The 57671-nt window shown below is 60.9% G+C and carries 50 protein-coding genes and 4 pseudogenes (1 of these 54 running past the window's edge); 37 read left to right on the top strand and 17 right to left on the bottom strand.

The features are described 5' to 3' along the window. Positions 1–137: pseudogene (locus BM113_RS20395) on the top strand (RNA-guided endonuclease InsQ/TnpB family protein); it begins 1113 nt to the left of the window's first position. Between the two features lie 31 nt (positions 138–168). Here BM113_RS20395 and BM113_RS20390 read toward each other — a convergent pair. Genes BM113_RS20390 through BM113_RS20380 form a run of 3 tightly spaced genes read right to left on the bottom strand, consistent with a single transcriptional unit; the run spans position 169 to position 2740 of the window. Next, positions 169–912 (bottom strand): ABC transporter ATP-binding protein, encoded by a 744-nt coding sequence (locus BM113_RS20390; RefSeq protein WP_089789820.1) that lies wholly within the window; start codon positions 910–912, stop codon positions 169–171. Continuing rightward, a complete protein-coding gene (locus tag BM113_RS20385; RefSeq protein ID WP_089789819.1) occupies positions 909–1751 on the bottom strand; it encodes an ABC transporter permease in 843 nt (280 codons plus the stop codon). Before BM113_RS20385 ends, BM113_RS20390 begins: the two co-directional genes overlap by 4 nt. Continuing rightward, positions 1748–2740 (bottom strand): ABC transporter substrate-binding protein, encoded by a 993-nt coding sequence (locus BM113_RS20380; protein ID WP_245758133.1) that lies wholly within the window; start codon positions 2738–2740, stop codon positions 1748–1750. Before BM113_RS20380 ends, BM113_RS20385 begins: the two co-directional genes overlap by 4 nt. A gap of 497 nt (positions 2741–3237) precedes the next feature. Between BM113_RS20380 and BM113_RS20375 the strand changes: the two genes are divergently transcribed. From BM113_RS20375 to BM113_RS20345, 8 genes and pseudogenes are all read left to right on the top strand, one after another. Continuing rightward, entirely contained in the window at positions 3238–3642 is a 405-nt protein-coding gene (locus BM113_RS20375) for a DUF7344 domain-containing protein (protein WP_245758132.1), read from the top strand. Between the two features lie 502 nt (positions 3643–4144). Continuing rightward, positions 4145–5032: a ParA family protein gene (locus tag BM113_RS20370; protein ID WP_089789817.1), complete on the top strand. Its 888-nt coding sequence runs from the start codon at positions 4145–4147 to the stop codon at positions 5030–5032. After that, on the top strand, positions 5029–5445 hold the full coding sequence (locus tag BM113_RS20365; protein WP_089789816.1) for a DUF7970 domain-containing protein: 417 nt from the start codon (positions 5029–5031) through the stop codon (positions 5443–5445). Before BM113_RS20370 ends, BM113_RS20365 begins: the two co-directional genes overlap by 4 nt. Positions 5446–5629: 184 nt before the next feature. Continuing rightward, positions 5630–5836 carry a hypothetical protein gene (locus BM113_RS20360; protein WP_089789815.1) on the top strand — a complete coding sequence of 69 codons (207 nt, stop codon included), beginning with the start codon at positions 5630–5632 and terminating at the stop codon, positions 5834–5836. Between the two features lie 180 nt (positions 5837–6016). Next, complete coding sequence (locus BM113_RS20355; protein ID WP_089789814.1) at positions 6017–6367, top strand: DUF7344 domain-containing protein; 351 nt, start codon at positions 6017–6019, stop codon at positions 6365–6367. Positions 6368–6595: 228 nt separating this feature from the next. Beyond that, positions 6596–6943: pseudogene (locus BM113_RS22965) on the top strand (ribbon-helix-helix domain-containing protein); the annotation flags it as partial. Positions 6944–6946: 3 nt separating this feature from the next. Then, a complete protein-coding gene (locus BM113_RS22765) occupies positions 6947–7147 on the top strand; it encodes a hypothetical protein (protein ID WP_245758131.1) in 201 nt (66 codons plus the stop codon). A 279-nt stretch (positions 7148–7426) separates the two neighbouring features. Then, entirely contained in the window at positions 7427–8665 is a 1239-nt protein-coding gene (locus BM113_RS20345) for an FAD-dependent oxidoreductase (protein WP_089789813.1), read from the top strand. A 2000-nt stretch (positions 8666–10665) separates the two neighbouring features. Here the strand turns inward: BM113_RS20345 and BM113_RS20340 are convergent. Both BM113_RS20340 and BM113_RS22060 read right to left on the bottom strand, forming a co-directional pair. Next, entirely contained in the window at positions 10666–10965 is a 300-nt protein-coding gene (locus BM113_RS20340) for a PadR family transcriptional regulator (protein ID WP_007143737.1), read from the bottom strand. 679 nt (positions 10966–11644) lie between these two features. Further along, the gene (locus tag BM113_RS22060) at positions 11645–11893 is read right to left on the bottom strand and encodes a hypothetical protein (protein WP_143095876.1); all 249 of its coding nucleotides are present in this window, start codon (positions 11891–11893) and stop codon (positions 11645–11647) included. A gap of 85 nt (positions 11894–11978) precedes the next feature. Between BM113_RS22060 and BM113_RS20330 the strand changes: the two genes are divergently transcribed. From BM113_RS20330 to BM113_RS20295, 7 genes are all read left to right on the top strand, one after another. Next, positions 11979–12902 carry a DUF7351 domain-containing protein gene (locus BM113_RS20330; protein WP_143095875.1) on the top strand — a complete coding sequence of 308 codons (924 nt, stop codon included), beginning with the start codon at positions 11979–11981 and terminating at the stop codon, positions 12900–12902. 278 nt (positions 12903–13180) lie between these two features. After that, on the top strand, positions 13181–13816 hold the full coding sequence (locus tag BM113_RS20325) for a class I SAM-dependent methyltransferase (protein WP_089789810.1): 636 nt from the start codon (positions 13181–13183) through the stop codon (positions 13814–13816). Beyond that, positions 13813–14481: a hypothetical protein gene (locus BM113_RS20320; RefSeq protein ID WP_089789809.1), complete on the top strand. Its 669-nt coding sequence runs from the start codon at positions 13813–13815 to the stop codon at positions 14479–14481. Before BM113_RS20325 ends, BM113_RS20320 begins: the two co-directional genes overlap by 4 nt. 210 nt (positions 14482–14691) lie before the next feature. Beyond that, entirely contained in the window at positions 14692–15507 is an 816-nt protein-coding gene (locus BM113_RS20315) for a CPBP family intramembrane glutamic endopeptidase (RefSeq protein ID WP_177209241.1), read from the top strand. 175 nt (positions 15508–15682) lie between these two features. Beyond that, the gene (locus BM113_RS20310; RefSeq protein ID WP_177209240.1) at positions 15683–16474 is read left to right on the top strand and encodes a CPBP family intramembrane glutamic endopeptidase; all 792 of its coding nucleotides are present in this window, start codon (positions 15683–15685) and stop codon (positions 16472–16474) included. A 414-nt stretch (positions 16475–16888) separates the two neighbouring features. After that, positions 16889–18799 (top strand): S9 family peptidase, encoded by a 1911-nt coding sequence (locus tag BM113_RS20300; RefSeq protein WP_177209239.1) that lies wholly within the window; start codon positions 16889–16891, stop codon positions 18797–18799. 60 nt (positions 18800–18859) lie between these two features. After that, entirely contained in the window at positions 18860–19762 is a 903-nt protein-coding gene (locus BM113_RS20295) for an ArsR/SmtB family transcription factor (protein ID WP_089789804.1), read from the top strand. A gap of 191 nt (positions 19763–19953) precedes the next feature. Here BM113_RS20295 and BM113_RS20290 read toward each other — a convergent pair whose 3' ends face one another. Continuing rightward, complete coding sequence (locus BM113_RS20290; protein ID WP_089789803.1) at positions 19954–20682, bottom strand: 3-oxoacyl-ACP reductase family protein; 729 nt, start codon at positions 20680–20682, stop codon at positions 19954–19956. A gap of 195 nt (positions 20683–20877) precedes the next feature. Between BM113_RS20290 and BM113_RS20285 the strand changes: the two genes are divergently transcribed. After that, positions 20878–22023, top strand: a complete 1146-nt coding sequence (locus BM113_RS20285; protein ID WP_089789802.1) for an MBL fold metallo-hydrolase — start codon at positions 20878–20880, stop codon at positions 22021–22023. 18 nt (positions 22024–22041) lie between these two features. Here the strand turns inward: BM113_RS20285 and BM113_RS20280 are convergent, their stop codons facing one another. The 4 genes from BM113_RS20280 to BM113_RS20265 are packed head-to-tail and all read right to left on the bottom strand — an operon-like array spanning position 22042 to position 28367. Then, entirely contained in the window at positions 22042–22725 is a 684-nt protein-coding gene (locus BM113_RS20280) for a molecular chaperone TorD family protein (protein ID WP_089789801.1), read from the bottom strand. Continuing rightward, complete coding sequence (locus tag BM113_RS20275) at positions 22722–26027, bottom strand: molybdopterin-dependent oxidoreductase (protein ID WP_089789800.1); 3306 nt, start codon at positions 26025–26027, stop codon at positions 22722–22724. The genes BM113_RS20280 and BM113_RS20275 overlap by 4 nt, the downstream gene beginning before the upstream one ends. After that, entirely contained in the window at positions 26020–27279 is a 1260-nt protein-coding gene (nrfD, locus tag BM113_RS20270; protein WP_089789799.1) for an NrfD/PsrC family molybdoenzyme membrane anchor subunit, read from the bottom strand. The genes BM113_RS20275 and nrfD overlap by 8 nt, the downstream gene beginning before the upstream one ends. Before the next feature lie 5 nt (positions 27280–27284). After that, positions 27285–28367, bottom strand: coding sequence for a 4Fe-4S dicluster domain-containing protein (locus BM113_RS20265; RefSeq protein ID WP_089789798.1), 1083 nt, complete (start codon positions 28365–28367; stop codon positions 27285–27287). Positions 28368–28724: 357 nt separating this feature from the next. Here BM113_RS20265 and BM113_RS20260 point away from each other — a divergent pair, with 357 nt between their 5' ends. After that, the gene (locus tag BM113_RS20260; protein WP_089789844.1) at positions 28725–30674 is read left to right on the top strand and encodes a bacterio-opsin activator domain-containing protein; all 1950 of its coding nucleotides are present in this window, start codon (positions 28725–28727) and stop codon (positions 30672–30674) included. Positions 30675–30990: 316 nt separating this feature from the next. Here the strand turns inward: BM113_RS20260 and BM113_RS20255 are convergent, their stop codons facing one another. Then, a complete protein-coding gene (locus BM113_RS20255) occupies positions 30991–32106 on the bottom strand; it encodes an aminotransferase class V-fold PLP-dependent enzyme (RefSeq protein WP_089789797.1) in 1116 nt (371 codons plus the stop codon). A gap of 533 nt (positions 32107–32639) precedes the next feature. Between BM113_RS20255 and BM113_RS20245 the strand changes: the two genes are divergently transcribed. Further along, positions 32640–33200 carry a class I SAM-dependent methyltransferase gene (locus BM113_RS20245; protein ID WP_089789795.1) on the top strand — a complete coding sequence of 187 codons (561 nt, stop codon included), beginning with the start codon at positions 32640–32642 and terminating at the stop codon, positions 33198–33200. A 117-nt stretch (positions 33201–33317) separates the two neighbouring features. Then, positions 33318–34937 (top strand): multicopper oxidase family protein, encoded by a 1620-nt coding sequence (locus BM113_RS20240; protein WP_089789794.1) that lies wholly within the window; start codon positions 33318–33320, stop codon positions 34935–34937. A gap of 39 nt (positions 34938–34976) precedes the next feature. On the opposite strand, the gene BM113_RS20235 is transcribed toward BM113_RS20240, so the two are convergent. Next, positions 34977–35702, bottom strand: coding sequence for a DsbA family protein (locus BM113_RS20235; protein WP_089789793.1), 726 nt, complete (start codon positions 35700–35702; stop codon positions 34977–34979). A gap of 110 nt (positions 35703–35812) precedes the next feature. Here BM113_RS20235 and BM113_RS20230 point away from each other — a divergent pair, with 110 nt between their 5' ends. The 6 genes from BM113_RS20230 to BM113_RS20200 all read left to right on the top strand — a co-directional run bounded on the left by BM113_RS20230 (position 35813) and on the right by BM113_RS20200 (position 39979). Further along, positions 35813–36361, top strand: coding sequence for a hypothetical protein (locus tag BM113_RS20230; protein WP_089789792.1), 549 nt, complete (start codon positions 35813–35815; stop codon positions 36359–36361). Then, complete coding sequence (locus BM113_RS20225) at positions 36358–36849, top strand: hypothetical protein (protein ID WP_089789791.1); 492 nt, start codon at positions 36358–36360, stop codon at positions 36847–36849. The genes BM113_RS20230 and BM113_RS20225 overlap by 4 nt, the downstream gene beginning before the upstream one ends. A 468-nt stretch (positions 36850–37317) precedes the next feature. Next, on the top strand, positions 37318–37677 hold the full coding sequence (locus BM113_RS20220; RefSeq protein ID WP_089789790.1) for an ArsR/SmtB family transcription factor: 360 nt from the start codon (positions 37318–37320) through the stop codon (positions 37675–37677). Further along, the gene (locus BM113_RS20215; protein ID WP_089789789.1) at positions 37677–37940 is read left to right on the top strand and encodes a DUF7521 family protein; all 264 of its coding nucleotides are present in this window, start codon (positions 37677–37679) and stop codon (positions 37938–37940) included. Before BM113_RS20220 ends, BM113_RS20215 begins: the two co-directional genes overlap by 1 nt. Positions 37941–38033: 93 nt before the next feature. Beyond that, on the top strand, positions 38034–38696 hold the full coding sequence (locus BM113_RS20210; protein WP_089789788.1) for a helix-turn-helix domain-containing protein: 663 nt from the start codon (positions 38034–38036) through the stop codon (positions 38694–38696). A 764-nt stretch (positions 38697–39460) separates the two neighbouring features. Beyond that, positions 39461–39979, top strand: coding sequence for a hypothetical protein (locus BM113_RS20200; protein ID WP_245758130.1), 519 nt, complete (start codon positions 39461–39463; stop codon positions 39977–39979). Positions 39980–40222: 243 nt separating this feature from the next. Here BM113_RS20200 and BM113_RS20195 read toward each other — a convergent pair whose 3' ends face one another. Further along, on the bottom strand, positions 40223–40867 hold the full coding sequence (locus tag BM113_RS20195; RefSeq protein ID WP_089789786.1) for a helix-turn-helix domain-containing protein: 645 nt from the start codon (positions 40865–40867) through the stop codon (positions 40223–40225). Between the two features lie 139 nt (positions 40868–41006). Here BM113_RS20195 and BM113_RS20190 point away from each other — a divergent pair, with 139 nt between their 5' ends. After that, on the top strand, positions 41007–42260 hold the full coding sequence (locus BM113_RS20190) for a heme-copper oxidase family protein (RefSeq protein WP_089789785.1): 1254 nt from the start codon (positions 41007–41009) through the stop codon (positions 42258–42260). 301 nt (positions 42261–42561) lie between these two features. Continuing rightward, complete coding sequence (locus BM113_RS20185; RefSeq protein ID WP_089789784.1) at positions 42562–43215, top strand: ribonuclease HI family protein; 654 nt, start codon at positions 42562–42564, stop codon at positions 43213–43215. Between the two features lie 250 nt (positions 43216–43465). On the opposite strand, the pseudogene BM113_RS22960 reads toward BM113_RS20185, so the two are convergent. Together BM113_RS22960 and BM113_RS20175 are read right to left on the bottom strand one after the other, a co-directional pair. Then, a pseudogene (locus BM113_RS22960) lies at positions 43466–43654 on the bottom strand (RNA-guided endonuclease TnpB family protein); the annotation flags it as partial. Positions 43655–43662: 8 nt separating this feature from the next. After that, positions 43663–44220 (bottom strand): DoxX family protein, encoded by a 558-nt coding sequence (locus BM113_RS20175; protein WP_089789783.1) that lies wholly within the window; start codon positions 44218–44220, stop codon positions 43663–43665. Positions 44221–44549: 329 nt separating this feature from the next. Here BM113_RS20175 and BM113_RS20170 point away from each other — a divergent pair, with 329 nt between their 5' ends. Then, complete coding sequence (locus BM113_RS20170; protein ID WP_089789782.1) at positions 44550–45653, top strand: LeuA family protein; 1104 nt, start codon at positions 44550–44552, stop codon at positions 45651–45653. 20 nt (positions 45654–45673) lie between these two features. Here BM113_RS20170 and BM113_RS20165 read toward each other — a convergent pair whose 3' ends face one another. Then, positions 45674–46315, bottom strand: a complete 642-nt coding sequence (locus BM113_RS20165) for a helix-turn-helix domain-containing protein (RefSeq protein ID WP_089789781.1) — start codon at positions 46313–46315, stop codon at positions 45674–45676. 193 nt (positions 46316–46508) lie between these two features. Here BM113_RS20165 and BM113_RS20160 point away from each other — a divergent pair, with 193 nt between their 5' ends. The 5 genes from BM113_RS20160 to BM113_RS20145 all read left to right on the top strand — a co-directional run bounded on the left by BM113_RS20160 (position 46509) and on the right by BM113_RS20145 (position 50943). Next, positions 46509–47507 (top strand): Bug family tripartite tricarboxylate transporter substrate binding protein, encoded by a 999-nt coding sequence (locus BM113_RS20160; RefSeq protein ID WP_089789780.1) that lies wholly within the window; start codon positions 46509–46511, stop codon positions 47505–47507. 9 nt (positions 47508–47516) lie between these two features. Then, positions 47517–47675: a hypothetical protein gene (locus BM113_RS22760; RefSeq protein WP_245758129.1), complete on the top strand. Its 159-nt coding sequence runs from the start codon at positions 47517–47519 to the stop codon at positions 47673–47675. Next, complete coding sequence (locus tag BM113_RS20155) at positions 47675–48100, top strand: tripartite tricarboxylate transporter TctB family protein (RefSeq protein WP_245758128.1); 426 nt, start codon at positions 47675–47677, stop codon at positions 48098–48100. The genes BM113_RS22760 and BM113_RS20155 overlap by 1 nt, the downstream gene beginning before the upstream one ends. Next, complete coding sequence (locus tag BM113_RS20150; protein ID WP_089789779.1) at positions 48100–49596, top strand: tripartite tricarboxylate transporter permease; 1497 nt, start codon at positions 48100–48102, stop codon at positions 49594–49596. The genes BM113_RS20155 and BM113_RS20150 overlap by 1 nt, the downstream gene beginning before the upstream one ends. A 141-nt stretch (positions 49597–49737) precedes the next feature. Next, positions 49738–50943, top strand: a complete 1206-nt coding sequence (locus BM113_RS20145) for a CaiB/BaiF CoA transferase family protein (protein ID WP_089789778.1) — start codon at positions 49738–49740, stop codon at positions 50941–50943. Between the two features lies 1 nt (position 50944). Here the strand turns inward: BM113_RS20145 and BM113_RS20140 are convergent, their stop codons facing one another. Further along, positions 50945–51958 (bottom strand): potassium channel family protein, encoded by a 1014-nt coding sequence (locus BM113_RS20140; protein ID WP_089789777.1) that lies wholly within the window; start codon positions 51956–51958, stop codon positions 50945–50947. An 847-nt stretch (positions 51959–52805) separates the two neighbouring features. Between BM113_RS20140 and BM113_RS20135 the strand changes: the two genes are divergently transcribed. The 3 genes and pseudogenes from BM113_RS20135 to BM113_RS20125 all read left to right on the top strand — a co-directional run bounded on the left by BM113_RS20135 (position 52806) and on the right by BM113_RS20125 (position 56772). Then, positions 52806–53396 (top strand): AsnC family transcriptional regulator, encoded by a 591-nt coding sequence (locus BM113_RS20135; RefSeq protein WP_089789776.1) that lies wholly within the window; start codon positions 52806–52808, stop codon positions 53394–53396. A gap of 264 nt (positions 53397–53660) precedes the next feature. Beyond that, positions 53661–53981 (top strand): annotated as a pseudogene (locus tag BM113_RS23135) (DUF7546 family protein); the annotation flags it as partial. Positions 53982–54147: 166 nt separating this feature from the next. Continuing rightward, a complete protein-coding gene (locus BM113_RS20125) occupies positions 54148–56772 on the top strand; it encodes a heavy metal translocating P-type ATPase (protein WP_089789774.1) in 2625 nt (874 codons plus the stop codon). Positions 56773–57671 lie beyond the last annotated feature (899 nt).

Here is a 57671-nt window from a genome sequence, read left to right as displayed (position 1 = left end):
GTGGTCTTCAGGAGCTAGGTCTGGGACAGGCCGAATCTACGCCCGTGGAGACTGCGACCGCTGTGGGGACTGACGGAGCAGGGTCTTCGTCGGTTCCTGCAAGTCGCGTCATCGAAACGGGAAGCCTCGGGGCTTGACCCCGAGGCCGTTCACATGGGGTATTTGTTGTCAGGAGTCGAGCACGTTTCGAACGGCGGCAACCCGTTCGGTGAATGCGGGATCCGTCCGGGACCGGGGTCGCTCTAGTTCGATATCGATGCTCGCAGCGAGTCCCGGACCACTGTCTCGACGCATCACCAGCACTCGATCGGCGAGTGCGACGGCCTCGGGAATCTCGTGTGTGACGAACACGATGGTCTTCCCGGTTCGTCGCCAGATATCGAGTAGTTCCGTCTGTAACCGGTTTCGGGTCCGGGCATCGATACTCCCGAACGGTTCGTCCATCAGGAGAACGGCCGGATCGACCGCGAGCGCCCGTGCCACTGCAACTCGCTGTTTCATACCGCCGGACAGCTCCTTCGGATACGCGGTCTCGAACCCGTCCAGCCCGACCAGATCGATCAATCCCGCCACTCGCGCCGTACAGTCGGCACACTCACAGGCCGGTCGATCGAGGCCGAACCGGACGTTCTCCTCGACGGTCCGCCACGGGAAGAGGCTGTACTCCTGAAAGACCATGCCGCGATCGATTCCGGGTTCTTCGACCGGCTCACCGTCCACGAGTACCTCGCCGCTCGTTGGCTCCTCGAATCCGGCGAGGATCCGCAGGAGCGTCGTTTTCCCACAGCCCGACGGACCGACGAGACAGACGAACTCCCCACTCTCGACGTCGAAATTCACCGCCGAAAACGCCTGGATCTCCTGTGTACCATCGTAGACCTTTTCCAGATCACGAACACGTACCCTGCTCATGGTTGCCACTCGAGGAGTCGTCGCTCTGCCCTCCGGTACAGGACGTCGAGTCCGATGTGGACGGAGCTAATCACCAGCATGTACGCGACGCTGGTCGCCATCGCGAGGTTGTTGGCCGCGTTGATGATCTCGAAGCCGACGCCCGGCGCCCCGAACAACTCCGCGCCGACGACGATCATCAGACACCGCCCCAGGCTCGTCCGGAACGCCGTCAGGATCGACGGCAACGCCGCCGGGACGACGACGAGTCGGATCATACCGAAATCCGATCGGGTCCCGAGCGATTCGGCCACCTCCAGCAAGTGGTCGGGAACGTCCCGAACGCCATCGTAACCTCCGTAGAAGTTGATCCAGAACGCGCCGATACCGACGATAAAGACCGCACCGCCGTGACCGATGCCGAACCACACGATCGCGAAAACGATCCATGCCAGCGGCGGGATCGGACGTAACACCCGCACCGCGGGTGTCAGGAGGTCATCGAGCCGTTCGTCCCAGCCCATCGCCACGCCGGTCCCCGCACCGAGAACTGCGCCGACCGCGAGTCCGGGAACGTAGTGAGCGAACGTCTGACCGAGTTTGAGTATCGCCCGCGGGAGATCGGTCCGGAAACCCAAAGTCACCAACGGCTCGGTCGCCCTGAACTCGGTCACGAGCGCCGCTGCGACGGCTCGTGGACCGGGAATCAAGTATCCCGGCGAGACGGAGGCCGCGGCGATTGCCCACAACCCGGTCAATGCCAGTGTCCCGACGAGCCCGAATCCGATCCGCCGCACGGTTTCCCACTCGAGATGTTCGGAGACTGCGGTGGTGACCGCGTTTGCGTCCTGGAGACTCATTCGACCGTATCGTAAGGAGCGAAGTCGAACAGGTCGTTCTCGGAGACCGGTTCGTCGACGTTCCCGACACCCGCGACGAACTCCGACATCTCGACGGTCGGCGTCGCGATCGTTCGCGGGTTCGACAGGAAGTCGGCGGCCGGGGAGTCGAGCGCCCGCTCGGCGGTCTCTCCGTCGATCCCGGAACCGATCACCGACGCAGCGGCCTCCGCGGTCCGACTCGGATCGGACTCGATAACGTCCGTCGCCGCTGCGTGTCCGTCGACGAGTTCCACCGTCGTCTCATCCGGGACGCGGTCGTGAACGAACAACGCAGTAACGGGATGATCCGGGAGAACGTCGCCGGACCACCGGAGCGCTTCTGCTCCCGCCTCGAGCATGGCCGTCGCAAATGGCTCCTGGATGACGGTCGCGTCGATATCACCGCCAGCGAGCGCCTCGGGTGCATTGGCTGGTGGGACCGTCCGCTTGTCGACGACGTCGACGGTATCCTCGTAGCCGTGATCCGCCTCGATCCAGTACCGGAGGAGAATGTCCGGGACACTGCCGTCGGGTGGGGCAGCGATCCGTGGGCGGCGGCCTTCTTCGGCTTCGAACGTCTCGAACGTGCCCGTACCCTCCGCATCGTAGCGTCGAGCGAACGTCTCGGTTCCCACGATCCGGAACCCGTTGCGACTGTTGGCCGTGACGATCGCGGCGTCGACACCCTGATCGACGAGCACCATCGCGGGCGTGACGCCGAAGAATGCGGCATCGATATCACCCGCCGCGTACGCGGTCACGACGTCAGGACCGCTGGCGAAGCGCTCGATATTCACAGTCGCATCGAGCTCGTCGTAGATACCCTCGGCTTCCATAACGTAGTGATGCATGTTGGGATAGATCGGGACGTACGCGACTGTGAGTGAGGGAGAGTCGCTGCTCAGACAACCCGCCAGCCCACCGATCATTCCGGCACCGATACCACAACAGAAGTCTCGCCGAGTCATACCGCTCATCACTATATTATCCAAACCCCTCTATTAATAATTCTTGCTAAAACTTACTCTTCCAATATTAAAAGTGACCATGTCCGTGCGACCGATTATCCGAAGCGGGAACGCAACAGCCCGCGTACTGAATCGATCTTTCGATCTCTGACCAGTGAACCGCTCGAGATTGCTGGAGCGAAAGCGATCGGTCGCTGTCGAGACGGCAGCAAGGCGGCAGTGTACCCGTGGTTCGGATAAGTATATCTCACAGTCAGTGAGACAGGGAAGGTCAAGTTTGACAAGAGGTATTGGGGCTCCGGCTCGGATGTCGAAAACGAGATACCGAACGAGTGACCTCAACGGCTCTTTCGGCCCGCATTTTCCAGCAGGTAGGACGAACAGTGATTTTCGTACTGACTGATGGTTTTCTCCGTATCTCGACTTTCGTATACTGGTGTGCGGGCTTGCCAATCACAGTCACGGACTTATCATTGTCACAGTTCGACTTCCATCATATGACGGGAGAGGATGGGAAACGAGACGGGGAGGACGTGCCCGCACCACTGGAGAGAGGGTATTCCAATTCCCTGGATGAATCCTTTCGTCTCCTCGCAAACTATCGGCGACGATGTATCCTTCACTGCCTCCGGAAAAATCACTCGCTGACGGTTTCGGAAACTGCTCGGCAGATCGCAGCGTGGGAACGGGACTGCCCACTCGAGGACGTTTCACAAGAAGCGATCAGACAGATCACGACGAATCTCTACCATACGCACCTCCCAAAACTAGAGAACGCGAATCTGGTCGAGTTCGATCCCTCCTCGAAACGAATCAAAGCCTGCGAACTCCCCTCCTTTATTGCGACCGCTCTCGAGCTCTGTGCCTGGGAGGATTACGGGGATAACTCCCACCGTAACTGAACGGTATCTCAATGTCCTTTCACTAGCCTGGATTGCCACACTGGACACGACCGGTCTGTCCTGCCACTGTGAGTTCTCGACGTCGATCTCGAGGGTGGATCAGTCGGGGCTCACCTATCCGTCTGTTGATTAGGCTTGGCCTCGTTCGGAAGTGTTCTGTTTCACCACTCGGGCCGGGTTCGGTAGGTTGGATAGGGGAGCCAGATGGAATAGGTGCAGTATCTGCAACAGTAACAATAGGCAGTATAGGTGCGATAGCTACAATAGCTAAAATAGGTACAATAGGCGTGGTAGCCGAAATAGGTAAAATAGCTACAACATGCGGAATAGGTAATTCACCTACTGCACCTAAGCTACCTATTACAAGCTCCTACGGTAGAGATAAGTACGACAAGTTAAACATACGAAACGTCCGCTGAGACGGAAATTGTCGGAAGAATAGGCACCTATTGAAGCCACAATAGGCACCTATTGCGGTCTGCGGCGGACGGAGTTACATACTATGGGAGCCACAGACGAGCCACGCGCTGTAAGCGTCGTCATCCTCAAAGGCGGTGTCGGCAAATCAACGACCTCGATCAACCTGGCCCGACAGCTCGCCGAACGGGGCGATACGCTCTTTGCGGATCTCGACCCGAACGGGCACGCGACAAACGGCCTAGGATTCGAAGACGCGTATGGGGCGGACCTCGATCTCGGCGATGTTCTCCTCGAGGGCGATGCCACCCCGAACGACCTGATCCGTGAGACTGAACACGGATTCGACCTGCTTCCGTCTTCGAATACGCTCGAGGACGTCGAGAACGACCTCGCCGGCGCGATGCAGGGATCCGCACGAATCAAATCAAAGGTCGTGGATCCGCTGCTCGGCGACGTCTACGACTACATTGTGTTCGACTGCCCAGCATACCCCGGAATGCTGAACAACAACGCCCTGGTCGCGACGGGCAACGTCATGATCCCCATCGAACCGGGCTCGAGCGCGATCGGCGGCTACAAGCGAACGATGGAGCGGCTGATCGAACCGGCACGTGAGTATATCGACGTCGACGTTCTCGCAGTCGTTCCCAACAAACTCGAGGATCGGATCGATCAACGGACCGAAGATCGAGAGCTGCTGGAGAACCTGAATACCGCCAGTTACGAGGTCAATCCGGGCCAACCACTGCAGGAGGCAGTTCCGGACTTCGCTCGAATCACAGCTGAAACGTTCGAGCAGATCGACGCAGGTGAAATCGATACGCCCAAGCCGGGAATCAGGTATCGCTCGTCGCTTTCCCGGTCGCTCCAGCACAACCAGCCGCTACAGGACTACGATCCGGAAAGCGATCAGATCCCCTGTTACGAAGAACTGGCCGCGATCGTTACGAACGGAGGGATCGAACGATGAGCAATCCGTTCGACGACCTCGAAAGCGGAACGGAATCCGGGGACGACGAAGACTCGTCCGCCTCGGGTAAATCGGGCAGACGATCGACGGAGTCCACGACACAGGAGACGACCACATCCACGCTGTCGCCGAGCGACGAGGAAACGACCGGTGAAAGCGAGGCATCGGCCGATCCCGCAGAGACGGGACCGGCGTTCGAGTACAGCGAAGTGCGACAAAAGCCGCTGTACGCGAAAGACGAGGAATGGTCCCAGTTCGAAAAGAACGTTCGAACGACTATCGGCCCGCGACTTGCCCAGGCGGACGTCGTGGACGAAGCGACGAGGGAAATCCACAACGCCGTTCTGAAACTCGCCAACGAGCAACCGGACCGTGTAGCCGAGTTACTGCTCGAAGAGCGGCGATCGCAGTAACGTACCCCGACCGTTCGTCCCTCGAGTCGATCACGAGACAGTCGGTTTCCGTAGCGCGTCGAAGGGGATCGACCTATCGACGAAGCGCCAAGTAAGCGCGACTTCTTTATTATCGTTCGCTGCATGGAGTACGTAGTCGAACAGCGGGATGGCACCGACTGGGCGACACCCATCGAGAAACCATATGTCTGCAGATAGCAACACCGGGGACCCTTCGTTCGAAGACGAACTCGAGACGGTGATTCTCACTGCGTTCGCTCGTGGGGACGCAATCGAAGGGCAGTGGGACATCGAGGTGCCAGTTTCATCGGCACCAGACTGGACGATTACGGTCGAGAAACGGCTGAGCGAGGCGGACTCCCCCCACGAGCCCACGTTCCTCGACGACTGAGCGACCGCTATCCTAACGGGACTCACCCAACAGAATCCGGTCCCTGACGGTTTGATTTCTTTTGATATCGACCGGTAGAAATAGCTATACTATGTGGCGCTAATGGTGACCTGTACTCTGCTGAAGTCGCCGGCTGAGAGAACGTAGACTTCCGACGCGTAGGCGAAGTACGGAGACGACATGACGCCACAAGCCCGCACCCCAGACGATACGGACCCAGGGACGGACGAGATTCCCCCGACGACGTTGTTCGCGATGTTCGCCAATGAGCGACGCCAACAGATACTGGCCTATCTGACACGACGACCTGGCGACGTTCTCCTCGGAGACCTCGCCGAATACATCGCGATCAATGAGGGAAACGCTACACAAGAGTGGTACGAACGGATCTGTACAGATCTCTACCATTCGCATTTGCCACAGATGCGTGCTTGTGGTCTCGTGACATACGATCTGGAGACGGAAGCCATCTCACTGAGCGTCGAGCGAGGGGTACTGGCCCCGTACCTCGAACTCACGACCAGCGTTTGAACGCGGTCGACTCCCGAGCCCCCATCAAAACGGTCTCGCCTCACTGACCGTGGAGTTTCCCCCGTAGAACGGGGTTCGTTTCTCGAAACGTGGCTTTCTGTACGCCGTCGATGGTGGTGGTGGTGGTTCTCCGTTTCCAGAGGAGAGCTGATACGTCTCGAGAAAGTTACTAGATACTACTATTGTGATGGAAGACCGAGGTGGCAGCAAGGGCTGAAACGAGCGAACATGCCAGCCGATCAATCGGAGACGGACGACTATATCGAATATCCCGATCAGGAGCGCCGGCGGTCTCCGCAAGGCGGGTGTGAAGTGTGTGGTTCAGCACAGTCCCTTCGGGAGTATTCGCTCGGTCCGCCGTCGAAAGACGACGCGACGGTCGTGTTGTGCTCGACCCACTATCAGGTCGCCGCGATGCTCGGTGGATCCCGGTATCTCGATGCAACTGCAACGGATTACGATCTCCAGGAGACACAAAAGGTCACAGTGCGTGTCCCGAAAGCACTGATCGAAAGTGCGGACTCTGCGGCCGAACAGCAGGGACAGACCCGGAGCGAATTCGTTCGTGATGGGATACAGATGGCTATCGAGTTGCAGGACGTGGACGACGCTTTCGAAGACATTCTGGTCCAGGCGATCACGTCGTCGAACGACGCCGATCCGGAGGCGTCCGGTTCGGAATCGGAGTCGGAATCTGAACCAGAACCGGACGTCGAATTCCTCAAGGAGCGGATTCGGAGACTCGAGTCCCTGCTCGAAGACAGCCTCGATAAGATCTAATTCACCTTTTCTTTCCGGGGGAGTCGTCGTGCGGACTATCGCCACGTAGCCGACTCAAAGGGGGACTCGCGGTCACGACAGCGACTACCGATTCCCTGTTGAGCAAGTGCCGAGAGACGAACTACCGCTGGCCGAACCGGTAGGGAGCCCTCGAGTCCTTCGACGGCAGCCTCAAGTGAACCTACTCCTAACATAGGACGTGACGCTTTCACAGACAACCAGCCGACGGATTCGAGGTATTTCGTCCTGCCAGCAATCGATTCCCGTCCGAGGTGAACCGTGACGACCGATCCGACGGTTCTGGTCGTGGGGGGTGGCGCGACGGGCGCTGGCGTCGCCCGAGACCTGGCGTTGCGCGACGTCGACGTGATGCTCGTCGACCGTGATGGACTCGCAAGCGGAACATCGGGTCGGTCCCACGGTTTGCTCCACAGCGGTGCACGCTATGCCGAAGCCGATCTGGAGAGTGCCGAAGAGTGTCTCGCGGAGAATCGGATCCTCAAGGACATTGCGGGGGCCTGTATCCGCGATACCGGCGGGCTGTTCGTTCGACTGGCTGAAGATAACGAGGACTACTTCGAACGGAAGATGGCGGCCTGCAACGCTGCCGGTATCGAGGTGCAACGCCTCGACGGCGACGAAGCACGCGAGCAGGTGGCCGGACTGTCCGACGACGTCGTCGAGGCGTTCCGCGTCCCCGACCGCGTCGTCTATCCGTCGCGACTGGTCGCTGCGAACGCGGCCGACGCCGAGGCCCACGGCGCAGCGGTCCGCCCCCATACCCCGGTTACGGACGTAACCGTATCTAACGAACGGATCGATTCGGTCGAGTTAGGCGGCGACGTCGACGGCACGGTCAGGCCCGAAATCGTCGTCAACGCGGCAGGGGCGTGGGCCGGACAGCTCGCCGAGATGGCTGGGGCCACGGTCGGGATGGCCCCGTCTCGAGGTGTGATGGTTGCGGTCGAGTACGACGACCTCGAGCCAGTGCTGAACCGCTGCCGGGAACCGGACGACGGCGACATCATCGTTCCCCACGAGGGGGAGGTCGTCCTCGGTACTACGAGCGTTCCCGTCGACGACCCCGACGAGTACGACCGACCCGACTGGGAGGTAGAACGATCCGTCTCGGAGTGTGCGGCGATGCTCCCGTCCGTTGCCGACGCACGGACGGTCCGAACCTGGTGGGGTGTGCGTCCCCTGTACGCGCCGGATGAAGCCGGGTCTGACCGCCGAGGCATTTCTCGAGGCTTCACCGTGATCGACCACGCTGACGAGGGTGTTTCGGGGCTCGTTAGCGTCGTTGGCGGCAAGTTGACGACGTACCGCCGGATGGCCGAGGTCACCGCTGATCGTGTTTGTGCCGGGCTCGGTATCGATGCGACGTGCGAGACTGCGACTCGAAGGCTTCCGGCAGTCGATGACACGGAACGACTCGACGAACTCGTCGGGCAATACGGGGGCGCGAACCCGACCGATTCCAGTACCGTCGGTACCACAACAGCTGTCGACGAGTAAACCGCGCGCCGGATGAACGCCGGTGAGGACGACGAGTATACAGGGATCGCTTTCACACCGAGTAGCTCTGACTGGAATTCGGTGCCGACGTATCCGGTAGCAGTGCTTCTCTCGAGCGTGTGGGCCGCCGGCACCGAGCACTGCCTCGTCGGTATCGCCACGGTGGGGAATTCATATATCGATATATCATTTATTTCTGGGCGAGACTACTGTCGTGCTGTCCGAGCAAGTCCCTCTCAAGGCGAGCAACGGCGGTAGCAACCACAGTTCTCGAGGCCCGGGACGTCACGTTCTCCGAGCACTGCTAACCGATCGGGTGGGTGGAAGACGATATCAAGGAGGCGGCAGTGTCATATCGACGTCGGGTTCAGACCGACGCGTGTGTATCACTCGAGTCGCGACTATCGGTCGTTGGGTATGCGGGGAGCCTGCGACGCGGAGACTACCCGAGAGCTATCGCAACTCGATCCGCCCCAACGCTGGCCAGTAGTTTCCCGACGGTCGAACAACGGTTCGAACGAAGTGTACCTCCCCGGAGATGGGAGCCAAAACGATCGGCCGATGCCACATTACGGCCGGCGATGGTGCTCTCGAACCACGTCGTGCAGTTCTGGATCGTCCGAGCAACTCGAGGCGGTGACGGGTGACCGAGTAGTCCACGAACGGATTTGAGGAAAACTAGGTCGTCGGGCGAGGGGCCCAGCGGCGGGCGGATTTGTGCGACAACGGTCAGTGATAGCGTTCGGAGGTGAAAATTGAGACCGTCCACATATCTCCAGGGTTCGGTGGTGGTGCCGCAGTAGTCCGGCCAGCAGTCGATCAACAGAACAAATTCCGAATGCCCGGTGAGGGAGTGAGGGGGTCAGCGAAAAAGGAATTATAGTGGCGTAAATCACATAGCGCGATATAGATCCCTGACCATCTCCGGTCGAAACGTGTGCTATGGTGTTCCTCGATGGGACGGTAAACAGGATCAGCGGTACCAGCCCTCCGTCAACGAGGGTCGAATAGTCGGTGAGAGGTCAGTAAGAGAAGGCAAGGGAGTGAATGACGACCGCTCGTTCTGGGCACCGACGCTATAGTCGATACGAACTTCCGGCATATACCGATCAGTTCAAACTCGCCGTCGACTGTGATTTCGGAGTCCGGTAGACCACTTTTCTCAACGATCACACGGGGTGTTGCTAGAGCGTCGGTGTTCGTACGCTCATACACGAACGCCACTATTCTATTGGCATCCCTATCTCTTCGGCAGGAATCCACGAATACAGGTATATTTCGGGTGTGATGTGGACATTATAATAATATCGTTCCATCTCGCTGGTCTCCGAATCGAATATCTCCTGCGTTGGTAGTCTTGGTACCTACTGTTTGCACGTCCTCACTACCGAGATGTAGAATAGGTACCTATTGTAACTATTATGGGGTCGCAATTCACGGCAGATTCGTACGGACATCCCCATTAGAACCCTGTAATATCCCCTCAGTACGTCTGGCGAGTCGCCTAAATACACTCCAAGCGATTAGATACGATCAAAATCGGTTATTCACCGAGACAATCGATCATGTAAGAGACCACGTGATCGATAGCCTTACCCCACTCGTACGACGAAACGACGATGACAGGCGAGACGGAAGGCAGGCGTCGAATTGGGCCTACTTCCTGCGTTCTGTCCCTCCTGTCCGTCTTACTATCGTAACACCAGTATCAGCCCGATCCTCTTCATCCCGGCCGTTGACTCCGCCGAAATACCTCGTTAGCTATCATGTTTTTCCCGGGTTAGCGATGCCGGTTACCCGAGCGGCGGTGCTCGAGGACGACCTACCGGGCGGAGCGTCCACGACAGGAAGAACGGGTCCACCGTTCTCGAGTCCCTCCTGCCACGACGCGGAACCGTACCCCCTGCGTACCTCGACTACGGCACCGAGTCTGAAATTCCGGGAGTCAGACTCGAGGAAATGAAAGCGGTGCCCGATCGCAGGCTTCTCGGAAAACGTAGCTACTCCGTGTCGTCCGATTCGAGGAGGTCGCCGACGTACTGGTTTTCCCACTCGCGTCGTGCCCGGATCTCGCGTTCACCACGGCGGGTCGTCGTGTAGAAGTTCGTCCGTCTGTCGGCCTGCCCCTTCTCGACGAGCCCTTTATCGACGAGCGTGTCGAGATTCGGATAGAGGCGGCCGTGATGGACTTCTTTTTCGTAGTAGTCCTCGAGTTCCTCTTTGATCGCGAGCCCGTGAGGTTCGTCCTGTCCGGCGATCGTGTACAACAGGTCGCGCTGGAAGCCAGTCAAATCGTACATATCTTCTCATTGTTGTATCCGATAATAAAACTGTGTGCTAACGAAGAATCAGACTTATCAATCAACAGCTAATTCCGGCTTTCGCTGTTGACGCTTCGTCAGTGGAATGCAACGATGTCACCGGACAGAGGCTTCGACGGGTGGCACCTATCGTCGTAGACGTTGTATTGAACCCCAGATACCGGCCCCTCGTTTCGATTGTCGTACGAAGCGGCCACTCGACGAATGTTGCCGTAGGCCTCAGATGACAACTCTCGAAGGATCGACAGACTATCCATCGGTCCCCGTCAAAAGCGACGATTCCCTCGATGGTTGCAACGAGACGGATGCCATCGGCGAGAGTTACTACCCGAGTGTAACCGTCGAAGCCCGAGTCTCGAGGAGACGGCCGGATTGCTCTGGATGGCCGTGACGGTACAGCATTTCCATCTCGTTCTCAGGTGAGGAGTGAAGGAGTACCTCGGTCATCACAGGCGATAAGGAAGTCAGCTCAAAACACTAACAGGACAGATTATCTAATTCAGCGCTCTCTCGTCAAGTGTTAGAAATAATATCGGCGATCGTGCCGAAATGCTCTAGTTGTGAGTTCTCAGGGTCGTAAGAGGGGTACCGGTCTCGTCGTTCGGAGACCTTTTTCGACGGCGGTTGTGGGGTGGACCGGTGGCTCCTTGGCCGTTTCCTATCCTCTGGCCCGAATACGGGCGAATGCCAGGGTGTGATCATCGGTGGTCAGCAACAGCGCCGCGAAGCGTTCTTGCGTGTTCATTGCTTCGAGTCGTTTCCCGTCGTTGGTCTGGTGGTCGACTCGAGCGCTGAGGTCGTTGGGAACGGGCACGAGAATTTCGAACTCGTCAAGTGGGCGTTCGATTGGACCGACGAGCCGAGTCGGTGTTTCGGTGAGACGGTTCAATGTTTCCTGGTTCGGCACGAGTGCCAGAGTTGCGTTCGCCGAGAACTGTTTGACTAAGTGTAACCCTAGTTTCAATAGTGCGGCAGATTCAATTGATATACAAATGGAGACAGAGCAGACGGCAGAAGACGTATTCCATCTTCTTTCTGATGAAATACGGGTCGATATCTTACGTGAAGTTGCACGTGCTCGATACGACGAGATACCAATAGTCACACCCGGGTTATCCTTTTCTGAGTTGTACGGACGGGTCGACGTAGACAATACTTCCAAATTCTCGTATCACCTTGGTGAACTCACCGGTACCTTTCTCAGGAAGCATGAGGATAGATATCGGTTTACTCACGCCGGGGAGCAGATGGTCCGGTTCATCCTCGCCGAAAACTACCTGCACCCCTCGGACTTCCAGGCCATTGAGACGGACGGCAGTTGTCTCCAATGTGGGACGGCAGCTTTGCAGGCGGTACCGCACGACCAGTACTTCATGATTCAGTGCACGGCCTGTGAGAGCCCCGCATTTACGTATAAACTCACACCAGCACAGGTTCGAGGCCACACTGGAACCGACCTGATTGATACCGTCATTTGGGAACAGGCTTCCGACTTTCTGAAGATGCGTCAAGATGTCTGCCCGGATTGTGCGGGCAACATGGAGACCGAAATCCGTGATCTGAGCGGGGAACCGGAAGCCGAACGACTCCCCACGTCACTCGTGACTCTCAGTGAGTGTCAGCAATGTCTGCGGTTTATGAGCGTTCCGATCACTCATGCCGCTGCGTACCATCCGGAATCGATCGTGTTCCACTGGAAACGCGGACTCGATATTCTGGCGACCGGGGTATGGGAGTTTCACGAGAACCTCCACACTGAGCAGTGGACTGCCGACCACGTTGACGGTCCCACGGGCAGCTACAAGGTCGAGTTCCAACACGACAGTAGCTCACTTCGATTGTATCTCGACGAAACTGCTGTGGTGACGAAATCCGAACGCGTCCGAGGTAAAGACCACAGTGCGAGCCGATCATGACACATTTGATTCAAAAACGGTGTTGAGTGTATCGGGGCGGGAGCAAGCTATAATTCATAAATAGGGTCCCACCTACTCTCATAGCCTCCAGATCACTCAAACCTGATTTTGAAGCCAACCTGGTAATATATCAAATATTCGATAATATTTATACCGGGTTCGGCCGTCTCTTCGTACAAGGTGTTCAATCTATGACTCGTCAGAGTAGACACGACACGACCCACAGCCACTCCGGAGAGTCCAAGCGCCATGACACGACGTCATCTGCCGACGATCGTATGACTCTCCAGGATATTCAGGAGGTCTATGCACGCAACGCGAAGTGGATCGATCGCTTGAGTTGGTTGGATCGCTGTCTCACCGGTCGCCACCGTCGTTGTCAGTTTGGGCGAGCGGCGGGGCGAGTACTCGACGTAGCTTGCGGGGCGGGGGCGAATTTTCGGTACCTTCCCGACTCGAGTGAGATCGTCGGTATCGACATCAGCGAACCGTTGGTTGAACAGGCGCGAGCAGAGCTAGAGACCCTTGGTCGGAGCGGAACCGTCGAACAAATGGACGCTCAGAACCTTGGATTCGCAGATAATAGCTTCGAGACAGTTATTTCGTCGTTTTCGACCTGTACGTTCCCTGATCCGAAAATCGCCCTTCGAGAGATGGCACGGGTTTGCCAGTCGGATGGGCGGATCCTATTACTGGAACATGGACTCAGCAACAATCCCCTCATCGGGCGCTATCAGGAGTGGCGAGCCGATGCCCACTACGAGCAGTCCGGCTGCCGGTTGACTCAAGAGCCCGTCGAGGTGGTCCGTCGGGCAGGTCTGTCCGTTGAAGAATTCGAAACTGCACAGTTCGGTCGGATCAGGCGTATCACGTGTACCGGTGGCGACGACAACCAGCAGAGGACTTCCCAATGACGAGAATCGAAGCTCTCCACCCCGACCTGAACGGAGACACCGGTCCTTCGCTGAAGAAGAATCTGTGGCGGTGGCTCCTCCTCATGGGAACCCCAGTCCTCCTTGGATCGTTGTTTTTTATCCATCCCGACGGCAGCGGCGGTCTCGATACGCTTCTGCCGGTATCCCGGACGTGGTTGGTCTTACACGTCGTCATGCTACCCCTTCTCGGTCTGTTGGGGGTATCGTTCTACGTGTTGTTAAGTGGCTACACTGGCCCGGTAGCTATGATCGGACGGCTCGGTGTCGCCATCTACCTGACGTTCTACATCGCCTTTGAGGCTATTGCCGGGGTTGCAACGGGAGTATTGACCCACGAAGCACATATGCTGTCATCGGAACAGCAGGAGGGAGTGACAGCAGCGATTGATGCGTTAGGGATACCGTCCGTAATGCTGGGATTCCTCGGCACTATCGGAGCAGTTATCGCTGTCTCCTCGATCGGTATCCTCCTCCGTCAGTCTGGTGCACCACTTGTGCCCGTTCTCTTCCTCGGTGGTGCACCACTGGCAACCCTGTTTCACAGTGGTACTCCAGTGGACGCGATTGCCATGACGGTTTTCCTCGTCGGCATCGTCTGGCTCGAACTACGCTGGCGACGAGATAAAGATGGAGAAATAGTTTAAAAAGATGAGACTCACAGTTGGAGTACGTATTGCCGAACGCACAATCGAAACGGCAATAATACAGAATTCCCCACATATGAGGTCCAAGAAGCAATTCAAATTCCTTGAAACGAGGGTCGGCTTGAATCACTCAAGAGGGTCAAGTGGGGTAGTCGGTACAGAGGAATGATCTCTACCACTGTCCTACGGCGTATCCGTGATCGACCGGCGATGCTGTTTGTAGTGCTGACGTATGCCTTCTCCTGGGGGATCTGGGGCGGCGGGTATCTTCTCCTTTCGGATGATACCCCGTTCGTTCCTATCGTGTTTCTTGGAGTGTTCGGTCCAGCTGTGGCCGCAGCAGTAACCGTCCGCGCAGCGGGCGGAGACATCCGAGAGTGGTTACACTCGATACTTTCCTGGCGGGTCGCTTCACGGTGGTATCTCGCGGCACTTCTCGTCCCGATCCTCGTTTACGGGGTTGCCGCGATCAGTCTCTCGTTGTTCGGTGCCTCCTTTCGAATTGAAAACCTCGGCCGCGGCGTCGCAATATTTATTTCCGGACTTCCAACAGCGACCCTCATCAGCGGCGGCAACGAGGAATTTGGGTGGCGAGGCTTTCTACTGCCCCACCTCCAACAGCAGTACGACGCGCTCTCGGCCAGTCTCATTATCGGCATCGTCTGGGCTGGATGGCACCTTCCTGTATATATCCTCCCGCTCGGGTTGACGAACGGTCCATTCTATCTGTTCGCTCCGTTTATAATCCTATTTTCAATACTATTCACGTGGTTGTACAACAGTACGGGTGGTAGTATCGTTGTAGTGATGTTGCTTCACGGAAGCATGAATTCCGCAATCGGAATCTATGCAGGCGTGTTATCCGTAGACACAGTCAGTGAGACCGTTCTGTGGGCCACACGACCTATCGGGGTCATCTGTGTCACAGCGCTCGTCGTCGTGTTCGGTTACGAAGCGCTATCAGATCAAGCGGCTAACGTAGAAAGTGAACTAGTGACGAACTCTCAGCACAACGAGACCGACTGAATTCCAATCCCGGGGTCCTTGAGCTGTCGACGTGCAAATAATTCGTTTTATATGACTTGATTGGGGATAGTGATCCGTGTCCGATCGTTCACGTACGTCTCACACAGGCGAAAGACCAGGTATCACCAAAACTATGCTCGACGGTCGTATCGGACGTGCTTTCCGTGCACACCCAGTGAGTGCGTTTTTTACTATCACATTCCTCTACTCGTGGGCCGTCTTCGCCCTGATGTTCGTATTGATTGGTGGGGAACAAATCGGGGAATCGCGGCTCTGGCAAATCCCATTTGCCTGGGGCCCGCTACTCGCTGCACTTCTCGTCGGTCAACTGTCTACTGGCGATGTTCGACCGTGGCTCCGGACGGTTGGGGACCCACGTACGAACCCAAAGTGGTACCTAATCGCCGCCGTCGTTGTGTTTCTTTACGCCGACGCTCCCCACGTGCTCGGCAGTCTTCTCGGTGTCCCCGTCGCACTCGATCACGTCGAAGAAATCGCGGTGAGTTTCGGAGTGACGTTGTTGTTTGCGGGGTCGCTAGAGGAGTTTGGCTGGCGAGGATTCGCCCAGCCACGCCTGCAGGAACGGTACGATGCGCTAATCGCCGCCATTATGATCGGCATCTTAGTCGGGGTCTGGCACTACCCATGGTTGTTGTTAGCCGGTGCGGGGTACGAGAATGCCGGCCTCGGAGCTCTCGTTGCCCTTCCGCTGGTGATGACCCTGATGGCTATAGTATTCGCCTGGCTGTTCAACGGAAGTGGCGGAACGATTCCCGTTGTCATGCTCGGTCACGCTGTTTTCAACGCAACGCCAGCGTTCGAGTTTACAGCTGACGCCCCTAGTTGGCTCTCGGCCGTTGGCCTGCTGGTGTGGCTTGGCCTTATCGTGATGGTTGTCGTCGTCTATGGACGGAATTATCTCGCGCCCACCGGTCCGCCACCTGCAGTAGTGGGCGAGGCCGATTGACCCCGCCACAGACGTGATGAATTCACCGATGGTCTCGCGACTACTCGGAGTGGCGCGATGGGCTTGGTAGGAACCAGGCTCACTCGAAAGCAAGACGACGACACGAGCGTGATCGATTTGGTTCCGGCCACTCGAGTCACGGGTCTCGAGGGGACGGCCGGACTGCTCCGGGCGGCCCTCCCGGTACAGCAGGCAACTATCCGAATCGTCGACCTAGCCCAATCAGGGATATTCCGTCTCGAAAGCCAACCGTCGGCGTGATGGATACGAGTGGCGTCCGGGCCTGATCGATGGGGTACCAGGAATACCTCACAAACCGTTTGACCGATGTGAAGGAATCTTCTGTGCGAAACTCCACAGAAACATATTTCAGATTACAATTATTGGCGTCCCCCCTCAACGGGAGAACGATCCATGAACGATAGTGCAACAGTCGACGATCCGCTCGAAGCGCTTGCGGCATTACCGACACTATGCCGACCGACGGTGTCGCCGTCAGGCGATCGTGTAGCGCTGTACTACGACGATACCGGTCGGAACGAACTCCACGTGCTCGACGTGACAACGGGTAACCGGAGACAGTGGAGCGACGGCAACGTGCCGAGAGACGGCAACGCTCCGCTAGGCTGGGCTGCCGATGGCGACCGGGTATTGGTCCACATCGACGACGCCGGCGACGAGCAGTACGACATCTACGCGATGGACGCGACCGGCAGCCTCGATCCGGTGGTCCGTTCGGATGGAAAGAACGAACTGTGTGCTATCGCCCCGGACGGATCGTTCGTCGTGGTCAACTCCACGCGAAACGGCCAGATGAATCTCTACCGCCACGGTCTCGAGGAGGGTGGAGAGACGGCGCTCACCGACCACAGCCGGACTGTCTGGCGGGCGGTACTCGGGCCAGATGGCGATCGGATCGCATACGTCACCGACGAGACAGGCGATCCGATGAACCTCGACACCTACGTGATGGACGCAGACGGGACGAACAGCTGGAACGTTCAGTGCGGTACGACGGGTAGTCAAACGACGGTCGCGGACTGGGGGCCGGAAGGAGAGCGACTCCTCCTCGGTGACGACAGCGACGGTCGGACCCGGCCGGGTGTATACGACCTCGAAACCTCCGAAACGACCTGGCTCGGCGACGGGACCTACGAGGAGACTCCCATCCAGTTCCACCCGGAGGGCGACGAGGTGTTCGTGCTTCGTGACAGGGATGGTATGACGGTTCCCGTTGTCTATGATACGTCCGGCGACGACCCGGTTACAGACCGCGAACTGAGCCTCCCCGATGGTGTCACCTTCTTCAGTGCCACCATCCGTCCCGAACGACGACACGTTAACGACGCGGTCCTCGCGGATGGGCGGGTGCTGTTGAGTCACAAAAGTTCGACGACCCGGAGCAGTCTGCTGGCGTACGACCTCTCGACGGATGACGTCGAAACGCTCCTCGAACCTGCATACGGACCCTTTAGTCCGACGGAGTTCACGGACTCGACGTACTTCACGTTCCGGTCCGACGGCGTGCCCGATACACCACAGCGTGCGGTCGAACACGACCCCTACGAGGAACTCGATATCGGTGCGCTGCTGTACGACTCCGGGGAACGGCCGTCACCACTTGTCGTCAAGCCACACGGGGGACCGCGGGGCCGAGACGCCAAGCGGTTCAGCACGCTTACCCAGTTGCTCGTTTCCCGGGGATTCTCCGTGCTGGAGGTGAATTACCGGGGGTCGGTCGGGCGCGGTCGCGAGTTCATCGAACGCCTGTACGACGACTTCGGCGGTGCCGAACAGGGCGACATCGCGACCGGGGTCCAACACGTCCTCGAGGCCCACGAATGGATCGACGATGAGCGAATCGCCGTCACCGGTGGTTCGTACGGTGGCTACTCCACGTACTGGCAACTCGTCCAGTATCCGGACCTCTACGACGCGGGCGTAGCAATGATGGGGATCACCGACTGGGTGGTCAACTACGAGGATACCATGCCCCACTACCGGACGGGGTTGTTGGAGCGATACCTGGGTACTCCGGAAGAGAACGAGGCGCTCTACAGGGAACGGTCCCCGATTACCCACGTCACGAACCTCGATGCACCGTTGCTCGTTCTCCATGGCGTCAACGACCCCCGCGTCCCGGTCTCACAGGCCAGGGTGTTTCGTGAGGCGTTACTCGAGGAGGGATACGATCAGGGGGAAACCGGTGACTTCGAATACCGCGAGCTTCGCAAGGAAGGACACGCGACCACTGACAGGAGCCAGCGCCGCCGGATGTATCGAATCCTCGATGGTTTTCTCCGACGCCGACTCGACGTCTCGTAGGTCGGTCCACGTCCAACCCGGAGGCGTAAACAGTATGTAGATCGGGAGACAGGTCTGCACATGCCCACGCAGTTCACCGAGGACGACCTGGGGGAAGTGTTCGGTGCCCTGGCCGACGACATCAGAGTGAACATCCTGCGGTTCCTGCGGACTCGTCCCGAGGAAACGGCGTCTTTTTCGACGCTTCAGGATGCGACGGGCGTCGAGGACTCAGGACGGTTCAACTACCACCTGGGGAAACTGACGGACCGGTTCGTCCGCAAGACCGAGGCAGGTTACGAACTCACGCAAGCGGGCAAGCACGTGGTCGGGTCGATCGAGTCCGGAAGATACACTACGAGCGGCGAGATCGAACCCATCGAACTGGCGGACCCGTGTCGATTCTGCGGCGAGACACAACAACTCTCCTACCGTGATGAGGTCGTAACCGTCGAGTGTACGTCCTGTCGTGCAACCTACGAGTTCGTAGTCCCGCCAGCAGTGTTCGCCCACTGTGAAGATACCGACGTTCCGCGTCTCGCAAGCCGACACCTTCGAACGACGATCCAGCGACAGTATTCCGGTTTCTGTATCTTCTGTAACGGCCGACTCGCTCGGACTGTCAAGTCGAGTGACGAGTTCGACTCGAGTGCGATACGGTCCGACGAGCAACTCGAGGAGACCGAACACCCTGGTACGGCGACGGTGGAGTTCGACTGCCAACAGTGCGGCGCGACGGCCTACTCGAGCGTTAGCGACGTTCTCCTCGAACATCCTTCCGTCATCGGCTTCTACATCGACCACGGTATCAACGTCCACGAACGATACTGCTGGTCGTTCCCTGCGTTCGACGATGTCGACGTGACTCCCCCGGACGAAGCGCTAGACACCTTCGAAATCACGTACCAATGCGAGGGGGAGTCGCTGTCGCTGACCGTCGACGACCACCTGTCGGTGCTCGGTACGGAGCGCCTTGCTCGGTGAGCGTCTCGGTTGTCGGGAAGGGGAAGGGGCAGGGGCCACTCGACGTCTGTAACGGGACCATTACCAGTCGAGTCAGTCCTCGAACTCGAGGTGTTTACAGAGTCGCTGGAATGCACCCAGCGACCACGAGAGACGCGTGCTGTCGCGTGTAGACGACGGAGGTGGTCGACGAGAGGCCCACCGAGCGTTCGTCACTGCATCAGTTCGCCGCCGTTCACGTTCAGCGTCTCGCCCGTGACGAACGTGGCGTCGCGAAGATATGCAACTGCGTCGGCGATGTCTTCGGGTTGGCCGTACCGCTCGACTGGAATCCGGGCGAGTTCCTCCCGTTTCTCCTCTGGCGTTCGATCGGCAGTCATGTCCGTCTCGATGTGGCCCGGGGCGACGGCGTTCACCCGTACGTCGGGCGCAAAATCCTGGGCGTGACTGCGAGTCAACGAAAGGAGCGCGCCTTTCGACGACGCGTAATGGCACTCGATCGCCGCACCGGTGTGGGCGAGAATCGAAGAGATGTTCGTCACGGACGGGTCAGCAGTCGAGTCACGAAGATACGGAAGCGCTGCTTTCGTGACGTTGAACGCGGAATTGACGTTGACGTCCATGATCCGATCGAAGTCATCCGGGTCGAGATCGTCAGTGTAGACGTGTTGATCGATTCCGGCGTTGTTGACGACGTGATCGACGCCGCCGAACGCGTCGGCAGCGGTATCGACCAGTCGCCCAGCAGCGTCAGGATCGGCGACGTCCGCTTCGACGGCGATCGCTTCTCGCCCGTAATCGCGGATCTCGGAAGCAACCGCCTCGGCAGCGTCTTCGCTAGACCGATAGTTCACGGCCACGTCGTATCCGTCAGTTGCGAAGCGACGCGCGATCGCTTTCCCGATCCCTCTCGAGGAGCCAGTCACGACTGCGGCGGGCATACCTGTACGACACGCTGTGATCGACTTGGTAGTTCCGCCCACCGGTGGAGCGCCGTTTCGTGTTCGACGAGAACGACGCAATTCGGGATCGATCGGAGCTGCACGAAGCGATGGAGCGAGTTCTAGTAGGGGTGCCTGTGCAGGGCCGAGACCTATCGGCGGTCCGATCCCAGACAATATTGTAGAGAGATCACAATGGTAGACCAGATATCCTCCGAACGACTTGCGGAGTTGATCGATTCCGACGAATCGTTCACACTCATTGACACCCGGCCCGAAGACAGCTACGAAGGATGGCGTATCCACGGCGCCAAGAACGTCCCGTTCGATCCGAGAGAAGAGTTCACGGACGACCACCTCGAGCCCGTCGAGGAGTCGAAAAACGGCGACACAGTCGTCATCTGTGGCAAAGGGCTCACGTCGACGCCGTTCGGGTTTCGACTCGAGCAACACGGGGTCGAAGACGTCTCCGTCGTGAAAGGCGGCATGGAAGACTGGAGCGAGGTATACGAAGTCGTTCCCCTGGAGACGGAAAACGACGATCTCGTCGCACTGCAATTACAGCGTCGGGCGAAAGGTTGCCTCGGCTATCTCGTCGGCTCGAAACGTGCCGGATCGGCAGTCGTCGTCGATCCGACACGGCAGACGGACCAGTTCAAGGTCGTAGCGGAGGAGGCCGGGCTCACGATCGAACGGGTCCTCGATACCCACGTTCACGCGGACCACGTTTCGGGCGGTCCCAAACTGGCGAACGAACTCGACGTCCCGTATCATCTCGGTGACCGTGCGAGCGAACGGGGAGTCGATTACGACTACGAACCGCTCGCCGACGGTCGAACGCTCGAACTCGGGGAGATCGAGATCGAGACGCTTCACACACCGGGACACACAACCGAAATGGTCAACTATCTCGTCGAGGGCGAGATGCTCCTCACCGGTGATACCCTGTTCGTGGAGTCCGTCGGCCGGACGGAGTTACAGTTCGGTGACGAGGATGCAGCACACGGTGCCGAACTGCTCTACGAATCGATCCACGAAACGATCCTCGAGCTACCGGACGAGACGCGGATCCTTCCGGGTCACGTATCCGTCACGAAGGACAACCGATACGAGGTCGGATCGCCTGGCGAACTGATCGGGGCCCGACTGGGTGAGCTTCACGCTGATCTCGATCTCCTCGGACTCGACGAGGACGAGTTCGTGGACCGGTTGGTCGACGACGCGCCCGATAAACCCCCGAACTACGAGCGCGTCATCGAGATCAACACCGGCACGGAACCACCCGAGGACGGGTCCGAAGTGACGGAACTCGAACTCGGGCCGAATAACTGTGCGGCCTGAAGGCCGTCGGGAGAGCACTCACTCGGCCATGGAGTAGTCGCGAGCGTGCCAGGCCGTGATGGTCCGTGCCACTGTGACCAGGGCTGTAAAGACGCCGTCAGGACCGTCGGTAGCTGCGACCGCCCTGTGGAACGTATCGAGCCAGCCTAACTGTTCGAGCGTCTCGTGTTGGTACGTCCGGAACCGCTCGAGGCGGTCGTCGGTACCCGTTTCGAGGGCCTGCGCTTCTAGCCGTGTGACCGCAGCGAGGAACTCGAGTTGAGCCGCGACGTGATCGGGGAAGTCGCCGTAGCTTGGACGGACGCCCGCTCGATCGTACAGCGACGACATCTCCGAGGCCGGGTCGCCGAGCAGTTCGCCTGCCGACCCCTCGTCGTGGAACGGTGAATCCGACTCGAACGCCTCCGAAGGCTGGTCACGGTGTGCGGAGGCCACCGGCGGGACGTACTGTGGTCCCGGAACGACGAACAAGTTGTCGTAGGCGATCCTCAGGGCGTCCTCGTCCACCTCTTTGCACTCGAGGGGGGCAGCGTCGATATCGACGGGGAGCGTCGCCGTGACGTCGACGAGCGAGCCGTCCTGCATCACTGTTGCCAGGACGTCCGTTTCGCCGTCGAGTATCGCCGCGAGCAGGCCGTACAGATCGGCCTGGGCATCGGCGACCGCAGCCGTCCTCGTGGTTGCCGTATCGGTTCGCGTCATCGTTCGCTCACGGGTTCGATCTCCACGTAGGCTGCGAACTGGGCGTTGCTTCCGCCGACCGGATCGCTCAGGCCGACGTCGCCGAGTTCGTCGTCGAGGGGTTGAACGTGGTTGACGGCGAACCCGGCGTCCCGTCCCTTCGCGTATCCGGCCGTATCCTCGCCCGGCGTATCGAACGAGTGGTCGGCATGCCCGTAGCCGTCGGTAGCCCCCGCTCGATGTTCGCCGTCGACCGTCGTGTCCGTCGTGTCGCCGCCCTGCCGTCCGAATCCCCAGGCGGTTCCGACGACGCCGGGGCGGATGCCGCCGGTGACACGGACGGTCGCCTCGACGGTTCGCCGGCCGGCATCGATCCGTACCCGGTCGCCGTTTTCGAGGCCGCGCTCGCGTGCGTCTTCGGGGTTGATCCACACCGGGTTCTCGGGCTGAGTTTCGCGTAGCCACGCCGAACCGGTCGTTCGGTGCATGCCCTGGGTCCGGGGCTTCCAGTTGGTCAGTTGCAGCGGCCTGTCGTGGTCGAGTTCTTCGTCGGTTTTCACGGGAACCTGGACATCGCGGTTGTAGTGGACGACGTCCGCTACTCGAGGGAGGGGATCGAACCGCTCGCCGTCGTAGGCGTGTTTCCCGGTCGGCGAAATCTCGTCGTAGAAGTTCACCCGGCTCGCGAGTTTGTACCGCATGTGATCGCCCTCGTAGGCGTTCGTATCCGGGTGCCGGCCGGCGTAATCGTAGTCGTGGCCACGCTGGGCGAACGTTTCGGCGTAGTCGTCGATCGGTTGCTCGAACCGACCGCCGCGGTTCAGTACGGTGACCGCCTTGGGCCACTCTTCGTCGGTTACTGCGCTGCGCCACTCCTCGAGGTCGAAGTGTTCACCCAACCCTTTCTCGTGGGCGTGCTCGAACAACTCGAGTTCCTCGTCGTCGGCGTCGGGGACGGGGTCGCGGTCGTAGGCGATGTTGGTCGCGAGTTTGACGTAGAAGTCTTCGGCGGTGTCGAGCGGCCACAGGTCGCCGTCAGCGTCGGAGATAGCGCCCTCGCCGACGCCGGGCAGGTCCAGCTCTTTCCAGATATCGATCAGGACCTCCTCGAACGGCCGTGCGTCGGGGACGACCGTGATCGTCGGCTGGCTGATCTTCTCGTCGGCCAGGCGCTTGTTCGGATACGTGCCGAAGTTCTCCCAGCGCTCGAGGTAGGTCGGCTCGGGGAGGACGTAGTCGGCGTATCGGCTCGTCTCACCCAGCACCGTGTCCGAGGCGACGATCAGCCCGATTGCGTCCTCGTCTTGCAACACGTCGGGGATCGTGTCCCCGCCGGCGGCGGACATGACGTGGTTGTTCGAGTACGGCCGGATGAACAGCGCCTCGACCCCGTAGGGGTACTCGTCGTCGGCGCTGGCGTAGAGTTCCTGGGTCGCCATCGGCGGTGCGACGGGGAACCAGGGCCGTTTCGCGGGATAGCCGTCGTCGCGCTCGAACAGCGACGTCTCCTCGTAGTTGACGCCGCCCCGGAGCAGCGGGATCCCCCACGGTTCGTGGCCGTCGGGGACCTCCCCGAGTTCGTACCGGCCGCTCATCGTCTCGTAACCCGCGTAGGGCGTGATCTGTCCGCCCTTCCAGTCGAAGTTGCCGATGAGGTGCTGCAGCGTCGAGATCGCACGCGTCGCGTAGAACCCGTTCGTATGCTTGGCCGGGCCGCGGTAGGCCATGATCGCCGCGCGCTTGCCGTGACTGGTGAACTCGTCGGCGAGCTCGTCGATCCGATCGACGTCGACGCCGGCCATCTCGGCGTACTCCTCGAGGTCGTGTTCGAAGACGCGCTCGCGGTACAGCGTCCAGACGCTCTTGACGGCCCGTCCGTCGACCGTGATATCGACGTCCAGTACGCCCTCGTCGACCTCGCTCGCGGGAGCAGGTTCGCCGGTCGCGGCGTCGAGAACGACGAACGAGTCGTCGTCGGCGCCAGGGACGTCGAGGTCCCCGACGCGGGCCTTCGGTTGCTCGTCTTCGTCGACGAGCACGAGGTGAGTCGCGTCGCTCCAGGTGGGCTCGTTGTCGGCTTCGGCAGCGTCCTCGTCGGGATTGCGGAGGTACGTCTCGTCGTACCGTTCGTGCTCGATGATCCAGCGCGCCATTCCGAGCGCGAGCGCAGCATCCGCGCCGGGTTTGACCGGGATCCACTCGTCGGCCTTCTCGGCGGTCTTCGAGAGGCGGGGATCGACGACGTCCATCCGCATCCCGTCCTCGATCGCGTTCGTGAGTTTCGGGGCGAGCCAGGTGGGACCCTTGTTGGCGACCATCGGGTTGGTCCCCCAGACCAGCAGGTACTCGCAGTTCTCGATGTCGGGGTACTGGCGTTTCTTCGTGCCGGCGTGGGAGCGGTTGAACCCCATAACGCCGGAGAGACCGCAGACGCCGGCGTGGTGGATGCTGTTGACCGATCCAAGCCCCTGGTGCCAGAGCCGGTTCCGGATGAAGTTCCGCCGGAAGCCTCCGACGTCGACGATCTGGTTGGCCTTCGGTCCCAGGTCAGGGTGATCAGTATCGATCAGGACGTCCTCGTAGCGGTCGTCGAACTCCTGTTTGCTCATCTCACCCGTCTGGACGGCCTCCCAGTCGTCCATTACCTCGTCTTCGGGGGCGTACCCCCACAGTTCACGGAGGCCGTCGTGGCCGAGTTCGTCGTCGCCGGAGACGATCTCCTCGATCGCCTGTTCCCAGGAGATGGTCTTCCACTCGTCGCTGCCCCGCGGCCCCACGCGTTTCATCGGCTTCCGCAACCGGTACGTGTCGAAGGCCGTCTGGATCCCGGCCTGGCCCTTCAGACAGATGCGTCCGCCCGACAGCGACCACTTGCTCGTATCGACCTCGCCAGTCCCCTCGAGGTCGCCGGTCGCGACGTCTTCGGGATCGCTTTCGTAGGGCACCTGAGCGTGTGGCTGTGTGTTGAGGAACGAGTAGGGGTTCCCCGCGAGCTTGCGTACGAGCGAACTGTACTCGCCAGTGCCGCTCTCGTCGGCCAGGCGCACCTTGATCGGGCAGAACGTGTTACACTGTCCGCAGGTCGTGTAGATGACGTCCGAGGCCTCGTAGTCGCCGTACTCGGTCCCGACACCGTGGCCGTCGTCGGTGAACCAGCCGTCGACCTCGAGGACGCTGCCCGCGATACCGCCGGACAGCGAGAGCGCGCCGATGCCGCCGACCGCCTTCACGAAGTCGCGACGGTCGATCCCGTCGGCGGTCGGTTCGTCCGTCCGTTCGGTCCCTGTCTTGGAGTCCGTGTGGGTTGCGTTCGAATCAGTCATGGATCTCACCTCGTGGAACGAGCGGAAGCAGTTCCGTGCCGATCGTATAGATGAGCACGCCGAGCGCGACGATGCCCAGCGAGAGCAGCCATTCCGGCGTCGACGGCACGTAGTAGCCCGTCGGCAGGCCGTAGAGCGCGGGCTCGATCTGGGCCGGCACGACGATGTTGAAGCGAGTACCGATCACGCCGAGGACGACACTCGCGCCCGCGGCGGCGACCAACGCCGGTCGGCGACGCCAGTCGCGCCGGTGTAACAGCACCAGCGGGGCGATCCAGCCGAGTCCCACCATTACCACCCAGAACGACCACCACATCTCGCCGGTCATGATCGTCAGCCACGACTCCACGTGGCCGGGATGGAGACTGTAGATCCCGACGAACGCCTCGAGAACCTTCAGCGACGCGTCGAGGACGACGAATCCGACGAACAGTGCCGCCATGCGCTCTAACAGATCCGTATCGAGCGCTCGGCTCCCCAGGCGCGCCCGCAGCACGTACAGCAGGGCGATCAGTGCCATCCCGCTGACGACCGCGGACGTGATGAAGATCACCGGGAACAGAGCGCTGAACCAGTAGCTCCGCGCGGCGGCGACCGCGAACAGGTTTCCGGTGCCGCCGTGGACGAAGACGATCGCGAGCGGAATCCCGACCATTCCAAGGCGTTTCAGCCACGTCCGATCGGTCTCGAGGCTCTCTTCGCTCGTCTCCGTTCGGCCGAGCGTGAGTAGACCGGCGATCCGTCCCCGAAGGCCGTCGTCGGCTTCGCTCCTCGCGACGAGGTCGCGTCGCATCGAGAAGTACAGCTCGCCGGAGAGGACGATGATGTAGAGTGCGTACGCGTGGACCTCCCAGGAGAGGACCGACAGTGGCTGTCGCCACGCGAAGGGGTGCCAGAGCCGATCCATCCGGCCGAGGTCGACCAGGACGAACGTGAGCGCGACGATCATCGAGACGATCGCGACGAACAGCGCCTCGCGTTCGATCTCGTGCATCCCGTCGACCTCGAAGACGTTCGAGAGCGTGCTCACGAGGAACGCGCCGGCCGACAGGCCGACGAAGTAGATGTAGAACGCGACCCACGCGCCCCACGGGACGGTGCTCGAGAGGTTCGTCGCCCGGAGCCCCTCCGCGAGCCGAAGGTAGCCGCCGTATCCACCGATCGCGAGCAACGCGACCAGCAGCACGTACCAGGCGAACCGAAGCCGCCGGCCACCGATCGCCGCCGTCGTCTCGTGTGTGTTCGTCGACATGGTGATCACTTGAGGTAGTAGACGTTCGGATCGGTCCCTTCCTTCTCCTTGAGCTGGAACGCCCGGGAGGACGACGCCAGTTCGTTTACGTCGCTGTCGGTATCCTCGAGGTCGCCCATATACCGCGCATCACCGACGCAGGTCTCGACGCACGCAGGCTCCTCGCCCCGTTCGAGGCGGTGGTGACAGAAGTTACACTTCCGGACGTTGCCGACCGGCGACTCGCCGTCTTCGCGCGGGCCGCGGTCCGTCCCGTATTCGGGGCTGGTTACTTCGCCGCCTTCGTCGAACTCACCGTCGTAGTTCTCTCCGAAGTCGAAGTAGCGCGCGTCGTAGGGACACGCGACCATGCAGTACCGACAGCCGATACACCGGTCGTAATCGATGTTCACGACCCCGTTGTCCATCTTGTACGTCGCGCTAACCGGACAGACCTGCACACAGGGCGGCTTCTCGCACTGCATGCACGGACGCGGGACGTTCGTTCGGCTGACGTTCGGATACTCGCCTTCCTCACGCTCGAGGACGACGTTGTAGGAGACCCCGGGCGGCGTTCGGTTTTCGGCCTTGCAGGCGACCGTACACGACTCACAGCCGACGCATTTCTGCAGGTCGATGACCATGCCCCAGCGCGGATCGTCGCCGTCGCCATCGCCGTCGCTCTTGCTCTCCGCGTCTGCCGCGTTCTCCGACGCCTCGAGCGCCGCCGCGACGCTGGCCATCGAGCCAACCGAACAGCCGAGCGTTTCGGCCGTCTCCTCGTCGATCGTCCCGTCGTCCCGATCGACTGCCGGATTCGGTGTCTCGCGGTAGTCGTCGCCGAACTCCGTGGCTGCGTCGTCGTCGTACTTTTCCCAGTAGGCCGCGCTCGAAAGTTCGCCGCGGCTCACCCGCCGGGCGTCCTCGGCCATCTCGATGCCGAGGTCGGTCCGGTAGGTCGTCTTCTCGAGTTCGACCCGTGGATCGGTGGCCTCGACGTCGACCATTTCGTCGTAGGAGTCGTCGAAGTCTTCGGAGTCTTCGGAGTCGTCCCCGGACGATCCGGGAATGGTCGGCATCGGCTCGTCGGCAGCTTCGCTTTCGCTCATTGCCGACCACCGGCTAGACGCCGTTCCCTCCCGTTCGCTCGTCGATTGGTCCTCATACGAATAGACAAAGGACCCCCAGGGGACTGAGCGTTCTACCGATACTCTTGGGGTCGATTTCGGGGGGCGATACCCGGTTTGTACCGGGTACCGATACTGTTGGGTAGGGGAGTACCGGCCGTCTCTCGGTTCATTCTTCGTGAGCCTTCGTATCGGGAATACGGTCGTCTCGACCCTCCAGAACCGATATTACTGATCGATGGGAACGACATCAGTACATATCCCCTGGCGACTGCCATCTCTATCTATGCACCCACCTGTCGCTCGCCAACCGCCCCGCCGCCGCTCGAGGTGGTCGCGATGAGTGGGGTCCTCATCGCGTCGATCGCGCTCCGGATCCTCGGCACGGGATACTCCGTCCTGCTCCTTCGACGCAGTGGCGATCGACGCTTTGCGTTCCTGACGGTCATGCTCGGGCTCATGACGTCACGGCAGGTCTGGACGCTACAAACGACCGGCGGCGCCGGCCTCGCCGAACTACCGGGGCTCGTCGTCAGCGGCCTCGCCGTCGCGGTGGTCTACTATCTCTCCCAGTACGTCGACGAAGAGGACAGAATCAAATCGGAACTCGAGGCGATGAACGATCGCCTTCGAAGTTTCCGGAAAGCGGTCGAACAGGCTGGTCACGCGATTTTCCTGACGGATCCGGACGGCCGGATCGAGTACGCGAATTCCGCCACGGAATCGGTAACCGGGTACGCGCCGTCGGAACTGGTCGGTCGAACGCCCGCGGTGTGGCAATCCGGCAAGCACGACGACGCGTTCTACGACGACCTCTGGTCGACTATCACGGACGGCGACGTCTGGGACGGCGAAGTCGTCAACCGGCGCCGAAACGGTGAACTGTGCTGGGTCGACGCGACGATCGCACCGATCACGGCCGATGACGGCTCCGTCGAGCGGTTCGTGGCCGTCGAGGCTGACGTCACCGAGCGCAAGGAACGGGAACTCCGTATTCGCGACCAGCACGACCGACTCGAGTTGCTGAACACGACGAACGCGATCATCCGGGACGTCACGCAGGAACTGCTCCGTACCGAGTCGAAAGCCGAGGTCGAGGCGGTCTCGTGTGAACAGTTCGCGAGCGCAGGCCCCTACGAATCCGCGTGGTTCGCCACCAGAAACGCCGTCACCGACACCGTCCGACCGAACACGAGCGTCGGCATCGACGACGACGCTCTCGAAGACGTCGTCGCCGCCGTCAACGACGATGACCGGGAGACGGTCGTCGACCGCGCCCTGGAAACCGAGACGACCCACGTCGCACAGGTCTGTCAGGAGGGACGCCCCGACTGTACCCGCACGTGTGAGTGTCGACTCGCGGCCGATGCGGTCGCGACCGTCGCGATCCCGATTACGTATCGGGATGCCCACTATGGCGCGCTCGTCTTGCATACGGGTGACGACAACGCCACCGATGCCCTCGACGTCGAGGTACTCGACGAACTCGGCGAGACCATCGCCTATGCCATCACCGCGGCTGAAAGCCAGCGTTCGCTGGTCACCGACCGGGTCACGGCACTCACGTTCGACCTCACACCGGCTGACGATCCGCTCCCGGCTCTTGCCAGCGCGCTCGAGGCCGACGTCGAACTCGAACTCGAACAGGTGACGACCGGTACGGACGGTGACCTCGTCGAGTTCGTCACCGTTCGCGGCGCGGATACCAGTGATATCGCCGCCCGGGCAGCAGATATTTCCGGCATCGAGTCGGCTCAGCGGCTTCGAGCCGATTCCGAACCGCTGCTTCGACTCACCGTCGACGAGACCGCCGTCGTTTCGACACTGGCACAGTACGGTGGCTGCGTGCAGTCGCTTACTGCGGATGGTGACCAGTGTGGAACGGACCCGGAGACCGGGAGCGCGGCTACCCTCGTCGCCGAACTGCCCGAAACGGCCGACGTCCGAACCGTCGTCGAGGCCGTCACCGAGAGCCACCCTGGCGCGGATCTGGTGGGTCAACACGAACGCGATCGAACCCCCGAAACGTCCGGTCAGTTCCGATCGGCGGTCGAAGACTCCACCACTGATCGCCAACTCGAGGCGCTTCGACTGGCCCATTTCGGCGGTTTTTTCGAGTGGCCCCGCGACTCCAGTGGCGACGACCTCGCCGACAGAATGGGGGTTTGCCAATCGACGTATCTGCAGCATCTCCGGGCCGCTCAACGGAAGGTATTCGAACAGTTCTTCGACGCCGAGCGGCCGACTGATTCCGGCTATCCGGTGGCACTCCAGGGGAAGGCGGATTAGTCTCCCCGACGCTCGAAATTCGAGCCAGTAGAACGCGTCGAACCCCACTCGCATTCACCTCACAGATCCTCGAGGGACGGTCACCCATCGAGTATGAACCGGGGATTCGAACCTCGAATCGTATCGACGCTTACCTGCCGGTAATCCACTCCTCTCGAGGGTGCTCGAGCGCTTCCTTTTTTCTCGAGTGCTCGAACAGTCCGAGCCGGTACCCCGACGTTCCCTTCCGTCTGGATAGTCGCTACGGGCCGTCAACACGTACTTTTCGGGCTGTGAAACTGGTTCGAGCGGTGGGCACGGAACCCGCCGGTCGGCGTTACCACTCTCGTTCCAGTTCCTCGAGCAGTCGATCGACGTCAGCAGCCGTGTTTACCGCGTGGACCGAGGCTCGGATCGCGTTCGGTGACGGTAACGCTCGGACGACGATTCCCTCCGTTGCCAGGCGCTGGACAGTCGCGTCCGGGTCCTCGACCTCGACCGTCACTAGACCCGACTCCGGCGGTGACGGACTCAGGAGTCGAGCCTCGGGGATGCCATCGACCAGCCGACCGGCAAGACGATGAACGCGGTCTTCGATTCGGTCGATGCCGACTTCGCTGATCGCCTGAATCGCTTCACCGAGAGCGACGTGTGGCGCCGGATTCGCGGACCCGACTTCGAACCGACGCGCGCCAGCGGCGAACTCGAACGGGTCGGCGGTTGGCGTTTCGACGCTCCGGTAGCCGACCGTCCGCGGCTCGAGTTCCTCGGCGGCCGTCCGGGTAACGGAGAGGAACCCACCTCCCCACAGTCCCAGGAGCCACTTGTGGCCGGCGGCGGCGACTGCGTCGGCCCCCCATGCCGAGACGTCCATCGACAGCTGACCGGGTACCTGCACGGCGTCGACGAGCGTGAACGCGCCGGCGTCGTGGGCGATGTCGACCAGCTCGGATACCGGAAGCCGTGTCCCGTGGGTCCACGTGACTGCGCTGAAACAGCCGAGTCGCGCGTCGGAGACGGCCTCCGCGAACCGGTCGCGGTCGATTCGCCCGTCCTCCGTCTCAACGACGCGGACGTCGACACCCGCTCGTTCGAGACGCTGCCACGGGAGGATTCCAGCCGGATGCTCGAGATCGGTTCGGACGACCACGTCTCCCGGCTGCCAGTCGATCGCGTTCGCGATGGCGTTGATCCCGGCCGTCGTACTCTCCGTGAGTGCGACCTCGTCCGGTTCGGCGCCGATGAACGCTGCGATCGTCTCTCGGGTGTGATCGAACGCGCAAAACGCCTCCTCGTATGGATCGGCCGCGACCGGCACATCGTACTCGTGGGACCGGAGAAACTCGTCGGCGGCGTCGACGACGTATTCCGGGCTCGGACCGTGAGCGCCGAAGTTGAGGTAGACGTCTTCCTGGAGCGCCGGGATGTCGGCTCGGAGTTCGAGTGGAGTCATCGGTCTCTCGTGGCTATCCAATGTACGGCTTGGCAAATAGCATTGCGGTAATTATACAATTCTGGTGGCGGTGGCGTAGACGGAAGGAGTTCGACTCCCCGCAGTCGAGGAGGTCACTTGGTACAGGAAGAACAGCCCGACCGGAGCCGAAATAGTATCGAGAGGACACCGAGAACCGCGAATACCACCAGCCCCTGTACGAGCCCGGCTAGTACACCGACGGTGGTGCCGCCGGTAACGGCGAGCGCCCCAGGGCCGACACAGCAGAGACTCGCAAGGCCCGCGACACCCAGAAGCGTCCGTCGAGAGGAAGAGTCCGAGACCATACACGCCTTACTAACTCGAGTCAAATATGTATAGGGGCGTTTTTCCGAGTCGGCAAAACGGGACTCTCGAATCCGGAAACTGTTTTTGTGTTCGTCCCAATACTACGCACGAACGATGCCCGCTATCGCTCCTGTCGGAATGGATCCGGACGATATCGTGCCAGGGACGGGCGAACCAGCGACTGTGGCCTTCGGGGGGCTGTAGCTATGGGTCATCACACGTTCGATGCCGAGCGTGCCGACAAACTAGAACAGCCCGGACAGCGATACCGCTTCGTCTCGGCAGAGGAACTGCTGTGGGCGCTTTCACTCTCCGCTGACGATACCGTTGCCGACCTCGGCAGCGGGACCGGCTTCTTCACCGACGACGTCGCACCCCACGCCAGCACGGTCCACGCGATCGACGTACAGGAAGCAATGCACGACTACTACCGGAAAAAGGGCGTCCCGGAGAACGTCACCCTCGTGACCAGCGACGTGAGTGACCTGCCGTTCGACGACGACGCACTCGACGCCGCGTTCTCGACGATGACCTACCACGAGTTCGCGAGCGAGGAAGCACTGGCCGAGATCCGACGCGTCCTGGCGACCGACGGCCGACTCGTCCTTTTCGACTGGGCAGCGACCGGGTCCGGTACAAGCGGTCCGCCCCTCGACGAACGGTACAGTCCGGACGAGGCGGCAGACGCGCTCCGCAACGCCGGCTTCGCCGTTGAACACGAAGCAGTCCGTCCGGAAACATTTCTGCTGGTCGGGACGCTCGAGTGACGGAACTCTAGTCGAAACCTGTCCCCAGCCCAGCCGGATGCTACGTTCCTCGGATTTCCCGAGCAATGCGCGCTGGCATGCCCCTCATTTTTCCCGGTGGTCGTGGGCGGTTCTGTGATGACCGATAACGGACGCAAGGTCTCACGGCGGCAGGCGTTACGGACCAGCAGTGTGGCGCTGTTCGGGGTCGCAGGACTGTCCATCGAACCCGGAACGGGAGCGACGAGCTTCGAGCGGCCTGCACAGGAAGACGAGGCCGACCCGCAGGAGGAAACGCTGGTGGCCTCGAGCGGAGCGGTCGATGTCGGAGCGGACGAGACCGACGAGACGTGGCTGTACGAGGGGCAACTCCCCGGGCCGGAACTACGCGTGAGCGAGGGAGAGACGCTCCGCGTCTCACTCGAGAACCTGGTGTCCGAGGGGACGACGGTTCACTGGCACGGCGTTCCCGTTCCGAACCGGATGGACGGCGTCCCGAACGTCACACAGGACCCCGTCCCGCCGGAGGGGACGTTCGAGTACGAGTACGAAGCGTCGCCGGCGGGGACGTACGTATATCACAGCCACGTTGGGTTACAACTCGACAGGGGGCTCTACGGACCGCTGATCGTCGAAGAGGAGACACCACACGTCGAGTACGACCGCGAGCATACCCTGCAGTTCGACGATCACCTCGGGGAAGAGCCGGCGCTCGATTCGATCGAAGCCCCGCCGGGCGGCGGTGACGGACCGGGTCCGGGTAACGGAGGCGGTCCCGGCGACGGAATGGGGCCGGGTCGAGGCAACGAATCCGACGAGGACCGCGGTCCGGGGGGCGGAATGGGTCCCGGCAATGGTCCAGGGCCCGGCGACGATATGGGTCCCGGCAATGGTCCAGGGCCCGGCGACGGAATGGGTCCCGGCAATGGTCCAGGGCCCGGCGACGATATGGGTCCAGACAGTCAGATGCGCGGTCAGCGACCGCCGTACGACGGCCTCCTCGTCAACGGGCGTCTCCCATCCGATCCTCCGATATTCGACGTCGAGGAGGGTGAGCGGGTCCGGCTTCGGTTCATCAATCCGAGCAGCGCTACCACCTACCGGGTCGGCGTCGGAGGCCACTCGTTGACCGTCACGCACGCCGACGGGCGACCGGTCGACCCCGTCGACGTGGACTCGTTCGTTCTGAGCATGGGCGAACGGTACGACGCGATCCTCGAGGCGGATTCTCCCGGAGAGTGGCCCATCGTCGCGGAACCTGTCGTCGGCGAGGAGGAGCCCGCGGAGGCGAGGTTACGGTACGAAAGCGCCTCCGAGGCCGAGACCGGCGAGCGGCCACGGTTCGCCGGCCGGGAGCTCGAGTACGACGACCTCGAGGCGCTCGACCCGCTGGATCTCGACGGGGGGCCCGACCGGACGTTCGATCTCACACTGTCGGGCGGAATGATGGGCGGCGCCGCTTCCGACGCGTGGACCATCGACGGCGAAACGTACCCCGACGCCGATCCGTTCGAGATCAGCGAGGGCGATCACGTCCGCGTGCGGATGGTGAACCGCAGTCCGGCGATCCACCCGATGCACCTCCACGGCCACTTCTTCCAAGTCGGCGACGCGGTCAAGGACACCGTACTCGTCGCGCCACATGGCGATCGGGTGACCTTCGACTTCCGCGCGGACAATCCCGGCGACTGGCTGTTTCACTGTCACAACGTCTATCATCTCGAGCGGGGGATGGCCCGCGTGTTCGAATACGAATAGACCGAGGATGAGCGTGCGACCACACGGGACGGGCGCCGATCACGCGTTCTCGATACGGTCGATCGCCTCGTCGAAACGTTCGATGGGCTGTGCACCGACCAGCGAACCGGCAGCTTCGGACTCCGGATCGAAGACGGTGAACGTCGGCGTGCCCGAGACGCCGAGTTCGGTCGCCCGCTCCGCCTCGGCCTCGACCTCGGCCTCGAACTCCGCTCGTCGGTCCTCGAGACACGACTCGAGGCCGTCCGCGCTGACGTCGGGGACTGTGCGGGTGTACTCGAGGAGGTTCTCTGTGGACGCCCATCCCGAGTTCTTCTCACCCTGCTCGTCAAATACCGCCGCGTGCCAGTCCCAGTAGGCAGCGGGGTCGCCATCGCGGAGCCGATCCCAGACACACCTGCTCGCGACCGCGGCCGTCATCGAGTCACCGCCGAAGTACGGGAGCGCGATTACCACGATGCGAACGTCGCCCGGTTCGACGTGCTTCCGAACGAGGTCGGGAAAGGTCTCCCGTTCGAACCGCTCGCAGAACGGGCACTGGAAGTCCGTCCAGTAGTAGATTTCAAGCGGCGCGTCGGGTGATCCGACGATCGGTTTTCCGGCCAGGTCGATGCCGAGCGCGGTCGTCCCGTCGCTCGAGTGAAGCGACGGGGAGATGTCGTGCCCGGTCCCGTCGGATCGGGTGAGATAGTAAGCGCCGGCGACGCTAGCCGTCACGGCCGAGCCGGCGAGGAAGGCACGGCGGGATGACTGGTCGAGCGACATCTGATATCGCTCCCAACGTTCCCAGTCCGCGCCCGTAACGGAACCGCCGATTTGCCGAGCCAGCAAATCGGAGCGAGACCTTTCCGGCCGTCCGTCGTTCGATCGCGTAGATGACTCGGCGAAACGCGATCGGGAACCATCTCGCGAACCTCTCGGCGGCAATGTCGTATCCGTTCGAGACGTGGTGGGGCACGATCGGACTCGTCCTCGCTGCGGCTGTCACGTACGTTCTGTTGCTCCTGAGTACGATGCCGGAGTTCTCGATCCAGATGCTCGGCGACGGCATCCACTGGTTCGAGTACGTCCTCGTCTCGTTGACGGAGACGGTGTACCGCACCGACGGCTGGTTCGGCCTCGGGATCATCGGCCTCTATTCGCTGCTTTCCGGCGTCGCAGTCGTCAACGCCGTCGCACAGTTACGAATCGTCGGTGTCGCGAGCTTCGCCGATCTCTCCGGGGTCGTTCCCGGACTCCTCGCCTCGGGGTGTGCGAGCTGTGGTGCCGGCCTTCTCGGCTTCCTCGGATTTGCCGGCGGCCTCGCGGCGCTTCCCTACGACGGCGCAGTGCTTCGCATCGGTGGCCTCTTCCTCCTGCTGTTCTTCCTGGGCCGGGCGGGACATCCCGAACGATGTCCGGTCGCGACGGAGGCATCGAAATGACGGGTCGTGGTTTCGTCGGATCGATCCGGTCGGATCGGCGAGCGATGGCGTGGGGAACGGCCACCGGGGTCGGCGTGTTCCTCCTGTTCGGACTCGTGACCGGCCTCATTCCGAACCCGCTCTACGTTCGGATGGTCCCGCGGACGCCGACCGACTATCTGTTCCTGACGCTGACTGCGCTGCTTGCGGGCGTCTACATTGCACAGCGGTTGGCGACCGAAGTGGCAAGCACCGAACTCGAGGGCGACGACGGCAGCCAGACTGGCGACACGAGTAGCGCGGATCGACTCGCGTTCGGTGGTCTCGTCGGCGGCTTTCTGGCGGTCGGCTGTCCGATCTGTAACGTCGTCTTGCTCACGCTGTTCAGTTCGTCCGCGCTCATGACGTACTTCGATCCGCTACGGCCCCTCTTGGGCGCGGTCTCAGTAGTACTGTTGGCGGGACTGATCTATCTCCGTCACAGTCGCTCCTGTTCGACCTGCGCATGAGCCGTTTCACCTCGCGAATCTCGGGCCCCTCTCACAGCATCAGCCAACCGAGTGAACGCACCGAAATCGGTACACGATAGCTGATCGTCCGTACGCGTCCACCTTCCTGGGCGATACGCACGTCGATGACGTTCAGTTCTTCGTCGAAGCGTCCGAAAACGGGACGATTGTGGGCGGTATTTCACCCGTGCTGACGGAGCACGCGCTCGATTTCCGGGTGGCTGCGAGAGAGTGGCCCTCGCCGTCCGCTCGCTACACGACCGTCCGTCCGAGAACCGACCGATCGAGACGAGTTCGAGCGCTCGAGGCGGGCCGGTTCGACACCGTCTGGTTACCGCCGGGGAGCGAAACGAGTGGAGTACCTCGGTCGGTGCGACGGCGCAAAGGGGCCGCATACAAGACGCTCGCGGTGATTTGCTGAGTCAGCGAATCGTGACCTATTTGCCGGTGAACGGTAGGGTCTATGGTGTGCAATACGGAGGGTCCTCGGACTCGGCTGAAATCTTCCAAATCCTCGCGGACGAGTACGCACGGAAGATACTCCTCGCCGCGGATCACGGGCCGAAGACCGCGAAAACGCTCAGCGAGGAGTGTGACGCCTCGCTTACGACGATCTATCGGCGGGTATCGAAGCTGCAAGACTACGGCCTCATCGAGGAACACCACACGGTCGACGACGACGGCTCGCACCGGAGCAAGTTCGAAACGTCGCTCGAGGAGCTCCACGTCGAAATTTCGGACGGACAGCTCTCGCTGACGATGGAGACGCGAGACGAACTCGCGGACAACTTCACCTCGCTCTGGAGCAACCTTCGGGGTGAGAACTGATGGAAGCGTCGTTCCTGCTTGCCAAACTGACAACGCTCATCCTGAGTCTTCTCGTCGCGTATCTCGCGTACCATGGCTATCGCCGAAGCGGCGAGACGCCGATGCTGTACGTCTCCGGCGGATTCATCTTCATCGGCGCCGGTGCGATCTGCGAGGGGCTCGTCTACCACGTGTTCGGGACGACGATCGCGTCCGCTGCGCTCGTACAGGCCGCCATCGTCTCGAGCGGGATGATACTCGTTCTCTTTTCGTTAACAAGATAACCGGCACTGAATGCCGCGAACTACAGGAACACAGCTTCAGCCGGTCAGCCGATTCGACGTCGGTTTTAACCTTCTCAGACGCGAATTCGCTGTATGAGTATTGTTGCGGAGTTCTCGGTTAAGTCCGACGACTTTGCGCTGCATCATGCCCTTACGGAAGCGCCGCACATGGTGGTCGAGATCGAGCAGGTCGTAGCGACGATGGAGGACAAGGTGATGCCGTACTTCTGGGTGAGCGGTGGTGATCACGCGGAGTTCGAAGCGGCGTTCGAACGCGACGACTCGGTCACGAACGTCGCCCCCATTGACGAAGTAGACGATGCCAGATTGTATCGTGCCGAGTGGACGCAAAACATCGAATCGGTCGTCTATGCCTACATCGAACTCGGGGCGACGATTCTGCAGGCGATCGGCAGGGACGAAAACTGGGAGCTTCGGATGCGGTTTGACGATCAAGAGAGCCTCTCTCAGTTCCAAACGTACTGCGAGGAGAACGCGATCTCGTTCGAACTCAACCGAATGCGAGACCAGGAACAGCCGATGGCGAGTGCCCAGTACGATCTCACGACGAAGCAACGTGAGACGCTGGTTACCGCGCTCAAACAGGGGTACTACGAAGTACCTCAGACAGTCTCGATGAGCGACCTGGCCGAGGAGATGGGGATCTCACAGCAGGCGCTTTCGAAGCGGTTTCACGCTGCACACGAGAACCTCATCACGAGTACCCTGACGTTCACCCACCCGGACGACGAGTGAATTACTGGCAGCGGAATTTCCGTAGCATCGACTCGAGGTGGTCAATACAACCCATCATCTCTTGCGCAAGGTAGCCGTTCATACGTATATGCCAGGGGACCAACGAGCACGCGAAACCAGTGAGAAGACGACCGGTAACCGGCAGAAAGTGGCTGGGAGGTGTTGTGAGTGTGGTGCGGTTTACTCCGCGTGGGTTCTTCCCGATAGCACTGTCCAACCGATCGGGAAAAAAGACGGTTGTCGGTGTGGAGCATCGAAATTCGAGGCGATCTCAAATTGACTTCCTTCAGGGCCTTCGGGCCGTAGGCCCCCATACGTGATGAACGGTAAACCCGTGTCGGGAGTGCGGACCGCGTGATCTGAGTTTTCGATCTCGATCGCATCCCCGGGTGGGAAATCGACTCATCCCTTTGGCCGGAGTATCCCAGAAGCACACGATAATAGATGGGTCCTGTGTGATGGGATGATGATAGGATTCGATTGGTGGCTAGCACTCTTGTTTATGCCTTTTCCTACCGTATATCGAAAACGGGTGAACAGGATGACAACACCTTCTACGTCGAAGCACGTCCTCTGATATGGATCCGGACCAAACGCGCACGGTCAAACGCCGGGTTCGTCAGGCCGTAGGTGCCGGCGTCATCGGGGCCCTGTACTGGGTCGGCCTCAGACCACGGATGATGACCTGGGGCGCGACTCCGGGGGAAACCACGCGACAACTCCCGGGAGACGATTTACTTCCCGAACCGGATGGCGAATCGACGATGAGTATCGGTATCGATGCACCGCCTGGTGACGTGTGGCCGTGGTTGCTGCAACTCGGTCAGGAGCGCGGTGGGTTCTACAGTTACACGTGGGCGGAGAATCTGCTCGGATTCGACATCCATAATGCCGACGAAATCATCCCCAGCTACCAGGACCTCGCGGTCGGTGATACGGTACGACTGGCTCGTGCCGACCGGTTCCCCGAGACGAAACTCGAGGTGGCTTCGATGGCCCCCGAGAAATCGCTCGTGCTTCAAACCCCTGATCAGCCTCCCTGGTGGGTCTGGGCGTTCGTACTCGCTCCCGTCGGTCCGACTGAAACACGACTCATCGTCAGGGCTCGAATCCGCCTGCCACAGAATCCCGCAGCGACCTTCACCAGCCAGTTGGTTCTCGATCCAGTTACGTTCGTAATGACCCGTGGAATGCTTCGGGGCATCAAATCACGTGTGGAGAACGCAGTGAACGACGCATACACGGCTGACGTGGAGGCAAGCGACAGTGAGAGTAACCGATAGCACACTAAACAACGGGACCAGACGAGCGAGCGGCCTCGTCGACAGCCCGCTGGTGACGTCTGACGGAGTTCGTGACCGAACTACTGAGTCACGGTCAGAAGTGACGCGTTGAACACGGAGACGGCATACGGCAAATCGACTTCGCTTGTTCCAATCAACTGCTCTGAAGCAACTGTCAGTGGCCCCGTCAATCCGCTCCTGTGTTCCGACCTCGAGAGACGTAACGGCGCAAGTCCCTCTCGGTTAGCTCTGTGCGAGATGCTCTTCTGCGAACCAGTTGACGATCCCGCTCTCGGCGCGGTGGAGGACGTCGCTGCAGGTCGCTTTGGAGACGCCAAGCGTCTCTGCGACCTGCGTGAGCGACGCTTCGCGCGGTACCGCGTAGTAGCCTTCCTCGATCGCGACGGTTAGTACCTCCCGCTGGCGCTCGGTCAGCAGTCGATTCGCAGCCGGAGAGCCGATCTCCGCGACGAACTCGAGGTCGTACTCGACGGCCGCTTCGTCGAGGTATTCGCCGAGTTCCGACAGCCGGTCCGATGACGTCGTCAACTCCCACGTTGCCGTCCCGTCGTCGATACTGAACGGCATCTCGATCGGGATCCCGGCCTGCCACAGCGGCAAGAGCAGCGACGGACTCGTCGCCTCGACCTGTACGAGCCCCGTCCCACCCTGTGTCCAGAGCAGGTCGAGCGAGACGACGTCGGACTGGGCGTCGATCGTCCCGAGGATGGAGACCAGATCGTCGGCCGTGACCCGAACCAGGGCGATCCCGGCGTCCTCCCCGGCCAGCGCCGTCACGACTTCGAACCCTGCCTCCGCGTGTGCGGTCGACACCTCGTGTATCCAGACGTCCTCGGGCAGCGAGACCGACAGTTGTGCTCGCGGCATATCGGATAGTGGCGTCGTCACCGCCTTGAACTTCTTCCTAACATGTCAGCAATGCCCTGAGATGTTAGACCGGTGCCGACCGGTTCGGGCAAACCGCTACCCGGGACAGGCGAGTACCGACAGGCAGGTGTTCACTACGATGCTTCGAACGCGGAACGATCCGTTTCTCGTCATGGCTGGGTTATACCTCGTGGTTGGGCTGTTCGCTACCGTTGGAACGCTCGGCGTCGAAGCCGGTGTGATCGACGTGTTGCCGCGGCTTCGGTGGTTGACGATCCACTTCGTAACCATCGGCGGGATGACTCAGGCCTTGTTCGGTGTGCTCCCGGCGCTAGCCGGTTCCCGGCGCGAGGACACGACGAACGCGACGGTCCGCAACCGGTGGCTCCAGTGGCTCTCGCTGAACGCCGGCTATCCGCTCATCTTGATCGGGATGGCGACCGGTACTACCATCGTCGCGGTCGTCGGTGCCTCCCTCGTCCTCGGCGCACTCGCTGGACTACTGGCGACGGTGTATCGATCGAAAGACCCCGCCGTCGACGGACCGTCCTACTTCCGGACTGCACCGTGGTTCCTGGTCGTCGGCATCCTCGCTGCGTTCGGGATGTTGCTGAACGTTCACGGACCGGGCGGCTACTTCGGGACGATCGAGGCCCACGTTCACGCAAACGTCTGGGGGTTCCTCGCTCTCGTCGCGGCGGGCGCTCTCTTCACGGTGGTTCCTCGGCTGTTCGGAGCCGACCTGCGGTATCCGCGCCTCCGACGCGTCACCTACTGGGGGATCACGGCCGGCGCCGGTGGCCTCGTCGCGGGACCGTGGCTGGCGCGCCACGAACTCACGATGCTTGGGCTCGTCGTATACGTCGTCGGGACGGCGGCGCTGTTAGCGAACGTCATCGGCACGTACCGCGTGGGCGAACGGGCCCAGCCGGAGCGATTCGCCCTTCTCCTCGGAGCGTACCTCTGGCTGGCGTTCCCCGTTCCGTGGGCGCCGCTCGTACTGCTCTTTCCGGAGACTGTCCCCGCCACGGCGATCGAAATCGCGGCGATCGACGGCCTCGTGTTCGGATGGATGCTACAGCTAGCCATGGCGTTCCTCCCCATCGTCGCGGTCGGCACAAAAAGCGATGGCGCGGGATTCGCCGCCCGGACGACTGCGGCGAGCGAGACCGTCGGAACTCCATCCTGGCTACAGATCGCAAGCGTGAACCTCGGGATGCTGGCGCTCTGGCTGACCGCGATACTCCCGATCGGAGGCACCGTCGACTCGCTGTCACTCGTCGGCTACCTCCTCGTCGCCGTCGCCTGGGGGTTCTTCGCCGTCGATCTCTGGACGGCACTGACTACGTCATCTACTTCCACTGCAGGTTCTTCAGGGATCCTCTCGGAGTAAGCCAGGCGTAGGAGAGCCGTGACTCCAATATTTGACCATGCAATAGCATATTCTCTCCATAATAGAGGCGGTATGAAACGCTCGTCCGTAAGGGAGGCGTCTGTCGAGACGTCGAACGAACGCGACCCGTAGCTGAAAACAACAATCCCTCGAGGGAATCGCAGTGACTGCGACAGTTGACCACGTGAAGGGATTATCCCGCTCGACCTCCGAGGACCGGTATGCAGTGGTGCGACCAGCTACCGAGAGCGTCCGAACGTGAGGAGAGAGTCCGGAACCGAAGCCGGACGGATCACGCGGCATGACCGACGAACGCCTCCCGGCCGAACACCTCTCCCCGCTCGCCACGCTCGTCGACGAGGTGCTCGCGGGCGTCGGTTACGAGATGGCCCCCGCCACCGACGCCATCGACGACGCCGTCCCCGGCTACGGCGGTCTGTTCGCCCCCGAGACGACCCCCGACGAGTTGCGTCACGCGCTCGAGAGCCTCCTGGAATCGGGACTCACGCGGCCACCCGTCTCCGAGCCGACGAGCGACGCATTCGTCCTCTACGTCGACGGCAGTTCACGCGGTAACCCCGGACCCGCAGGTGCGGGTGCCGTCATCATGGACGCTGCGGAGACTCAACTCGCCCGTCTCGGTCGACCCGTCGGCGCCCGGACGGGGAACAACACCGCCGAATACGTCGCCCTCCACCTCGGACTCGCCGAACTGTTGGCCCGCTACGAGCCACACAGACTGGAGGTGCGCATCGACTCGATGACGGTTATCCGGGACGTCTGGGGTGGCAACGACCCGACGGAATCGGGCGTCGAGACGTACAGCGAGGCCGTCACAGCAGCACTGTCGAACGTCCCGGAACACGAGTACACGCATCTGGCCGACAGCGACCCGAACCCTGCCGACGCACTGGCGACAGTGGGGGCCGATATCGCGGCCTTCGGACCGGAATAGTCGACCAACTACCGACAGGCCGGTCAACGACTGTCTCGAGTTGGTTCACGACCGTCCAGGGTGCTACTATGTTATGGTCGGGTCCGGTGGCGTACGACGGAACACTGAGACGAGAGGCGAATAGCTACCGAACGATCCTGCAGTGGCTGTAGATCCCCTCAGGGCCGAGTGATACGAGACGCGGAGCCCCGCTTCATCACGGAAATCTTCGATTTCCGTACGCCACGGGGCTTTCGCGTGGACTCCCGTTCTATGCTTCGGTCGGGGCAGGGGGTGGGTGCTCCCCGCTCACGTTCAGCCTCCCGCGATTCGAGCGCACATCTACGGGTGCGTCTCCATCACCCGCGTTTTGCCTGCGACGGAGATACTGCAAACCGATGTTCTCGGAAGCGTCGTAGTCGGCGTGGTTCTCACACCCACACTGCTGACGGTCGAAGGCCGATCCGATTAGCCCAGGACGTACCGGAGCCTGGGGAACCGCTCGAGGAGCGGTTGGCCGCCGACGTTGATTCCTTCGATGTAGCGGTCGAGACCGGCGATGCGGCCCGCTGCGAAGGCGCCGAGCGCGAGGAACGCGACGGCGTAGATCAGCGTCGAGTCGAACAGCGCGAGCCACTCACCTTCCCAGCCGCCGAGGTAGAACAGGACCATCTGCATGGCCCCGCCCAGGGCTGCCAGGCGGACGAACGCGCCGGCGATCAGCGCGACGCCGATCAACAGCTGCGTTGCGGGCACGACGACGTTGATGACCTCCATCAGCGCGGGGTTGGCCGCCATCGCGGCGTAGAGACCGCTGACGGGACTTGCCGGGTCGACGCCGTGGACCAGAAAGCCGCTGGCGTCGAACGGCCAGTCCAGGACCTTCCCCAGGCCCGCAAACAGGATCATTCCGCCCATTACGAACCGCAGCGCTACGACGAACCACGCGCTCAGCGCGTGGGGTCGTCCTTCGAGTATGATTCCTCCGTACCGGCTTTCGAGCTTGTTTCGAGTGGTAGTGGACATGATCGGGTGACCTCTTGTATTTGAAGAGACGGGCCGAACGGAGATGATCGAACACCCTTTATTTAATGGGTGACTGGGGGAATGACTACTCAGGTGACATCCCACGTCCGTTCACCAGCCGGCGGAGTGGATGCGTTCGTTTGACTCCAACCACGTCATCCACGTCATGCGGGAGGTCAGGTACTCACGCCACGTTGGCCGAGAGAACATAAACGACCTACGAGCGGAGGTTCAACGTTGACGGACCGTCCCGGTAGAACACAGGTCAACGACTGTCGGATACCGCCGACGCTTGGTCAATCTACGCCCACAGGATTCCCACAGACACTATGCAACTCACCGACGTCACACTGCGAGAAGGGGCACAGCTACCGGGACGGTCTTACGACGTAGAACAGAAAGTTTCGGCGGGGGAAGTACTTGGCCGTCTCGATCTGCCGTATATTCAGGCTGGCTTCCCGGCGACCGGGGAAGTCGATCGTGAGGCGACGCGCCGCCTCGCCGACGACCTCGAGGCCGATTTAATCGGCCTTGCTCGCGCGGTCCCCGGCGATGTCGAAGCAGCACTCGACGCGAACGTCGATGTCGTCGAGGTGTTCGCGCCGCTCTCCGACGGGCAACTCGAGTACGTCGTTGACTCGTCGCGGGCGGAGATGTTTGAAGCCCTTCGCGAGGCGATCGACCTGGCACTCGAGGGCGGCGCCGACGTCCACCTCAGTCTGCTCGATGCCTTTCGAACGGACCCGGAATACCTCGTGACCGCGTTCGATCGGTTCTCCGAAGTTTCGTACGTCAATCTCCCGGATACAGTCGGCTCGGCCAGTCCGTCGTCTGTACAACAGTTCCTCGAGCGACTGGGTGAGGAGCATAACATCGACCTCTCCAGGGTGGGCGTACACTTCCACGACGACCTCGGTGTCGCGACGGCGAACACGATTACTGCCTTCCAGGCGGGCGTCGGCAAAGCCGACGTCAGCGTCGGCGGTCTCGGCGAGCGAGCCGGCAATGCGCCCCTGGAAGAGGTGGTCGCGATCGGCGACCTGGAACACGACACGAGTTTCGGCGTCGGAACGGCCGATCTCGTTCCTGCATGCAAGAGAGTGCTGACGATCCTCGAGGAGGATATTCCGGACCAAAAGGCGCTACTCGGTCGCGAGACGACGCGTCACGAGTCGGGGATACACACGGCTGCAATGATCGAGGAACCGAGCGTCTTCGAACCGTTCGATCCGAGCCGGTTTGGAAGCCGTCGCAAACTCATCTTCGGAGAGGGAACCGGTCGTGGGGGCGCCCGTCGGCTCCTTGAACGCGCCGACGTTGCCGTCGAGGGAACCGACGACGCTGTTAGCACTGTCCTCGAGTTACTCGCCGACGAAGGGCCACTCGAGACAGAGGCTGCTGTCAGGCTCATCGAACGCCGACTCGGAGCATAATTCGTCGCCCCCGGTGACTGTCAGCCCATTTGTTCGTCAAGCTGATCTGTTGATCGTCCGTTGACCGCGCGCTCGAGGAGTTTCTTTTCGGCTTTCCGCAGGTGCTCGAGGAACGTCGGGTGCGTAATACCGAGCCCTTCGGCGACAGACTCGGCATCCGTCTCGCGGGGCCAGTCGTAGTAGCCGGCCTCGAGGGCAGCTTCGACGACTTCGTATTGCCGTTTGGAGAGGCCCGCTGGTCGATCTGGAACGCGAACGAGTCGTTCGACACTGGCAGTTCCTAGATCGCCGAGGTCCTCGACGATCCGTTTGACATCTTCGCGTGAAAAGGCCATCATATCGAAGGTCCGTTCGGTCCTAAACGCCCGGTCGACACCGACAAGCATTCCGTTATGTTTCCGGATGATACCGATTGCTCCACAGGATTGCTTCCGAACTAAGATCGTCGAATCGCCGACGGTTCCGACCCGTCGAACAGCGTCGGACTCTCGCAGTCGCGACGCGATCTCGTCGCGGTGTTCCGGGATTTCAACGACGAACGTCAGCGTGCCGTCCTCGTGAATCTCTTCGCGCGTGACTACGAGCGGAACATCGAACTCCTGTGTCACGTCGTTGAGAACGTAGTCGGAGTCGAGATCCAGTTGTACGGTACTCCGGAGCATACTCGGAGTCGATCACTCTCGATCATGAACCTTCTGTATATAAACGACCTACGGGTGTTGGCTCAACTCACTTGCTGATCCTCCGGAAAAGAACGTCACTGAGTCACACGGTCTCAGTGGGGAGACGAAGTGATCTCATCTCCCGCCCAGGGACTGCAGACGGTGGGCACACAGCACGAATTATTCACCAGCAATGACACGGCACATCAATCGACGCAAGGCACTGACGACAATTGGCGCGGCGACAGCCACGGGGATGACCGGCCTGGCCGGTTGTCTCGGCGCCGACGGTGAGTATCCAAGCGACCCGTTGACCGCGATCGTTCCGTTCGACGAGGGCGGCGGCTCCGATACGATCATCCGCCAGATGGCAGGGCCACTCTCCGAGGAACTCGAGGAAGACATCCGGATCGAGAACGTGCCCGGAGCCGGCGCAATGCGCGGGATCGGCCAACTCATTACTGCCGAGCCGGATGGCTACACGTTCGGAAAATTCAACCCGCTAACGACGTCGATCCAGGCGCTGATTAATCCGCCTGACTTCGAATTTCAGGATCTGAAGGGCCTCGCGACGATAGGCTCGAACGCTCTCGTGGTTATCACCGACACTGAACTCGAAATCGAAGGACTGGGAGACCTCGTCGATCGGTACGACGATGGAGAGATCGATAACATCGGCGGCCTTGGGGCGCAGTATCTCCCGCACGCGATGTTTTTCAAGGAACGGTACGGTATGGAGTGGGACAATTACATTCAGTACTCGGGTGGCGGCCCGATTAATCAAGCCGTCGCCTCTGGCGAGGTTCCTGCGGCCGTCAACGCGGATCTGAGCTCTATCGGGGTCGTTGAGGAGGGGAACGCGGACGTTGCCGCCGTCTTGACGACGTCGGGGAGTGCCGTGTTCCCGGACGCGACCAACGTGACGGACCAGGGATTCGAGGAAATGGACTTCCTCGGGCAGGTTACCCGTTCGATGTGGGTGCCGCCGGAGACGCCTGAAGATCGTATCGAGCCGCTCACAGAAGCCGTTGAAGCAACGATCGAGAGCGAGACCATTCAAAACTGGGCCGACGAAACTAATAACCGAATGGCATACGGTCTCCCAGAGGAGGCAGATCAGGTCCTCGAACAGATCTGGACTGAGATTCCCGACGTCGTCGACATAGAGGAGCTTCGCGAGGCCGCAGAGTAACACCTATCGATGGCAGAACGCGAACTCTCGGAACTGGGGTTACTCGGGGTGTTTCTGGCGGTCGCCGTCGGTTTTATTGGGCTGACGACGACGTTCCGATCGTCGTCAGCACAGCTGTTTCCACGACTAACAGGCACCGCCATCGTTTCGGCATCGGCCTTCTCCTAGTGGAGAAACGACTGCCCGAACCCGTTCGGCGGATTGTCGCCGAATCTGTCGATATCGTTGATCGAGACGAATTCGGGATGGACGGAGAAGACGGTGGCGAGGAGAGCGATACGGCAAAGACCGGGATCGATGCAGGTGAAGCTACGACCAAACCCGACCGTCGGGACCTGCCGCCGGTTCTCGACCGACTTACGGCGCGGCAGTTCACCTTCGGCGCCATAGCCGGGTACGTCGGAGTTGCGTACGTGCTGAGTATCCTGGTTGCGACACCCCTCTTCGTGCTCACGTACGGTTACTGGAACCGGCAGCCGCGATGGGCCGTCGTCGGACTGACGGTCGTCTCGATCGGGATCTGTCTGCTGTTTATGTCTATAGCTAACGCACCGCTCGACCGATCGTTGTTGTTCCCACGGGGGATGTTCTGATGGTCTCCGACGCATTCCTGGAAGGCATCCAGATTGCCCTCTCGTGGCCGACTATCGGCTGGATGGTCGTCGGCGTCCTCCTGGGTATCGTGATCGGTGCGATTCCTGGAATTGGACCGAACCTCGGGATGGCAGTCGCGTTACCGCTGACCCTGCCGCTTGGCGGCCCGAACGCGATCATCCTGCTCGTTGGCATCTACTCCGGCTCGATGTATGGCGGATCGATCGCCGCAATCCTGATGAACGTCCCCGGAACAGCGGCTGCAGCGGCAACGACATTCGACGGGTATCCGCTCTCACGACAGGGTCAGGCTTCCTTCGCACTGTCAGCGTCCGCACTGAGTTCGGCGGTTGCAGGGTTTCTCACGGTCGCCGCTCTCATCGTGATCTCTCCGGGGATCGTCGCGCTCGTCCTCCTGCTGGGCTCGCCGGAGTATTTCCTGGTCGCAGTGCTCGGACTCTCGATGATCACTATCGTCGCTCGCGGCTCGATGGTCAAGGGATTCGTCGCCGGGGCGTTCGGGTTGTTAGTAACGACGATCGGTATTGCACCGATGTCGTCGGAACTCCGATTCACCGGCGGGTCACTCGTACTCTATGACGGTCTCTCGTTCGTCGCGGCGATTCTCGGCCTGTTTGCCATTGCCGAGATGCTGAAGCTCGCGGGTGAGGAAGGAAGCATCGCCCGCGACGAGATCAACACCTCTGGAAGCGTGCTTGCCGGTGCCAGTAAAGCCCTCTCAAAGCCGATACCACTCGTCAAGTCCGCGTTCATCGGGATGTTCATCGGATCTCTCCCCGGTTCGGGCGCGTCGGTCTCGAACTTCGTCGCGTACGGTGAGGCGATGCGATCGACCGCCTCGGATCGATTCGGAAACGGAGAAATCACCGGCGTTATCGCTGCCGAGGCCTCGAACAACGGGACAGTCGGCGGCTCTCTCATCCCGGCATTGTCGTTCGGCATTCCCGGCTCAGGGGCAACGGCGGTGTTGCTCGGTGGTCTACTGATGCATGGCCTCCAGCCGGGTCCGGATCTGTTCAGTTCGGACCTCCATCTCACCTACAGCATCTTCGTTGCGCTGTTTCTCGGGAACGTCATCATCCTCGTGCTCGGACTCGGCCTCATCACCAGGGCGGAGTACCTCACTCGAATCAACACCGAGTACCTCATCCCGATGATTGTCGTGTTGGCCGTGGCGGGAAGTTTCACCCTGCGAAACAACTGGGTCGACGTCGCGACAGTCCTCGTTCTCGGCGCGATCGGGTACTACATGTTCAAACACGATTACTCGGTCATCGCATTCATCCTGGGAATGGTTTTGGGCCCGATTGCCGAGGAGAACTTCCTCCGATCGTTACAGTTGTCCGATGGATCGTGGACGATTTTCGTCGCGAGTTGGCCGTCACGACTCCTCGTGGGGCTTATCATCATCGTTCTACTCGGACCGGTCGTACAGAACTGGCGACGACGACGGCACGCGGGGGACGACTCATGAACCTGTCGCTGACCTCCCCCAGACAGTTACATGCTACCGCTCTCGAGGGCTACGAGCTACGAGACCCGATCAACTGTATCCTGCCACCGGCGTTCCGTTCGCTGTACCGCAACCAGCTAGCTCATCACCTTCCGCTCGACAATGACAACATCAACTGATACACCGACCAATAGACCGCTCGAAGATACGACCGTCATCGAACTGGGGCATATCGCTGCCGGCCCGTTCTGCTCCCTGCTACTGGCGGAACTCGGAGCAGACGTGATAAAAATCGAACACGGGGCATCCGGCGGAGACTCCGTCCGCGGCGGTACACCAGTCGGGAACAGCCTCTTCAACGCCGTCAATCGGAACAAGCGAGGGATCAGTCTCGACCTCAAAACCGACGGCGGCATGGAGGCGTTTCGCGACCTGATCACGACCGCTGACGTCTTCGTCGAGAATCTCCGCCCTGGCGCACCAGAGAAACTCGGGATCGGCTACGATGACCTCCGCAATGTCAATCCCGAGCTCGTGTACTGTTCGATCAAGGGATTCAATGAGGGTCCGTACGAGGACTACCCTGCGCTCGATCCCGTCGCGGAGGCGCTCTCCGGATTAATGAGCGTGACGGGTCACCCGGACAAATCACCCGCACGCGCTGGAACTAGCGTCGCAGATATGACTGCCGCCCTGTTTGGCGCCTTCGGGATCACCGCGGCGCTCAGACAGCGAGAACACACCGGAACCGGGCAACACGTTACTGCTCCGCTATTCGAGAGTACAGTGTCGCTGATGGGGTATTGGCTGGTATATGCGCAGGCGTACGATACGCGCCCTGAGCCGCTCGGGGCTGGCCACGACAACTGGGCACCTTACGACGTCTACCAAACGACCGATGATCGATGGGTGTTCGTCGGTCCGTCCTCACAGGCCCAATGGGAACGACTCTGTGAGGCGCTCGGGCTCCAACTTCACGAAGAGGATCGATTCGAAACCGTCGACGACCGGCGGCGGAACGAGGACGCCCTCGACGACGAACTCCAGGGCGTGATCGGAAAACTGACAGCTGATGAACTCGTCGAGGGACTGCACGACGTGGGTGTTCCGGTCGCGCCGGTCCAGAATGTCGACGAAGTCCCGGCGGACGAACACTTGGCTGCAACGGACGCCCTCGGCGAAATCGAGACAGCCGAGGGCGAGTCCACCTCGGTCTCGGTCCCGAAGCTCCCGCTCCGTTCCTCGCAGTTCCAGCGTCCAGAACCGACTGACCCGCCGGAACTCGGTGCCGATACCGACGCTGTTCTCCGCGACCTGGGCTATTCGGATGCCGAAATCGAATCGCTCCGAAACAGCGGCTGTCTATAAGCTATTGAGGTGGACGTTCGGTTTCTCGCGTCGGCCATTGCCGCACGTCGGATTCAATGAACCCGAATAATGTCCGCCGCCGCATCTCGAGATCGTCGAGAGAGGCCTCGAATTCATCGTCCGAAGCGGTCGGAATCCCCGCTTCTCGGAGGGCGGTCAGATCTGGTGGGGGAGGAGTGTTGTCCGCAGGGTCGACGAAAGTCTCGTGGAGCGTTTCGAGGTAGTTCTCGATTCCGTTGCGGGCATTCCGGACGATGATCTCGTTCGGGCGGTGTTCTTTCGGAACCCCGAACCGGACGAGCGTCAAGGCATCGTCGAGAGCCGCGATTTCGACGGCCGGGGAGCGGTCGGCTCGAGCGCTGTGAAAGTAGTGAAGTACGGGGTACGCCTTGTGATTCTCCGTAAGCAGAGTGAGTTGTGCTTCGAAGGTGTTCAGCGGGAGATCGAATCCTCGAAACTCCGCTCCGTTCCAGGCTGCTTGAACGATATCCTCGCTGACCGTTCCAAATCCGCTCACGTTGTTGGCGAACGCACGTTTCTGGGTGACTGCATCGAGAACTGAAAGCGTATAGGTGACGCTAAGCGTCACGAAGAGCAATCCGCTCCCCGTCGCAAGTACCGTGACGAACTGCCAAATCCCTTTCCGTGGAACGAAATCACCGTTTCCTAACGTGAATACGGTGTATCCAGTAAAATAGATCCAGTCGTACCACGACGTAGACCCGCGGTTGAGTGTATCAATAAGACCGTTCTCGGCACTGGCGAAAATCAGCGTCCATCCGCTCCAGAGAAGCACGATCCAGAGCGAGAGACTCAACATGAAGATCAACAGCCCCGAGAGGCTGAGTAGCCGCGAGTTCTGGGCGCCGATTTTTCGTAGTGAGCGCCATGTCCACGCCATCAGCCGAGACGTGAGTGGACCGGCGCCACCTTCGACCCACAGCGTCGTCCAGAGGATATCTGTTATGACTGCAACGAGAAGAACCACGCCAAGAGTGAGAGTGACGAGGTTCATGCTCCAGTCGTTTTAGTCGGCGGGTCGTGCGCCTGAGTGCGGTAACACATCCGACAAAGTCGGGACGGAAAGATCGGCACGGCGATACCCGTATTTAGAGACATCGGAACCACCCCATCCATAGCCACCTCCTCGAGTATTGACTGTGCCGCTTGGGATCGTGATCCTTCTGAGGTACCGTCAGTGTCGCTATCACTGGAATGGCGATTCTCGTGATCGGGCTGACCGCCAGACGGGCCGTAATAGAGCAGGGAAGACACCTGACGACCTGGAATCCGGCGACTGAGGTGGAGCAACGATCGTAACCGACTCGTCGACTCGCAGATTTCCGCGAGCCGTTCAGAAGATACTTGACTCATTATTGTGTCTATATTACAATATCATTGGCGGAGTTCCGGGATAGATTTCAGCCTTGCAGAGGCATCCTCGGCGAAAGCTGCCAGTCCATCGACGCCCGTACCGAACGACGGGGAACAGTTGATCGAGGGTGTTCGTCACAGGAACGTGTAATGTACCCTCAGAAGACTGTCGAGTACGCCGAATAGTCCGAGAACCCGGTGTTACCGAATGGCTAGTAACGTTGTGTAGGTCGGTACCGGAGCGGGTTCGCCCGACCGACGACGTTCGAGAGATAAGCAGCGATCGCGCCAGCCATCTTTACAGAGTGGATCGGATCGCACTCTCACCGTCGTCTACTGCTCTCAGTCCAGGTCTTTGAACACCCCATCGAAATCACTGGCGATTCGCGGTCGTCCAATGAGCCGTGTCTGCGGAGCTACTCGTCGGTCGTACTTTCGATTCCAAACCATTTCCGGGAACATATCCCGACCCGGGACGTACAACAGCCATGCGAGACCTCGACGAGACCGATATGGAGATCTTGCGACTGCTTGGAGAGGATGCCAGACGACCGTTCAGCGACATCGCCGAACAGGTCGACCTCTCCGGACCTGCCGTCTCGGACCGCGTCGAGCGATTGCAGGAGGCGGGCATCATCAATCGCTTTACAGTCGATGTCGACCACTCACAACTCCAGGCCGGTATCCCGGTATTCGTTCAAGTATCGAGTATAATGGGTGCCGTCGACGATCTCAGAAACCGGATCAGCGATTCCGAGGGGGTCGAACACGTGTTCGTGACCGCGGACGGCGATATCTGGTTTTATGCCCGCGCACAGGTCCGGAACGTTCATCAGTGGCTCGACGGACTGTTCGCGGACGTCGACGACGTCAACTACACGGTGACGTTGATCGATGACGTCGAGTGGCAACCCTCGCTCGACGGGACCGAGTTCGCACTCACCTGCGCCGAATGCGGCAATACCGTTGACACCGAAGGAGAGTCAATGACGATCGACGGTCAACCGTATCACTTCTGCTGTCCGTCGTGTCAGAGCCGATTCGAAGACCGCTACGACCGCCTTGAGAGGGGCGCATAGCCCACCGGCGGAATATCGGTACGATCACTCGGTGATCGCACCCAGACCCATTTCTTTTTGATTTTGTATATATTGTGCAATAATGGGTTCGACAGAGGCGACATCGACGATCGATAGTGACGCCCTCTCCAGGTTCATGCCGGCGGGTACGCAACTGAATTTGTTGTTCGCGAGTCAGGTGACTGCAGGACTTGCGTTCGCGTACGCTACCGGTGAGACGGGACAACGGATGAGCCTCTTTTTCATCCCGGTTGGAGTACTGTTTCCGTCTGGGTCGTCTGGCACACCCGGCCCGATTCAGCACGGCTTCGCGTCCGGGCTCTCACTGCTGCCGTCGCTACGGCGTATCTGCTGGTGCTGTTCTATCTCTCGGGCCTCCTCCAATCGAGTTCCCCCCTTATCGGCCAGTCGATTGATTCGAAGGGAGTCGGCCCGCTGCTCGCGGGCGGCGCCAGCAGTTCTTCGGTGGTCTTGATAGCGGGGCGATGGGGGTGCGAAATCGCGACGATCCTGTTTCTCGTTGCGATTTCGATCCTCTACCATCGACGACATCTCCGGCGTCTCTACGCGACCGTCAGGGGCTGAGCGGGTGCCCACCGCTTCGCCGTCGAACCGGTCGGAGTTCGAAGGAGTATATCGATCAGCCCAGAACCAGACGCCGAGTCCACTTAACTTTCCAAAGATAGCGGAGAGTATCACTTTGAATCTCTACTGAAAACCGTGGTAAACGAGGGACCCCTATGAAACGATAGTGAGTCACCGAACCAGTCGTCTCGAGATTCAGGGGATGAGCTGCGCGAACTGCTCGCAGTCGATCACTGAATCCTTGGAAGCGCTCGACGGCGTCTCGGAGGCGGACGTAAACTTCGCCACCGACGAGGGCACCGTCGAGTACGATCCAGGAGCGGTATCGCTCGCGGAGATCTACGACGCGATCGACGAGGCCGGCTACCATGCCGAGACCGCGACCGCGTCGATCGGCATCGCGGACATGACCTGTGCGAACTGCGCCGACACCAACGAGGAGGCCCTCGAACTGGTGCCCGGCGTCATCACCGCGGAGGCGAACTACGCAACCGACGAGGCTCAGGTCGAGTTCAACCCCGCCGATGTCTCGCGGGCCGAACTCTACGACACGGTCGAGGAAGCGGGCTACACGCCCATCCGTGACGATGATGACGCTGCGGAGTCGGACCAGGAACGGCGCGACGCCGCCCGCCAGGAAGAGATCACCAAACAGCTCCGACTGACGCTCTTCGGAGCAGTGTTGTCGGCACCGTTCCTGTTCTTCCTGGGCGATCGGTTCCTTTTGGGCGGAACCGTCTTCCCTGACACAGTCTTCGGGCTCGAGTTCGAATGGGTTGGCTTCCTGCTGGCCACGCCGGTCCAGGTCGTCCTCGGCAAACCGTTCTATGAGAATTCCTACAAAGCGATCGTGAAGAACGGTCGGGCGAACATGGACGTGCTCATCGCGCTGGGGTCCTCGACGGCGTACATCTACAGCCTCGCCGTCCTGCTGGGGCTGGTCGCCGGGCAGACGTACTTCGACACCGCGGCGCTGATCCTCGTGTTCATCACGCTCGGGAACTACCTCGAGGCCCGGTCGAAGGGCCAGGCCGGCGACGCCCTTCGGAAGCTCCTCGAAATGGAGGCCGAGACGGCCACCATCGTCGACGAGGACGGCACTGAGCGGGAGGTCCCCCTCGAGGAGGTCGACGTCGGCGACCGGATGAAGGTTCGACCCGGCGAGAAGATTCCGACCGACGGGGTCGTTGTCGACGGTCAGTCCGCCGTCGACGAATCGATGGTGACCGGCGAGTCCGTCCCCGTCGAAAAGGAAGCAGGCGACGAGGTCGTCGGCTCGACGATCAACGAAAACGGGGTGCTGACCGTGGAGGCGACGAAGGTCGGCTCGGACACGGCACTTCAGCAGATCGTTCAGACCGTCAAGGAGGCCCAGTCCCGCCAGCCCGAGATCCAGAACCTCGCCGATCGGATCTCGGCGTACTTCGTCCCCGCCGTCATCGCCAACGCCCTGTTCTGGGGTACCGTCTGGTTCCTCTTCCCCGAGGCGTTGGCGAGCTTCGTCGAGTGGCTCCCATTGTGGGGACAGGTTGCCGGCGGCCCGGCCCCGGCCGGCGGTGGCGTCTCAGTCTTCGAGTTCGCGATCGTCGTGTTCGCCTCGGCGGTCCTGATCGCCTGTCCCTGTGCGCTCGGGCTGGCGACGCCCGCGGCGACGATGGTCGGGACCGCGATCGGTGCGCAAAACGGCGTCCTGTTCAAGGGTGGTGACATCCTGGAGCGCGCGAAGGACGTCGACACGGTCGTTTTCGACAAGACCGGGACGCTCACCGAGGGTAAGATGGAGCTGACCGACGTCGTCGCATTCGACGCGGACGACCGTCCGGTGCCCGACGGCGGGACGGCAGCGGCCGACAGCGGTGCCCCTGCCACCAGCGACTGGCTCACCGAAGACGACGTGCTCCGGCTCGCGGCAGCGGCCGAGAGCGCTAGCGAACACCCGCTCGCCCGAGCCATCGTCGAGGGCGCCGAAGAACGCGGGCTCGAGGTATCCGATCCCGAGTCCTTCGAGAACGTCCCTGGACACGGCGTCCGAGCTACCGTCGACGGTGACGAGGTACTCGTCGGGAACCGGAAACTCCTCCGGGATAATGGGGTCGATCCCGCACCCGCCGAGGAGACGATGGAACGACTCGAGAACGAAGGGAAGACGGCGATGCTCGTCGCCTACGTGTCGGCCGACGCGGACGAGGGCGTGCTCGCGGGCGTGATCGCGGATGCCGACACCGTTAAAGAGAGCGCCGAGGAGGCGGTTACCGCACTCCACGAACGCGGCACCGACGTGATGATGATCACTGGCGACAACGATCGGACGGCCCGCGCCGTCGCCGAACGAGTCGGAATCGACCCGGAAAACGTTCGGGCCGAAGTCCTCCCCGAGGACAAGTCCGACGCGGTCGAGGCGATTCAGGCGGAGGGCCGGCAGGCGATGATGGTGGGTGACGGCGTTAACGACGCCCCAGCGCTGGCCGTCGCACATGTCGGCACGGCAATCGGCAGCGGGACGGACGTCGCCATCGAGGCGGCCGACGTGACGCTGATGCGCGACGATCCGGTCGACGTCGTGAAGGCAATCCGCATCTCCGACGCGACGCTCCAGAAGATCAAGCAGAACCTCGTCTGGGCCCTGGGCTACAACACGACGCTCATCCCGCTCGCCTCGCTCGGGTTGCTCCAACCGGTGCTGGCCGCCGCCGCAATGGCGTTCTCGAGCGTCTCCGTACTATCGAACAGCCTGCTTTTCCGCCGGTACGACCCTGACTACGACTACGAACTGCTCGGGTTCCTGCGCTGAACGGACACAATCCGTTCGGCTGTTTGACCACTGGCGGCGGACCGCGACAGAACGAGCAGTCGTTCCGCCAGTCCGTTTTCAGTCGATGTCCGCGAGACGATTTGCGTTGGTCACGACGGATTCGCTCGTCTTCGTCTTCGAGGGAAAGCCAGACAACGACCGTCCCATCGGTAGTGTGGATATAGTCAATATTGCCGAGGTCGATGCCGATGCCGTTGCTCGCGTTGAGCGAGTCAAGAGTGGATTTCTCGGGAAAGCTGTTTCGTCGGGTTACCAGGCCGAAGGAAAGGTTGGAGATCGTGGACACAGAATGGGCAAATTGGATCAATTCCGGGAGCGCTTCGCTCTGGCTTCCGAGTGGCGTGAGCTCGGCAAAATCCAGCACGACACCCGGGCGGAACACCTGACTATCTGGACGTGTGTTCAGGTAGGTCACACTGCATGGCGGCGTGAACCTTTTGATCATCCGGACGCCACAGTAATGCATGATACAAACAATTCTGTTCGGGAGACCCAGTCGCCTCCGGGCTATCGGCCTTTTGCTGCTTGGCAGTGGGCTCGCGGCGACAGAGTTGAACAGCACGTGGTTCTGGCTCCTCCCTCTGTTTGTCGTCGGGGCTGTTACGGTGTGGACACTGGCCAACAGGGGACCGAACCGGCGTCTTGGTACGGACAATGAGATTTCAGCCGGTTCGACAGACAGAACGACGGCTCTAGATTCCCTCAAGCACCAGTACGCAGTTGGCGAGATCAGCGACACAGAGTTCGAGCATCGAATAGAGACCCTACTAGAGAACGAAACAATCTGCTCTGTTGAATAGCGATCTAATCCGCCGATATCACTAGCTTAGAAGGATGAAGCCGAGGAATTCGATTCTGTCTATGGAAATCGATATCCT

It is taken from the genome of Natronobacterium haloterrestre (assembly GCF_900112205.1).
GTDB classification, from domain to species: Archaea; Halobacteriota; Halobacteria; order Halobacteriales; family Natrialbaceae; genus Natronobacterium; species Natronobacterium haloterrestre.
This window is presented reverse-complemented; position numbering and strand designations above follow the sequence as displayed.

Coding starts and splice junctions, on each gene's coding strand:
- BM113_RS20370 (WP_089789817.1), top strand. CDS start 4,145: ATGGGAGCCACAGACGAGCCACGCGCTGTAAGCGTCGTCATCCTCAAA.
- BM113_RS20315 (WP_177209241.1), top strand. CDS start 14,692: ATGCTGTTTGTAGTGCTGACGTATGCCTTCTCCTGGGGGATCTGGGGC.
- BM113_RS22760 (WP_245758129.1), top strand. CDS start 47,517: ATGGCAGAACGCGAACTCTCGGAACTGGGGTTACTCGGGGTGTTTCTG.
- BM113_RS20375 (WP_245758132.1), top strand. CDS start 3,238: ATGACGGGAGAGGATGGGAAACGAGACGGGGAGGACGTGCCCGCACCA.
- BM113_RS20150 (WP_089789779.1), top strand. CDS start 48,100: ATGGTCTCCGACGCATTCCTGGAAGGCATCCAGATTGCCCTCTCGTGG.
- BM113_RS20285 (WP_089789802.1), top strand. CDS start 20,878: ATGGTAGACCAGATATCCTCCGAACGACTTGCGGAGTTGATCGATTCC.
- BM113_RS20255 (WP_089789797.1), bottom strand. CDS start 32,106: ATGACTCCACTCGAACTCCGAGCCGACATCCCGGCGCTCCAGGAAGAC.
- BM113_RS20295 (WP_089789804.1), top strand. CDS start 18,860: ATGCCCACGCAGTTCACCGAGGACGACCTGGGGGAAGTGTTCGGTGCC.
- BM113_RS20290 (WP_089789803.1), bottom strand. CDS start 20,682: ATGCCCGCCGCAGTCGTGACTGGCTCCTCGAGAGGGATCGGGAAAGCG.
- BM113_RS20265 (WP_089789798.1), bottom strand. CDS start 28,367: ATGAGCGAAAGCGAAGCTGCCGACGAGCCGATGCCGACCATTCCCGGA.
- BM113_RS20320 (WP_089789809.1), top strand. CDS start 13,813: ATGACGAGAATCGAAGCTCTCCACCCCGACCTGAACGGAGACACCGGT.
- BM113_RS20355 (WP_089789814.1), top strand. CDS start 6,017: ATGACGCCACAAGCCCGCACCCCAGACGATACGGACCCAGGGACGGAC.
- BM113_RS20360 (WP_089789815.1), top strand. CDS start 5,630: ATGTCTGCAGATAGCAACACCGGGGACCCTTCGTTCGAAGACGAACTC.
- nrfD (WP_089789799.1), bottom strand. CDS start 27,279: ATGTCGACGAACACACACGAGACGACGGCGGCGATCGGTGGCCGGCGG.
- BM113_RS20380 (WP_245758133.1), bottom strand. CDS start 2,740: ATGACTCGGCGAGACTTCTGTTGTGGTATCGGTGCCGGAATGATCGGT.
- BM113_RS20185 (WP_089789784.1), top strand. CDS start 42,562: ATGACCGACGAACGCCTCCCGGCCGAACACCTCTCCCCGCTCGCCACG.
- BM113_RS20215 (WP_089789789.1), top strand. CDS start 37,677: ATGGAAGCGTCGTTCCTGCTTGCCAAACTGACAACGCTCATCCTGAGT.
- BM113_RS20195 (WP_089789786.1), bottom strand. CDS start 40,867: ATGCCGCGAGCACAACTGTCGGTCTCGCTGCCCGAGGACGTCTGGATA.
- BM113_RS20200 (WP_245758130.1), top strand. CDS start 39,461: ATGAGTATCGGTATCGATGCACCGCCTGGTGACGTGTGGCCGTGGTTG.
- BM113_RS20385 (WP_089789819.1), bottom strand. CDS start 1,751: ATGAGTCTCCAGGACGCAAACGCGGTCACCACCGCAGTCTCCGAACAT.
- BM113_RS20170 (WP_089789782.1), top strand. CDS start 44,550: ATGCAACTCACCGACGTCACACTGCGAGAAGGGGCACAGCTACCGGGA.
- BM113_RS20240 (WP_089789794.1), top strand. CDS start 33,318: ATGACCGATAACGGACGCAAGGTCTCACGGCGGCAGGCGTTACGGACC.
- BM113_RS20325 (WP_089789810.1), top strand. CDS start 13,181: ATGACTCTCCAGGATATTCAGGAGGTCTATGCACGCAACGCGAAGTGG.
- BM113_RS20165 (WP_089789781.1), bottom strand. CDS start 46,315: ATGCTCCGGAGTACCGTACAACTGGATCTCGACTCCGACTACGTTCTC.
- BM113_RS20280 (WP_089789801.1), bottom strand. CDS start 22,725: ATGACGCGAACCGATACGGCAACCACGAGGACGGCTGCGGTCGCCGAT.
- BM113_RS20135 (WP_089789776.1), top strand. CDS start 52,806: ATGCGAGACCTCGACGAGACCGATATGGAGATCTTGCGACTGCTTGGA.
- BM113_RS20260 (WP_089789844.1), top strand. CDS start 28,725: ATGAGTGGGGTCCTCATCGCGTCGATCGCGCTCCGGATCCTCGGCACG.
- BM113_RS20245 (WP_089789795.1), top strand. CDS start 32,640: ATGGGTCATCACACGTTCGATGCCGAGCGTGCCGACAAACTAGAACAG.
- BM113_RS20235 (WP_089789793.1), bottom strand. CDS start 35,702: ATGTCGCTCGACCAGTCATCCCGCCGTGCCTTCCTCGCCGGCTCGGCC.
- BM113_RS20190 (WP_089789785.1), top strand. CDS start 41,007: ATGCTTCGAACGCGGAACGATCCGTTTCTCGTCATGGCTGGGTTATAC.
- BM113_RS20225 (WP_089789791.1), top strand. CDS start 36,358: ATGACGGGTCGTGGTTTCGTCGGATCGATCCGGTCGGATCGGCGAGCG.
- BM113_RS20275 (WP_089789800.1), bottom strand. CDS start 26,027: ATGACTGATTCGAACGCAACCCACACGGACTCCAAGACAGGGACCGAA.
- BM113_RS20210 (WP_089789788.1), top strand. CDS start 38,034: ATGAGTATTGTTGCGGAGTTCTCGGTTAAGTCCGACGACTTTGCGCTG.
- BM113_RS22765 (WP_245758131.1), top strand. CDS start 6,947: ATGGCTATCGAGTTGCAGGACGTGGACGACGCTTTCGAAGACATTCTG.
- BM113_RS20300 (WP_177209239.1), top strand. CDS start 16,889: ATGAACGATAGTGCAACAGTCGACGATCCGCTCGAAGCGCTTGCGGCA.
- BM113_RS20340 (WP_007143737.1), bottom strand. CDS start 10,965: ATGTACGATTTGACTGGCTTCCAGCGCGACCTGTTGTACACGATCGCC.
- BM113_RS20230 (WP_089789792.1), top strand. CDS start 35,813: ATGACTCGGCGAAACGCGATCGGGAACCATCTCGCGAACCTCTCGGCG.
- BM113_RS20140 (WP_089789777.1), bottom strand. CDS start 51,958: ATGAACCTCGTCACTCTCACTCTTGGCGTGGTTCTTCTCGTTGCAGTC.
- BM113_RS20365 (WP_089789816.1), top strand. CDS start 5,029: ATGAGCAATCCGTTCGACGACCTCGAAAGCGGAACGGAATCCGGGGAC.
- BM113_RS20175 (WP_089789783.1), bottom strand. CDS start 44,220: ATGTCCACTACCACTCGAAACAAGCTCGAAAGCCGGTACGGAGGAATC.
- BM113_RS20160 (WP_089789780.1), top strand. CDS start 46,509: ATGACACGGCACATCAATCGACGCAAGGCACTGACGACAATTGGCGCG.
- BM113_RS20145 (WP_089789778.1), top strand. CDS start 49,738: ATGACAACATCAACTGATACACCGACCAATAGACCGCTCGAAGATACG.
- BM113_RS20330 (WP_143095875.1), top strand. CDS start 11,979: ATGGAGACAGAGCAGACGGCAGAAGACGTATTCCATCTTCTTTCTGAT.
- BM113_RS20390 (WP_089789820.1), bottom strand. CDS start 912: ATGAGCAGGGTACGTGTTCGTGATCTGGAAAAGGTCTACGATGGTACA.